This is a genomic window from Microbispora triticiradicis, from assembly GCF_005864065.1.
GTDB lineage: Bacteria > Actinomycetota > Actinomycetes > Streptosporangiales > Streptosporangiaceae > Microbispora > Microbispora triticiradicis.
In genome coordinates this window covers 620,391-675,251 of record NZ_VANP01000001.1, presented here as the reverse complement: position 1 = coordinate 675,251, position 54,861 = coordinate 620,391, and the positions used below count along the sequence as shown (strand labels likewise).

Sequence of the window (54,861 nt, the reverse complement as noted above, 5' to 3'; positions counted from 1 at the left end):
GGACGAGGTGCGCGCGTTCTTCGACGCGATCGAGCCGCTGGGGCCGCGCGCCCACATGCTGTGGATCCAGCTTCCCGGCTCGTTCGGGCCCGCCGACGCCGGGGTCCTCGGGACCTTCCTCGCCCGGCTTCCCCGTTCCCACCGGTACGGCGTGGAGGTGCGGCACCGCGCGTTCTTCGAGGACCCGCGGGCCGTACGGCTCCTGGAGGCCGTCCTGGCGGGCGCCGGCGCGGAGTGGATCCCGTTCGACACGACCGTGCTGTTCACGAGCCCGCCGACCAGCGACGCCGAGCGTGACGCCTGGTCGAAGAAGCCGCGCGTGCCCCTGCGCGCCGCGGCCCTCACGGACCGGCCGGTGGTCCGCTATCTCGGCCGCGACGACCAGGCGCGTACGGTCGAGGGCTGGCGCCACTGGGTGGACACCGTGGCCGGGTGGCTGCGCGAGGGCCGCTCGCCGACGGTGTTCGTGCACACTCCCGACAACGCCGACGCGCCGGTGCTCGCCCGCCTGTTCCACGACGAGGTAAGGGCCGAGGTGCCCGGCGTCGAGCCGCTGCCGGAACCGCTGTCCGGGCAACTCGGCGACCAAGCCCAGGACGAGCCGCTCACCCTGTTCTGATCACTTCTTGACGGCCCGCAGCAGGACGAATTTCGGGTCGCTCGCGACGACCTCGCAGTTGCCGAAGAGCCTGCGCAGCTTGACGTGGTAGCCGAGGTGGCGGTTGCCCACCACCCACAGTTCGCCGCCCCGCCGCAGCCCGGCGCGGGCGCCGTTGAACATCCGCCAGGCGGTCGCGTCGGTCCGGCCGCGGTGGCTGTGGAACGGCGGGTTGTTGAGCACCAGGTCCGCCGTGCCCGGCGGGAAGCCCGACATGCCGTCGGCCGCCGTGAACCGCGCGACGGCGCCCGCCGGGGCGTTCGCCAGGAACGTCGCCTCCGCCGAGGCCAGCGCCTGGTACGACTCGTCGATGAACGTCACCTCGGCGTCCTGGTTGGACAGCGCCGCGGCGAGCCCGATCACCCCGTTGCCGCAGCCCAGGTCGACGACGTGCTCCGCCCCCGTACGGGCGGGCAGGTTGCGCAGGAGCAGGCGGGTGCCCGCGTCGAGACGGTCGGCGCTGAAGACCCCGGCGTGGCTGACGACGGTCAGGCCCGAGACCACCCCGGCGTCGGCGGGCAGGCGGTGGCCGCGCGGCCACGGATTGTCCTTCCGGGGCGGCCCGGGCTCCGGTGCGCAGAAGATCAGCCGGGCCTTCTTCACGGCCAGGGAGGTCCTCGTCGGCCCGAGGAGGCGTTCGAACAGCCGCAGCGTCGAGGTGTGGATCTCGGTGACCATCCCCGCCCCGACGACCACGGTGCCGGGATGCACGGCCGGAGCGAGGCGGTGCAGCTGGTCCTCCAGGAGCGCGAGGCTCTTCGGCACCCGGACCAGCAGCACGTCGATCCGCTCCGGCGGCGTCTCCCTGGTCGTGCGCAGCCGTACGGCGTCGGTGGGCAGGCCGTTGTGCTCCAGGTTGGCGAGGGTCGCGCGCCGGCCGAGGAAGGAGTCGCTGATCTGGACGGGATCGTGCCCGGCGAGCGCGGTGACCAGGGCGCCCCACCGGTCGCCCAGCACGACCACGCTCCCCGACAGGTCCACCGGCCCGTCCTCGCGCTCGTCGAGATGACGCAGCAGGTATTCGTCGGCGGCGTCCCACGCGCGCAGCGGGTCGCGGGGATCCTCGGGGAAGCGGGCGAGGCCGAAAGTCCCGCGCGCTGTGGTCAGACGCTCCATCGCGCCCCAGGCTAGTGCCCCCCGCTCAGTCGCGGCGGCGCGCGTTCCACCACAGCACCAGCGCCAGGACCGCGATCGCGGTGCAGCCTCCGACGGCCATCCCGGCGAAGAAGCCCGCCCCCTCGCCGCCTTCGGACCGCCCCCACAGGGCCCACAGCGCGACCAGGACGATCAGGAGCGCGGCCGTCACGGCATAGAACCGGCGGCTGAAGAAGATGCTCCGCCCCGGGGCCGCGGGCGGGGAGTCGATCTGCGCGGCCGGTCCCACGCTGGCGGCCTTGGGCCGTTTGAAGTATCCGAAGCAGACCCAGGTGCCGCAGGGCTCCCAGCCATCGGGCGCCAACCGCTCGGCGAGCGCCCGGGCGCCACCCGGTGTCACCCGTTCCCTGCGGTACTCCCACCGCTGCGGACGCTCCGGGTCGCGGTGGCTGACGAACCTGCCGAGGGAGTCGACCCGGTCGACCTCCCAGCCCTGGTCGCCGAGCCGGGCCAGCATCTGCCGGTCGGCGAAGACGTCGGCGGTCCACCGCCACTCGGTCGCGTCCGCCGCGTCCGCCTCGGGCGAGCGCGCCGCCAGAAGCTGCTCTGCGAACCCTCCGACCGGCCCGAACTCCTCCTCCGGGTCCGCGCCGGTCTCGGCGGCGTACGACGTGAGGTCGGCGACCATGGCCTCGGCCTGCTCGTCCGGCACGCCGCCGGCGCGCAGCAGCGCGGTGAGTTCGTCGAGGTAGCCGGTCACTTCAGCCCTCCCGAGGCCAGCATGGTGCGTACGGACTCGTCGAACGCCAGCCACAGGCGGCCCTGCTCGGCGAGCGTCTGGCGGCCCTGCTCCGTCAGCCGGTAGTAGCGTCGCCCGGGGCCGCGCTCGGTCACCCGGAACTCGGCCGACACCAGGCCCGCCTCCTCCAGCCGGTTGAGCACGGGATACAGCGTGCCGCCCCTGATCTGGCCGAGTCCCGAGGCGGCGAGCATCTTGGCGATCTCGTAGCCGTAGTTCTCGCCCTCGGTCAGGCTGGCCAGCACCAGCAGATCGAGGACTCCCTTGAGCCAGCTCGCCCGGCGGTCGGTCGCCATGAGCTCATCCTCGCACGGTAGCGGTGCTACCTAGGCGGCGTGGCCGACCTTCTCCGGTGGGGGCGCGGGCACGAACACCAGGCCCCTGACGTCGATCAGGACGTGCGCCACGATCGGCAGCAGCAGGCTGTCGGTGGCCAGGTACATCGCGGTGAACCAGAGACCGAGGAGGGCCACTCCGGCCATCCCCCTCCAGCCCTGGTAGAGGTGTCCCGCCACGAACACCGCCAGGGCGAGAACCGCGGCCACGCTCGGGTTCAGGCCCAGGACCCCGACGCCGAGCGCGATGAGCAGGCCGCGGTAGACGACCTCCTCGCAGACGCCCGCGGTGACCGCCATCGCGACGGCGTGCCACCGCTCGGCGGGGGTGCGCGGCAGCAGTGCCGCCACGGCCTCCTGACCCGGTACGGCACGGCCGGACCGGGACGCGTGGCGCAGCGCCAGGGAGCCGGCCAGCAGGGCGCCGCCCAGGCCGGCGGTCATCACCGCGACCTTCCCGAAGTCGTCGGGCCGAATGAAGCCCAGGTCGCGGAGGCCGGCATCCGGCGACAGCGCCAGGATCAGCGCCGTCACGGCGATCCAGGCCCACTCCTCGCCGATCCAGATCCGGTACGCCCGCACCAGCGCCCTGGGGTCGTCGGCGCGACGCCGCGCCAGCCGGTCGTACTGGCGCCGGCCGAGCCAGGGGGAGACGAAGGTCAGGTAGGCCGTCAGCGGCACCGCCAGAAACAGGCTCGGGACCGTGAAGCTCGGAACGGTCATGACCAGCCGCCCTTCCTACATCAGGTGACGATCTAGACGATAAAGCTAGCTAGTTAGGAACGCAACCTATAGACCCTCGACGTGGGAATACTCGTCTGCGTATACTCGCCTACGAGTAGCAGAGACGAGGTGAGGGCGATGGCCGGGCGGCGGAAGGTGAACAACCTGCTGGGCCTGGCGGTGCTGTCGACGGTCGTCCAGCGCCCCATGCATCCGTACGAGATGGCCACCCTGATGCGGGCCCGCGGCAAGGACCGCGACATGGGCGTCAAGTGGGGGTCGCTCTACACGGTGGTGCGCAACCTGGAGAAGCACGGGTTCCTGGAGGTCGCGGGAACCGTGCGCGAGGGAGCCCACCCCGAGCGCACGATCTACCGCATCACCGACGCCGGGCGGGCCGAGATGGCCGACTGGGTACGCGACCTGATCGCGGACCCCGAGCCCGAGCGGCCGAGGTTCGAGGCCGCCCTCTCGGTGTGCGGAGTGCTTCCGCCGGAGGAGCTGACCGGCCTGTTGCGGCGCCGGCTGGCCCGGCTGGAGGAGGACGTCGCCGCGCAGCGGGAGGCCCTCGCCGAGTGGCGCCGGGAGACGCCGCGGCTGTTCCTCGTCGAGGCGGAGTACGACCTGGCCGTCCGCGAGGCGGAGGCCTCGTGGATCCGGTCCTTCGTCGAGGAACTGACCAGTGGGGCCTTCCCCGACCTGCCCATGTGGCGGGCCTGGCATGAGTCGGGGCGGATGCCGCCCGAGATGGCCGAACTCGCCGAAAGGGGCCTCACCTCGGACTGAACCCCATGAGCGAACCCCGGCGTGGTGCGGGAACACCTCGCCGGGGTCGCGACCCTCGAACCGAAACCCGCGGACGGATCCGGTCGCAAGGTTGGCAACCGCAAGGATAGCCGGGCTCCCTCCACGGGCCGGTTCGGACACCCGTACGAACCGACACCGGAGAAGACCATGGAGAAGATCACGCAGAAGCAGGCGGCCGGCATGGAGGGCGCGGTGGCCCGGTGGTACGCCCGCCAGCGCGCCTCCGCACCCCAGCTGGCCGCCGTACGGCGGTTCGCGGCGGAGGTCACGGCGGGGCTGCCCGCGGGGGCGGCCGTCCTGGAGGTGGCCCCCGGCCCGGGTCACCTGGCCGTCGAGACGGCCCGGCTCGGGTTCGCGGTGACCGGGCTCGACCTCAGCCGCACATTCGTGGAGATCGCGACCGGCAACGCCCGCCGGGCGGGGGTGCACGTCGACGTGCTGCGGGGCGACGCCGCCGACCTCCCCTTCCCCGACGGCTCCTTCGACCTGGTCGTCTGCCAGGCCGCCTTCAAGAACTTCGGGCGGCCGGTGCGCGCCCTCGACGAGATGCACCGGGTGCTGCGCCCCGGCGGCCGGGCGGTGATCCAGGACATGAGCCGGGAGGCGTCCCGGGCCGCCGTCGACGAGGAGATCGGGGGCATGGGGCTCACGCCGCTGAACGCCCTCATGACGAAGGTGCCGCTGCTCGCGCTGCGCCGCCGCGCCTACTCCCGGGACCTGTTCGCCCGCCTCGCCGCCGAGAGCGCGTTCGGGACCTGCGAGATCCGTACGGAGGGCATCAGCGTCGAGGTCCGGCTGACCAGACCGGCCCGGTAGGCCGCGTGGTCCGGGGCGGGGCCTGGAGCTCCCCGCCCCTGGAGCACGCGCGGTCAGGACGAGGCCGGTACGGGCGTGGTCCCCTCCTCGGCGACCCGCAGTCCGCGCACGCCGGGGGCCAGGAGCGCGGCCAGCGTGACCAGGACGATGATCGCGCCGCAGGCGACCAGCGCCGGTCGCGGCCCCACCCCGATGGCCACCGGCCCGGCCACCAGCAGGCCGAGCGGCCCGAACATGAGAGACCCGAGCGCGTCGTAGGAGCTCACCCGCGACAGCGACTCCGCCGGGATCTCACGCTGCATCGTGGTCTGCCACAGCACGCCGAAGATGTCGAAGCACACCCCCATCACGAACGCCCCGCCCACTACCGTCCACAGCGGCGCGTCCAGGCCGAGCAGCACGTACGGCGCGGCGGTGGGCAGTGTGAGCAGCGTGGCGACCAGGATGGGCCGCCGGGGGCGCAGGCGCAGCGTTACGACCACCCCCACGATCATGCCGACGGCCTCGCCCGCGAGGACGGCCGACCACGCGGGCGCCCCGCCGAGGGACTCCTTGGCGACGAGCGGTCCGAGCACGCCGTGGGCGGCCTGCAGCGCCATGACCAGGACCGAGAACTGGGCGACGACCACCCACAGCCACTGGCGGGAGACGAACTCGCGCCAGCCGTCCCGCAGTTCGGCCAGCACCGAGTGCCCGCCGCCCGCCGTCCGCTCGGCCGGCGTGAGCCGCAGCAGCGCGACCAGTACGGCGGCCACGGCGAACATCGTCCCGCTGACGGTCAGCGCCCACCCGCTCCCCAGCAGGACCACGGCGGCGCCGCTCAGCACCAGGCCGGCCACGCGGGAGACGTTCTGGCCCAGCCCCAGCAGCGCGTTCGCGGTCTGCAGCCGGTCGGCGGGCACCACGTCCGGAATGATGCCGGTCAGGGCGGGGAACAGGGCCGCGGCGGCGATGCCGCTCACCGCGCTCGCGATCACGAGGGCGGGCAGCGGCGTCCAGCCGGTGAGCATCATCGCGGCCAGGCAGAAGTACGCCGCCGCGTTGAGCGACTCGCCCACCATCATGACCCGGTGGCGCGGCAGCCGGTCGGCGATCACGCCGCCGACGAGGATGAACAGCACCATCGGCAGCGCCTCGGCGGTGAGCACGGCCGACAGCGTCGTGGCGGTCGCGCCGGGGAGGCCGAGCACGCCGAAGGCGAGGGCAACCGGCGCGAAGGCGGTGCCGAGCACGGAGATCGTGCGGGCCGCCAGCAGCAGGGCGAACCGCCGATCTCCGAGCAGGCCGAGATCGCGGCGGACGCCATTCATGTGAGAACTCCGAGAGACGGGCCGGCGGTGGAGAAGGGTGCACGGGGAGGAGGGGTGCACAGGATGGGGTGACAGTCCATCGTGCCGCTCCCGGACGCGCCCGTCACCTCATTTACCGCCGCGTTCACCGCGGCCGGCGACTCCTCCCCGCCCACCTCGGTAGATCCATCGGGACTTTCCGGGGGGAGACCAAGTGGGGCCCAGCACCTATCCTTGGCGGGGAGGGGTAGTCTCGGCGGGAAGACAAGAGCGATCCTTCCGACAGTCCGCTCTTGTGCCCTGGTGGAAGGTGGACGGCGGGTTCATGGGTGGAGGTGATCGCATTCTGCGGCTGACCCCTGTGAACAGTTCGCCCGACGGGTCCGGAGAACTCCCGCGGGAAGCCGTCACCGCCCTCGTGCAGGCCACGCTCGACGCGATGCCGACCCAGGGCGTCTGGCAGCTGCCGATCCGCGATCCGGCCGGCGTCGTCGTCGACTTCGAGGTGCTCGCGGCGAGCCGTGAGGCCCGCGACATCAAGGACCGGGTCGGCAAGGAACTCGTCGGCCTGCGCATGCTGCAGGGATACCCGAGCGTCGCCGGCTCCCCGCTCTGGGAGGCCTGCCTGCGGGTCGTGTCGACCGGGGAGGCCGAGGACGTCACTCCCTACGTCCACCGGGAGGACGACGACGGTGTCCCCTTCCTGTCCACCTACAGCGTCCGCGTGGCCCCGTTGCAGGGCGGCATCTTCCTGTCCTGGGTGCGTCACGACAGGGAGGAGCGGCTGGCCGCCCGGCTGCTGCACACCGAGCGCCTCGGTCACCTGGGCTGGGGCCACTGGAGCCTGGTGACGGGCGAGGTCGAGTGGTCCGACCAGCTCTACGTCATCCACGGGCGCGACCCGGCCGACGGCCCGTTCCCCCTGGAGTACTACCGCGAGATCGCCCACCCCGACGACGTGCCCGTCGTCGACCACGCGCTCTCCACGCTCATCGAGAACGGCGGGCCGCACGAGTTCGAGCTGCGCATCCGCGTCGGCCGGGAGCACCGGCACATCAGGGCCACGGCCGAGGTCACCAGGGACGCGGCGGGGCGGCCCGTCGAGATCCACGGCGTGCTCCAGGACGTCACCGACTGGCGCCGGACCGCCGACGAGCTGGCCGAGGTCAGCCAGCGGCTGGAGGAGGAGTCGCAGCTCACCGCGCGCCTGCAGAGCATCATCCTCCCGGTGCAGGACGCGGTGCCCGGGCTGCAGCTCGGCGTACGCTACTTCCCCGCAGAGACGGCCCCGCTGGGCGGCGACTGGTACCAGGCCATCCACCTCGACAACGAGGAGGCGCTGCTGGCCGTCGGCGACGTCGCCGGGCACGGCCTGGCCGCCGCCTCCGCCATGGCGAAGCTGCGGCACGCGATCACCGGGCTGGCCTTCGCCGACCACGACCCGGCACAGATCCTGGTCGCGCTGAACCGGCTGCTGCGGCGGATGCGGCCCGACGTGCTCGCCACGGCGGTGGTGGCGCGTTATCGGGTCGAGGACCGCACGCTCACGTGGACCCACGCGGGCCACCCTCCGATGCTGCTGGTGCGGGGTGACAAGGTGCACCGGCTGCTGCATCCCGGAGTCCTCCTCGGGGTCTTCGAGAGCGTGAGCTACACGTGCGCACAGATCCGGCTGGAGCCGGACGACCTGCTTCTGATGTTCACCGACGGTCTCATCGAACGACCGGGCCGGGACCTGTTCGAGGGTCTGGACATCCTCAGCGAGGCCATTGCGGAGGTGGTGCCGAAGGTGCCTCCGGACGAGAGGGTGGCGGCCGTCATGGGGGTCCTCGCTCCGAGCAACACCGGTGACGACACCTGCATCCTCGCCGCGCGCATCATGCCGAACGCTTTGGAAGTGTCCTGATGTCCGAACTCCATATCTCGACAGAGCCGATCACGCCCGACGCCGGAGACAGTGGGAGCAGCGGCATCCTCGGAGTGGTGACGGTGCGGGGGACGCTCGACTTCATCACCCACGAGACGGCCTCCGGGCTCTTCGACAAGGCCTTCGCGCAGTACGGGCCGCACCTGGTCATGGACCTCCTGGGGCTCGACTTCCTCGACTCGAGGGCGACCGGCCTGCTGGTGAGCTGCTGGAAGCGCGCACTCGACGAAGGGGGCTGGCTGGCTCTCGTCGCGCTGGAGAAGGGCGCGGCGCGCGCCCTGTGGATCACGGGCCTGGCGTCCCACGTCCCGGTCTTCCCCACCGTCGAGGCCGCCCTCGCCGCCGCTCCGCCGCGCGCCACCCAGTAGGCCCCCGCGAGGCCCGGGGTCACCGAAGCCTCCGTGAGCCGATCCAAGACCTCCCCAACTCCTCCTCACGTGCCGCCACGGGCGGGATAGGGCCACAGGGCCCGGGTAGCACCCCCACAGGACGGCCGGGCCGGGGAGCGGAGCCTGGGGGCCTGGAGGGGGCGAGGTCATGAGACGTCTTATCGCCGCCGCGGCACTCGCGGCCGCGGGCCTCGGAGCGGCGCGATGGGCGGCGGCACGCGGCCGGAGGCCCGTCCCGGCGAGGGACCCCCTCGCGGCCGGCCGCTGGCTCGGAGTCACGATCAACCGGCCGCCCGAGGAGGTCGCCCCCGGCGAGAGGCTGCCCGAGCCGCTGACCCGCGTGGACGCGGAGGTGAGGATGAACCGGGCGCCGGGCGGCCGGGGCACGGAACTCTACGCCCGCCCGAGGGGGCGTACGGCGCGGGCCGAAGGCGCCCTGACCCGGCTGCGCGGCGAGGACTCCCGCACGGCGGTCCGTACGGCGCTGCGCGAGGCGAAGTCCCTGCTGGAGACGGGCGACGTGCTGCGGTCGGACGAGGAGATCGCCACCACCCGGCCCACCCTGCCGGGGAAGGTCCTCGACCTGGCGCTCGGCCGGGCCTCGGAAGGGGGACGGCTGTGAAGGCGGTCTGCTGGCAGGGCGTGAACGAGCTGTCGGTCGAGCGGGTGCCCGACCCCGCGATCCTCAACGCCCAGGACGCGATCGTGAAGGTGACGGCCAGCACCACCTGCGGCTCCGACCTGCACCTGCTCGGCGGTCACATCCCGGCGATGCGGGCGGGCGATGTCATCGGGCACGAGTTCCTCGGCGAGATCGTGGAGACCGGCCCGGAGGTGACCCGGCACCGGCCGGGCGACCGGGTGGTCGTCTGCTCGATCATCGGCTGCGGGCGCTGCTGGTCGTGCCGGCACGGCGACTGGTCCCTGTGCGAGAACAGCAACCCCAACCCGGGCATCACGGACCTGATGTGGGGCGGGTCGACGGCCGGGATCTTCGGCTACTCCCACGCGATGGGGGGATTCAGAGGCAGCCACGCCGAGTACGTCCGGGTGCCCTTCGCCGACCACAACGCGTTCACCGTGCCCGAGGGCGTCTCCGACATGGACGCCGTGTTCGCCTCCGACGCCGTTCCGACGGGATGGATGGGAGCCGACCTCGGCGGCGTACGGCCGGGCGACGTGGTCGCGGTGTGGGGCTGCGGCGGCGTCGGCCAGATGGCCGCCAGAGCCGCGATGCTCCTCGGCGCCGAACGGGTCGTCGCGATCGACCGCTACCCCGAACGGCTGGCCATGACCACCCGCCACGTCGGCTGCGAGGTGGTCGACTACACGGCCACCGACGTCGTCTCCGAACTGCGCGAGCGCACGGGCGGGCGAGGGCCGGACGTGTGCATCGAGGCCGTCGGCATGGAGGCGGACAGCACCGGCCTGCAGCGCGTGTACGACGGGGTCAAGCAGCGGCTCCGCCTGGAGCAGGACCGCCCGGCCGCCGTACGGGAGGCGATCCACGCCTGTCGCAAGGGGGGCTCGGTGTTCGTGCTCGGCGTCTTCGCCGGGTTCGTAGACAAGTTCCCGCTCGGCGCGCTGATGAACAAGGGCCTCACGCTGCGGGGCGCGCAGCAGCACGGCCAGCGGTACATCCCGAAGCTGCTGGAACTGATCGGCAGGGGGGACCTGAAGCCGTCCCACCTCGCGACGCACACCATGACACTCGATGAGGGGCCCAGGGGCTACGACCTGTTCAAGAACAAGAAGGACGGCTGCGTGCGGGCCGTGTTCCGCCCCTGGATCTGAGACTCCGGACCCGGCGCGGGCGGGCGTGAAGGCGGCCCGCCGTCCCCTGATGGGACGGCGGGCGCGCGATCTCAGCGTACGGCTGGGGCGGCCAGCCGTTCCGCCTCTTGGTGCAGCGCCTCGATGAGGACGAACTCCAGCCGGAGCTCCTCGTCCACGAGGCTGTCGAGGACGTCCATCCGGGCCTCCTTGTTTCCAAGACGTCCCGCGGTGCGCGGTGGTTCACCGGGCGCCCGCACGAATCCGGAACGGGACGCGGGCGGCTCCTCCGCCGCGAGAACGGCTACCCAGAAGAGGCGCGGCCTCACTCACATCCGTCACACAGATCGACTGCGGCATCAGGGATGGCCGAGAAGGAGCGGAGAAGAGCCGGAAGGCAGGCGGGGAAACGGCCGGACATGGCCTATAGTGAGAGGTTCGAAAGTATCTGAAAAACAGATGTCCTCGTTAGGAGTTTATCACAGGAATGAGTGAGCGTCAACCTGACACCGCTCGCGCCGAGGCCCTGCGGCGTGAACAGGAGTACGTCTCCATGCTGTACGAGCGTCTCGACGTCGCCCGCGACCGGGCCGGCCGCGGGATGCGCGACGTTCTGGCCCGGGGCGCCTCGGGCACCAGGCAGGCGCTCGTGGAGCGGGAGGTGACGGCGGCCGAGCATGCCGACCGCCTCGCGCGGTTGTCGGCCGTCGAACGCGGCCTCTGCTTCGGCCGCGTCGACGACGGCGATGGCCGCACCCTCTACATCGGGCGTGTCGGGCTCCGCGACGACGACCACACGTCCGTGCTGGTGGACTGGCGGGCACCGGCCGCACGCCCCTTCTACGTCGCCACCCCAGGCGACCCCGAGGGCCTCGTACGCCGCCGTCACCTCCACATCCGGGACCGCAGGGTCGTCGGGATCGACGACGAGGTCTTCGACCTCGACCGGATGGCCGACGCCGACCGCCGTACGCTCGTCGGCGAGGCGGCCCTGCTCGCGGCGCTGCGGCGGGGGCGCACCGGACGCATGGGCGAGGTCGTCGCGACGATCCAGCGGGAGCAGGACCGGGTGATCCGCTCGGGCCTGGCCGGGGCGCTGGTCGTGCAGGGCGGGCCGGGCACCGGCAAGACCGTCGCCGCGCTGCACCGTGCGGCGTACCTGCTCTACACGCACCGCGACACACTGGAACGGCGCGGCATCCTCGTCGTCGCGCCCAACGCGACCTTCTCCCGGTACATCGGCCAGGTGCTCCCGGCGCTGGGCGAGACCCAGGTGGTGCTCACCAGCCTGGGCGGGCTCCACCCCGGCGTGCGGGCCGAGGCCGAGGACGCGCCCGCCACCGCCGTCGTGAAGGGCGACCCGCGCATGGTCCGGGTGATCGAGGAGGCCGTACGGGACCGGGAGCGGGTGCCGGAGGGCGACCTGGAGGTGCGGATCCCCGTCCGCACCTCCCTGCGCGGCGGCGTGGAGGTGGTGGTCGAGGAGATGACGCTGCGGGTGGACCACGCCACCTGCCTGCGGGCCCGGGACCACGCCCGCGGCCTGCGGCGGCCGCACAACATCGCCCGCTGGGCCTTCGTCCGCCGGATCCTGCCGGCGCTGGCGCGCGACGAGGCCGAGCGGCTCGACCGGCCATTGGAGGACGGCGACCTGCGGTACGCGGCCACGGCCCTGTGGGAGCACCGATCGGTACGTGACGCACTCGACGCCCTGTGGCCGGAGATCAGTCCGGAGCGGCTCGTCCGCGAGCTTCTGTCCGACGAGGAGAGGTTGCGCGCCGCCGCCGGGCCGCACCTGACGGAGGACGAGCGCGCGGTGCTGCTGCGGCCACGGGAGGCGCCCTGGACCGTCGGCGACGTGCCGCTGCTCGACGAGGCCGCCGAACTGCTCGGCGAGCACGACCACGGGGCGGAGGCGAGACGGCGCCGCGCGGAGGAGGAGCGGCGTGAGGAGGAGCTGTACGCCAGGGAGGTCCTTACGATCACCGACGCCGCCTCGGTGCTGGACGCGGCCTCGCTGGCCGGCCGCAACCGCGACGACGGGCCGTACGTCACGACCGCGGACCGGGCCGCCCGTGACCGCACCTGGGCGTACGGGCACGTGATCGTGGACGAGGCGCAGGAGCTGTCGGCGATGGCGTGGCGGACGGTGATGCGGCGGGTCCCGGCCCGCTCCCTGACGGTCGTGGGCGACATCGCGCAGACCGGCGCGGCCGCCGGCGCCCGGTCCTGGGGCGAGATGCTCGACCCGTACGTGAAGGGGCGCTGGCGGGAGGAGCGCCTGCTGGTCAACTACCGCACCCCGGCGGAGATCATGGAGGTGGCCGCGGACGTGCTGCGGGCGGTGGAGCCCGGGCAGGAGCCGCCCGAGTCGGTCAGGCACGGCGGCGCCCGCCCCCGCGCCGTACCGGCCGCCGGGACCGATCTGCGGCGGCTGGTGGACGCGGAACTGCGTGAGATCGGGGAGGGGGGTGAGATCGGGGAGGGGCGGGTGGGCGTCGTCACGCCGGACGCCCGGCACGCCGAGATCGGCGCGCTGTTTCCCGAAGCCGTCGATCCGCTGGACAGCCGGGTGGCCGTCCTGACCGTGCGCGGCTCCAAGGGCCTGGAGTTCGACGCCGTGGTCGTGGTCGACCCCGAGGGCATCCTGCGTCAGTCCCCGAAGGGAGGCCAGGATCTGTACGTCGCGACCACGCGGGCGACGCGGCGGCTGACCGTGGTCCACGAGGGCGCGCTGCCCGCCATGCTGCACCGCCTGGAACCCGCCGGGCAGCCTGAGAACACCGGGCCGCTTGGCAACGCCGCGCCCCTGGAGGACCCGGGCCGCCGCCTCTGAGCCGCCTTAGAGCACGCCGGGCCGCCGGCGACGGGGCGGCCCGGCGTCCTCGGAGGGCTCGGGGGGCTCCGGACACGCGAACGGCCGGCGTGGAGGACGCCGGCCGTATCAGCGCGGCCGTGTGCCGCGCACAGCGCGGCCACCGGTTTCAGGACATCTTCCCCGAGATCTCGTCGGCGGCCTTGTCGGCCTTCTCTCCGACCTCCTCGGCCTTGTCTCCCACCCACCTGCCGGCGTCGGCACCCGTGTGCCGCACACTGTCCCGCATCGTGTCGGCCCACTTCTGGGCGTTGTTGCGGTACATCGCCACTCCGGCCGCGCCGATCGCGACACCGCTGAGCAGCGCGACGACGGGCCAGCGCCGCCGGGTGCGCCGGGTGCCGGTCGACACCTCGATCCGGCGGGCCAACTCGCTCAGGAACGCGCTGACGATCGGAGCGATCTGCTCCTCGACCGACTGCGCCGCCTGGTCGAGCTTCGGCGCCGCCCAGACTCTGGCGTCCTCGATCCGGTGCGTGGCGAGGTCTCTGGCGTTCTCCGCCATCGGACTCACCCGCCCGCCGGCCTTCATCGCCTGATCTCTCACCCTGCTCAGCCACGTCTGCGGGATGATCACTTCGGCACGGCGCTTTCTGTTCATTGTCAGGGACACGATCAACCTCCCCAATCGACAGGGGCCCCGGACCGTCCCCTTCCCGGATGGTCGGGGCTCAATCACGGGCGGTGCTTGAAGGCATGCTCGATACCCTGTGATCCGGACAACTAACACGAGCAACCTAAGGGGGCGGCCCTCGTGGCTGACAACCTCATCGCGAACCTGCGCACGAACCACGGCACGATCCGGGTCCGGCTCTTCCCCAACAAGGCGCCGAAGACGGTGCGCAACTTCGTCGAACTCGCGGAGGGCACCCGTGAGTGGACCCACCCCGAGACCGGCGAGAAGACGACCGCCAAGCTGTACGACGGCACCATCTTCCACCGGGTGATCAACGGCTTCATGATCCAGGGTGGCGACCCGCTCGGGCAGGGCGTCGGCGGCCCGGGATACAGCTTCGACGACGAGATCCACCCGGAAAACCAGTTCAACCGGCCCTACCTGCTCGCCATGGCGAACGCCGGCAAGCGGTTCGGCAAGGGCACCAACGGGTCCCAGTTCTTCATCACCGTCTCGCCGACGCCGCACCTCAACCAGGGCCACACGATCTTCGGCGAGGTGATCGAGGGCACCGAGGTCGTCGACGCGATCGCCAAGACCCCCACCGCCCGGGGCGACCGGCCCGTCAACGACGTGGTCCTCGAAGAGGTCACCATCGAGCGGTCCTGACGCTTCCGGCGATCACGGCGCACAGCGTCCGGCGATCACGGCGCCCCGGCCGCGCGAACGCGCGCGGCCGGGGCGTTTCCGGCTTATAGGCTGGCTGTCGTGGATGTGCCCGCACCGGGACCCGCCCCAGGAAGGATTCCATGACCTCCCAGCCTCCGCCGCCCCCGCAGCCGGGGGCGCACGCCGTACCCACCTGCTACCGGCACCCCGAGCGCGAGACCTACGTCCGCTGCCAGCGCTGCGCGCGCCCGATCTGCCCCGACTGCATGCGTGAGGCGGCGGTCGGCCACCAGTGCCCCGAATGCGTCCAGGAGGGCAACCGGGAGGTCCGGCAGGCCCGCACGACCTTCGGTGGCGCGGTCGTCGCCGCGCCCCGCGTCACCTGGGCGCTGCTCGCCCTCAACGTGCTCGCGTACGCGGCCGAGGTCGTGAACCAGAACGAGGTCATCCAGCGGTTCGCCATGTACTCGCTGGGCGTCCACCTGGGCGAGTGGTGGCGCCTGATCACCGGCGCCTTCCTGCACTCGCCGCCGCCGTCGTTCTGGCACATCCTGTTCAACATGTGGGCGCTGTACGTCATCGGGCCCGAACTGGAGCGCAGGCTCGGCTCGACCCGGTTCGCGGCGCTCTACCTGCTGTCGGCGCTCGGCGGCTCGGTCGCCATCTACCTGTTCGGCACCGTGGCGGTCGGCGCGTCCGGAGCCATCTACGGCCTGTTCGGCGCGTTGTTCGTGGTCTCCCGCAAACTCGGGTACGACGCCCGGGGCGTCCTGTGGCTGATCGGGATCAACGTGGTGCTCACGTTCGTCGTGCCCGGCATCAGCTGGCAGGGGCATCTCGGCGGGCTGCTGACCGGCACCCTGGTCGCGGCGGGCTTCGCCTACGCACCCCGCGGCAACCGCGTGCTCGTCCAGGTCGGCGTCGCGGCGGTCGTGCTGGTGGCGCTGGTCCTGCTCGTCACCGCGCTTCCGCCGTACGGATATCCTCCCGTGGGCATCCGCACCTGAGCGCGTCGCGCGTCTGACCTGGTCGGCCGGGCCTCGCCGTACGGGAGCGGGCCCGGCGGATCGACCGCGCGTCGCACTTTACCCACAGCCTGTGGACAAAGACTGTGGAAAAAATCTCAAACGGCTAACGCCACTTGGTGGACAGCACGACACCCACGATGATGAGCCCGAACCCGATCAGCAGGTTCCAGTTGGCCAGCGCGGAGATACCGGGAACGTTCGGCGCGATGTAGTAGACCGCGATCCAGACGATGCCGACGATCCAGCAGGCCACCATCAGAGGGGCGAGCCAGCGGGGGCTGACCTTCACCGTCTGCGTCTTCTGCGGCGGCGTGTAGACGGGCTTCTTGCGAATCTTCGACTTGGGCACGGGAGCGTCTCCTGGTGGGTACCCGCGCGGTCGTGCGGGCTGGTGTCAATAGCGTAGTCGCCATGGCGGCGAAGTCCCGAGCAAGGATAGTCGGCGCGGGCCCGCCGGGGCGATCCCCGTACGGCATTGCCTTAGGCTGAAAGTCCGATTTCTCCACACCCGAGAACGCCGAACGAGCCGATGACGCAGCCGGAGACAGAGCGGGAGACACAGCGAACGGCACCGCACGGCGCGCCGCCGAGGGTGCTGGTCGTGGACAACCACGACAGCTTCGTCCACACGATCGTGCAGTACCTGCGTGGTCTCGGCGCGGACTGCGACGTGCGGCCGCGCGACCGGGTCACGGTGGGCGACGCCGACGGATTCGACGGCGTGCTCGTCTCGCCCGGCCCCGGCACGCCCGAGGAAGCCGGCGTGTCCGTCCCCCTCGTACGGCACTGCGCCGGGCACGGCCTGCCGCTGCTGGGGGTCTGCCTCGGGCACCAGGCCATCGCCGTCGCGTACGGCGCGGTGGTGAGCCGCGCCCCCGAGTTGATGCACGGCAGGACCAGCCCGGTCCGGCACGACGGGCGGGGGGTCTTCGCGGAGATCCCCTCGCCGGTCACGATGACGCGTTACCACTCGCTCGCCGTGGTCCCGCGGACCGTGCCGGACGCGCTGGAGGTCACCGCCACCACCCCCGACGGCGTCATCATGGGCCTGCGTCACCGCGCCGCCCCCGTCGAGGGCGTCCAGTTCCATCCCGAGTCGGTCGTGTCGGAACACGGCCACCGCCTTCTCGGAAACTGGCTCGCGCGGATCGTGTAACGCTTTCCGCTCTTGTTACGAAGACCAAAGTGAGGGCTTCCGCCATTGCCCCCGAGTGGCGGAAGCCCTTCTCGCGTGTACGGGCCGTTTCCGCCCGACCTCTCAGCCTCACCCGGCCTGCCCGCCGCGCCATGCCCGCCGCACTCTGCCCGCCGCACTCTGCCCGCCGTGCCCGGCGCCGTACGTGAACCGTTCATGAAAGCCGGACGGCGGCCACCGCCGTGCGGTGCCGCCGTCCTCTCGCAGCGTTGTCAGTTCGGTCGGTGGCGCTGCTCAGCCGTTGCCGAAGGGGTCGTCGCCGCCGTCCCCGAGGTCGACGCCGCCGCCGTCGTCCGTCGGGTCGGCCGTCGGTATGTCGTCGACCGGCGGCTGGGTCGGCTCCTCCGTCTGCTGCTCCGGCCCACTGGAGACCGTCAGCGTGATCGTGGTGCCGGGGTTGAGCTTGGCCCCCGGCTGCGGCGACTGGTCGATCACGTTGCCCGGCGCCACCACGTCGCTCGGCCGCTCCGTCGTCTTCACCCTGAAGCCGGCGCCCTCGATCGCCTTCTTGGCGTCCGCCAGCGTGAGGCCGACGACGCTCGGCACCTCCGTCATCTCCTTGGGCACGTAGAGCTTGACGAGGGAGCCCTTGTCGACCTCCTCGCCCGCCTTCGGGTCGGTGTCGAACACCTTGCCCTGGGGCTGCCTGGAGGCCTTCGCCACGACGCTGGCCTTGAGACCCATCTCCACGAGCTTCGCCCGGGCCTCGTCCGGCGCCAGACCGGTCACGTCGGGGATGGAGATCTTCTCCTCGCCCTTCGACACGATGACGGTGACGGTGGAGCCGGGGTCGGCCTCCTCGCCCTCGGCGGGCTCGGTGCTGATGACGGAGCCCTTGGGCACGTCGGCGTTGAACTCCTCGGGCCCGAACTCGACCTTGAAGCCCTTCGCCTCCAGCGCCTGCTTGGCCGCGGCCTTCGTCTGGTTGGTCACCTGCGGGATGGCGACCTTGTCGGCCGTGGACGAGCCGCCGCCGCCGAGGAAGGCGTACCCGACCCCGATCATCGCGCCGATCACCAGGAGCGGGATCAGGATCCACGCGGCCGTCTTCAGCGCGGTGTTGCCGCCGCCCCCGCGCCGCCGCCCGTCGTAGCGGCCGCCGCGTTCCTCGGGGCCGTAGTCGTACTGGGGGATCGCGCGGGTGCCCTGGGTGGCGGCGCCGCCCGCCGTGGTCATCGTCCGGGTGCGGTCCGGCGCGCCGTACGAGTTGTACTGCTGGGTGGCCATCGCCATCGTCTGCGGGTCGACGGGCATGCCGGACATGGCCCGCTGGAGGTCGCCGCGCATCTCGGCGGCGCTCTGGTAGCGGTGGACCGGGTCCTTGGCCATGGCCTTCAGCACGATCGCGTCGGCCCACTGGGGGATCTCGGGGTCGATCCGCGACGGCGGGATCGGGTCCTCCCGCACGTGCTGGTAGGCGATGGCGACGGGGGAGTCGCCGGTGAAGGGCGGCTGGCCGGTGAGCAGTTCGTACAGCACGCAGCCGGTCGAGTAGATGTCGCTGCGGGCGTCGACGCGCTCGCCGCGGGCCTGCTCGGGGGAGAGGTACTGCGCGGTGCCGATCACCTGTGCGGTCTGGGTCATCGTGGCCGCGGAGTCGGCCATCGCCCGGGCGATGCCGAAGTCCATGACCTTGACCTCGCCGTTGACCGTCAACATGATGTTGGCCGGTTTGATGTCCCGGTGGACGATGCCGCCCCGGTGGCTGTAGTCGAGCGCCCGCAGGATGCCGTCGACGAGCTCCGCGGCCCGCTCGGGCATCAGCCGCCGGTCGGCGCGCAGCACGTCGCGCAGCGTCCGCCCGTCGACGAACTCCATGACGATGTACGGCACGGGCGTGTTGTCCATCATGTCCTCGCCGGTGTCGTACACGGCGATGATGGACGGGTGGTTGAGCGAGGCGGCCGACTGCGCCTCACGCCGGAAGCGCGCCTGGAACGTGTGGTCCCTCGCGAGGTCGGAGCGGAGCGTCTTGATGGCGACGACACGGTCCAGCCGGATGTCCCGGGCGCGGTAGACCTCGGCCATGCCGCCACGCCCCACGACGCCGTCGAGCTCGTAGCGTCCGCCGAGTAGTCGTGGCTGAGTCATTTCCTGCACAGTCCCTTGCCGTTCATCGTGGGGTGCCGCCGGTGTCCATCATCGACCTTTTTCCTCATCACTCCCCCTCAGCCGGAGGGTTCGTGTCGGGCGGGGGTTCCGTGGGGCGCGGAGTCTCGGTGGTTTCCTTGGCCGGGGTGGACGTCGGTTCCGAGGTCGAGGAAGAGGTCGGGGACGGGTCCGGTTCGGGCGTCCGGGTGGATGGTGCCGACCTGCTTACGGTAGCCGACGGAGCGGCGGTCGGCTCAGCCGACGTCCTCCGGGCCGTGGGCCGGTGCGACGGCGGCGCCGCCGGTTTGGACACCCGCGCCGGCGACTCGGACGGCGTCGGCGAGGTGGACGACGAGGTCGTGGGCACGGTGGTCTCCCCCGTGTCCGGCGGCGCGTCGCCGATCTGTCCGGCGGTGAACGCCAGCACCCCGATGCCGACCGCGGCGGCGCAGCCGGCCGCGGCGAGGATCAGGGCCGCCGGGCGCCGCCTGCGCCCGCTCGGCGCGGGCCCGCCCGCTCCGGCCGGCTGTCGGACGCCGGCTCCGGGGACACCCGCGGCGGGCGCCCTGCCCGGGCTCGTGGGCCGAGCGGACACCGGGGTCGCGGGACCCGGCGACGGGTTGAGCGGCGAGTTCAGTGGCGAGTTCAGCGGCGTTGTCCGGCCGGGCGCGGGCGGGACCGGCACCGCCCCCAGGGGCCGAGTCCCGCCGGCGGCGTCTCCGGCGGTGCCGCCCCCGATGGTGTGGCCTCCGGCGGCGGGGAACCCGCGGGGGTCGGTGAGCGAGCCGAGCACCGCCGTCGAGGCGGCCGTGCCCGCGAGGTTCCCGCGCAGCCCGCGCACCCGGTCGATGAGCGGCTGCCCGGTCTCCGGCCGCGCGGCGGGATCCTTGGCCAGCATGGACATCACCAGGGCCGCCACCGGGGCGGGCACGTTGCCGGGCAGCGGCGGGGGCGTGTCGTTGAGGTGCCGCAGCGCGAGCGCCACCGGAGTCTCCGCCGTGAACGGCGGACGGCCCGCCAGGCACTCGTACGCCACCACTCCGAGGGAGTAGATGTCACTCGCGGGAGTGAGCGTGTCGCCGGACGCCTGCTCCGGGCTCACGTACTGGGCGGTGCCGAGCACGAGGCCGGTCGCGGTCAGCGGCGCGGCCTCCAGCGCCCGGGCGATGCCGAAGTCGGTGATCTTCACCTGGCCGGTCTCGGTGACGAGCAGGTTGCCGGGCTTGACGTCGCGGTGGATCACCCCGGCCCGGTGGGCCGCGTGCAGGCCCCGGGCCGTCTGCTCGACGACGTCGAGTGTGACCTCCGGCCCGAGCGCGCCGTTGCGGGCGAGGACCGCCGACAGCGGCTCGCCCTTCACCAGCTCCATCACCAGGTAGGCCACGTCGTCGGTCTCGCCGTAGTCGAAGACCTGCGCGATGCCGTGATCGGTCAGGGCGGCGGTGATCCGGGCCTCCGAGCGGAACCGGTCGCGGAAGGTCGAGTCGCCCGCCACGTGGCGGCCGAGCAGCTTGACCGCCACCTCCCGGCCCAGCAACTCGTCGTCGGCCCGCCAGACCTCGCCCATCCCGCCCGCGGCGATGGGGGAGGTCAGCCGGTACCGGCCGCCGAGCACCGTCTCGGTCACTGTCCGAGCACCGCCTGCATGACGTCGTGCGCGATCGGCGCGGCCACCGCGCCACCGGTGGCGTCGTTGCCCGCGCTGCCCGACTCCACGAAGACCGCCACGGCGACCTGCGGGTCGTCGACCGGGGCGAAGGAGATGAACCACGCGTGCGACGGCTTGCCCGGCGAGGTCTCCGCCGTGCCGGTCTTGCCCGCCACGGTCTTGCCGGGGAGCTTGGCCGCGCCGCCCGTGCCGTTCTCGACCACGCTGATCATCATCTTGGTCAGCTCCCCGGCGACCTCCGGGGTGACGGCCTCGCTCAGCGGCTCCGGGTCGGTTCCGTCGATCTCCGCGCCGTCGGGCCCGAAGACCTTGTTGACCAGGAACGGCTTCATCACCGTGCCCTGGTTGGCGATGCCGGCCGCGACCATCGCCATCTGCAGCGGGGTCATCTGGTTGCTCTGCTGGCCGATCGCGGTCTTGGCGAGCTCGGCCTTGCCCTCCTCCTTGCCGATGCTGCTGGCCGCGACCGACAGCGGGATCGCCAGCGGCTGGCCGACGCCGAACTTCTCGGCCTGCTCCTTGAGCTTGTCGTAGCCGAGCTCCATGCCCATCTTCGCGAACGGCGTGTTGCAGGAGATGGTCAGCGCCTCCACCAGCGTCGCCCGGCCGCCGCAGGACTCCCCGTGGTAGTTCGGCAGCGAGATGCTCGTGCCCGGCAGCGGCAGCGAGTCGGGCGCGTCGACCTGGGTGTTCTCGTCTCGGGAGGAGTCGTCGCTGAGGTAGGCCGCCGAGGTCACCGTCTTGAACGTGGACCCCGGGGCGAACGTCAGGTCGATCGCCCGGTTCTTCAGCGGCTTGTCGCCGTCCTTGTCGAGCTTGTTGTACGCCTTGTTGACGACTGCCTTGTTCGCCTTCGCCAGCGGGTTCGGGTCGTACGACGGCACCGACACCAACGTCAGGATCTTGCCGGTCTTGGGCTCGATCGCCACGACCGCGCCGCGCTTGCCCGTGCCCGCCAGGTCCTTGTACGCGATCTCCTGGGCCTTGGTGTTCAGTGTGAGGTCGACGCTCGCGCCCTTGGCGGGTTTGCCGCTGACCATGTCGATGGCCCGGCGGACCACCAGGTCGGGGTGCGAGCCGTCGAGGTAGCGGTTCATCGCGCTCTCGATGCCCGCCGCGCTCTCCGGCGCGAACCAGCCGACCACGTGGGTGAACGGCTTGCCCAGCGGATACTCCCGCTCGAACCGGAACTTCGGGTCGCCGGTGTCGACGGTCTTGGCCAGGGTGGTCTTGGTGTTGTCGGCGGTGATCCAGCCTCGGTCGACCTTGTACCTGGAGTACAGCATCCGGACGTTGCGCGAGTCGTTCCGCAGACTCTCCGCCTTCACCGTGCCCAGATAGGTCACGTTGGCCATCAGCAGGCCGAACATGAGCAGGCAGGCCACGGCCACGCGCTTGAGCGTGCTGTTCATCGCTGCATCACCTGGGTCATCCCCTCGTCCTGGATCGCCTGTGGCGGTGGCCGGCGGGCCGCGTCCGACATGCGTACGAGCAGGGCGATGAGCATCCAGTTGGCCAGCAGAGCCGAGCCTCCCGCGGACATGAACGGCGTCACGAGACCGGTCAGCGGGATCACCCGGGTCACCCCGCCGACGATGATGAACACCTGCCAGGCCAGGAGGAACGACAGCCCGCCCGCGAGCAGCTTGGTGAACGGGTCGCGGGCCGCGAGTGAGGTGCGCAGTCCACGCTGGACGATCAGTGCGTACACCATGAGGATGGCCATCAGACCGGTCAGGCCCAGCTCCTCGCCCAGGGCGTCGAAGATGAAGTCCGAGAAGGAGAACGGGATCTCCCTCGGGTAGCCCTGGCCGAGGCCGGTGCCGAGAATGCCGCCGGACCCGATCGCGAACAGTCCCTGCATGAGCTGGTAGCTGCCGCCCGCCTCGCGGTAGTAGAGGTCGTTCGACTCGGCGTTCAGCCAGCCCTCGAAACGGGCCTCGACATGGCTGAAGATCTGCCCGGCCAGCATGGCGCCGCCCACGAACAGCAGCAGGCCGATGAGCACCCAGGACGTGCGCTGGGTGGCGATGTAGAGCATTGCGATGAACGTGCCGAACAGCAGCAGCGAGGTGCCGAGGTCCTTCTCGGCGACGAGGACCGCGATGCTGACGCCCCAGGTGATCAGCACCGGGCCGAGGTCGCGGGCGCGCGGCAGGTCGATGAACAGGAGCCTGCGACCGGCCAGGGCCAGCACGTCGCGCTTGGCGACGAGATAGCCGGCGAAGAAGACGACCAGGGCCAGCTTGGCGAACTCGCCCGGCTGCAGGGAGAACGGCCCGAGGTTCATCCAGATCCGGGCCCCGTAGTGTTCGGAGCCGACCACCGGCAGCACGGGCAGGATGAGCAGGACGATCCCGGCGAAGCCGGCGGTGTAGGTGAAGCGCTGCAAGGCGCGGTGGTCCCTCAACACGATCAGCGTCGCGGAGAACATCACCACACCGAGCGCCGTCCACATGAGCTGGTTGGTGGCCGAGGCGCCATCGATACCGGTCTGCTCGATCCGGTAGATCATCACCAGGCCGATGCCGTTGACCAGCGTCACGAGGGGAAGCAGGAGAGGATCGGCCCACGGCGCGAACTTGGCCAGCACCAGGTAGGCCGCGAGCATGAGACCGCCGAGGCCGAGGCCGTAGCCGAGCATGCCGGACGGGACCTTGCCGTTGATCCCGAGCCCGACGCTGGCGTACGCGCCCATCACGATCAGTACGGCGAAGGCGAGCATGCCCAGCTGGGCGCCGCGCCGCTTCGCGGTCATCGGTACGGGCGTGGCTTCGACAGCAGTCACTTAGCGGACCTCGTGGGGGTCGGTGTCGCCCCGGTGTCCGTCGTGGACGTCGCCGAGGCGCCGAAGTTCTTGATCCTGGTTATCCCGGCCTGGAGGTCGTCGACCGGGATGCCGGTGCGGACCTGGTCCTGCTGGACCGCGGGCAGCGCCGAGACGCGGATGTCGTCGGTGTAGGCGACCTTCTTGAGGGACACCGGCCCGACCTCCGCGTCGACGCCCTGGAAGACGACGAGCCTGTCCCCGCTGGCGCCTATGTAGAACTGGCTCTGGGTCCACTCGTAGCCGAAGTAGCCGCCGAGCCCGAGCGCGACGGCGACGACCAGCACGCCGGCGGCGACCTTCGGGCCCGAGCGGCGCTTCCGGGCGCGACGCCCCGACGACTGAGGGTCCCGTACGGGTTCGTCGTCGAGGTCGTCGTCGGTGATCACCGGCTGCGGCGCGGTCACCGTGGCGGCCCGGCCCGCCGGCGTGTCGGGCGGCACGGTGGAACGCCCCCGGCCGGAGCCGGCCGCGCCCACGACCGCCGCGGCCAGCGGCGGCGGCTGCACGTCGTCCACCTCGATCACGTCGGCGACCACGCAGGTGATGTTGTCCGGCCCGCCGCCCCGGTTGGCGAGGTCGATGAGCTGCCGGACGACGTCCTCGGGATCGTCGATCGTGGTCAGGGTGAGATGCAGGGTCTCGGCGCTGACCACGGTGGACAGGCCGTCCGAGCACAGCAGGTACCGGTCGCCCACCTGGGCCTCCCGGTCCTGCAGGTCGGGATCGACCTCGCCGCTGCCGTCGAGCGCCCGCAGCAGGATCGAGCGCTGGGGATGGTTGGCGGCCTCCTCCTGGGTGATCCGCCCGTCGTCCACCAGCGACTGCACCAGTGTGTGGTCGTGCGTGATCTGGTACAGCTCGCCGTTCCTGAGCAGATAGGCCCGGGAGTCGCCCACATGGACCAGGGCGAAGCGCGGGCCGCTCCAGAGCATCGCGGTGAGGGTGGTGCCCATGCCCTTGAGGCTCGGGTCCCGGGCCACCATCGCGTGCAACTGGTGGTTGGCGTCCCGGACCGCCGCCTCGATGGCGCCGAGCAGGTCACCGCCGGAGGCGTCCCGGTCGAGGGACGACATTGCGGCGATGGCGACCGAGCTGGCCACCTCGCCGTGAGCATGCCCGCCCATGCCGTCGGCGACGGCCAGCAGGCGGCCGCTGGCGTACGCCGAGTCCTCGTTGCCTTCACGGAGGAGCCCGACGTCCGAGCGAGCGGCGTAGCGGAGTGCGATGGTCATTTGCGCAATTCGATGACGGTCTTGCCGATGCGGATCGGAACTCCGAGGGGCACCGGGGTCGGGCGGGTCACTTTCGAACGTTCGAGGTACGTGCCGTTGGTGGATCCGAGATCTTCCACGATCCACTGGCCGTCCTGCGGAAAGAGCCGGGCGTGCCGACTCGAAGCGTAGTCGTCGCTGAGTACCAGCGTGGCGTCGTTCGCCCGGCCGATGGTGATTGGCGTCTCCGTGAGGTTGATGATGGTCCCTTGCAGGGGGCCACCGGTGACGATGAGCTGACGTGGTTCGCCCTTTTTGGGCTTGGACACCGGTCGTGGTTGCCTGGCCGGTTTCCGTGGGGGGGCGGGAGCCGTGCGCGAACCGAACAGGTCTGTCCGGATGACGCCGACCGCGGCGATCACGAAGAACCACAGCACCGCCAGGAAGGCGAGCCGGATCAGCAGCAGCGTTAGCTCGGACATGGACCGTTTGTTACCTCTAATCGCGCCGGAACACCAGTGTCGTGCGGCCGAGGGTCACCCTCGTCCCATCCTGCATCTCGACCCTGCGGACCGGCTGGCCGTTGACGAAGGTGCCGTTGGTCGACCCCAGGTCCACGAGCACGACCTGTGGCCCCTCTACCCGTAGCTCGGCATGATGCCGCGATACGCCGGGATCCACCAGTCGTAGATCACAATCGGTTCCGCGTCCCAGCAACGTCACCGGTGTGGTCAGCTCGTACGAACGCTGCCCCTGGGGGTCGTCCTGGGTCGAGACGAGCAGCCGGGGGCGGCCCTGGAACGCGCTGGGCCGGCTGGCGGGCAGGTCGCTCGGAGGCTGCCGGATCTCGTCCTGCTCGACCGTGGCGCCACGGATCACGCCCGACCGGATGCGGAACAGCCCGACCGCGAGGTCGTCGGCGGTCTCGAAGCGCACCCGCACGGGCCCGACGAACGAGTACCCCTGCTCCTTGGCGTACTCCCGGGCGAGCGTGGCGAGCTCGTGGCTGATGCTGTCGGCGTACACCTCCAGGCGCTCGCTGTCGGTCGTCGACAGCTCCACCACGAAGTCGTTCGGCACGAGCGTGCGACCCTGAGCGACGATCGCGGCGCGCTCGTCCATCTCCCTCTGCACGGCGCTGGCAACCTCGACCGGCTGGAGGTCGGACTTGAACGCCCGCGCGAAGGCCCCTTCAACCATCCCTTCGAGCCTGCGCTCGAAGCGCTGAAGGACTCCCACCGGATACCTCCCTTCCACTCGCGTCTATGGTCGCGACCGCTCCGGTGCTTCGCTGAGCTCCATCGCATCGTCGTTGATGAGGATCGTATCCGGGTTCGGTAGCACGGGCGGATACGTGCTAACCTTTCCAGGCACCCAGAGATGGGGGCCAACCGCAAGGGCAAGTGGCGGAATGGCAGACGCGCACGGTTCAGGTCCGTGTGTCCGAAAGGACGTGGGGGTTCAACTCCCCCCTTGCCCACGAGAAAGCAGCCTCGCACGGTCGGAAGCAAAGCTTCCTCCCGGCGGGGCTTTCTCTTTGTGCCGCCCAGGGGGACGACCCCCTGGAACCCCCGGCCGGACAAGCCGCGTCGCACGGTCGGAAGCAGAGCTTCCTCCCGGCGAGGCTTTCTCTTTGCGCCACCCAGGGGGACGACCCCTCGCTTGGAAGAGCCCTGGCCCCACGTGGTCGGGAGTGAACACACGTCGGGCATCTCCTTCCGGCCCGTACGGCGTCGGGCCCCGGTCCACAGGTCGTGACGCGCCGGGGGCCCCGATGATCGGGCCCCTCGATCGCGCACTGCACATTCTCCGGAGACCGGCTTTCAAACCACTTTCCGCGCGCTTGCGAGTCCGGCGGGTCAGGCCACCAGCAGCTCGCCCAGCAGGGTAGTGAGATCGATCACACCGACGGGGGCGCCGCCCGCGTCCGTGACCAGCCCGAGCTGGGCGTGGGCCTCCTGGAGCAGGGTCACGGCGTCGGAGATCGTGGTGCCCTTCGCCATGCGGGGGACCGGGGTCGCCAGCTCACCGGCCCGGTGATCGGGCCGCACGACGGCGTCGCGGACGTGGCACACCCCGACCACGTCGTCGGGGGTGACCACCAGCATGCGCAGGCTCCCGACCCGCGCCGCCGTCCGCCGTACGAGCTGGGCGTCGGCCCCGGCGGGCACCGACGGCGCCTCGCTCACGGGCACCATGAGGCGCTCCACCGGCTGGGAGTGGACCCGCAGCGCGCGGGTGAGCAGGTCGTGCTCGTCGCGGTCGAGCATGCCCATCCGGCCCGACTCGGCGACCAGCATGGCGAGCTGCCCGGGCGTCCGGGTGGTGGCGAGCTCGTCGCGCGCGTGCACGCCGAGCAGCCGCAGGATGCCGTTGGTCACCGCGTTCAGCGTGGCCAGGACCGGGCGGACGATCCAGGCGAAGCCGCGGAACGGCAGCGCCAGCCCCATCGCGGCGCGTTCGGGGTGGGTGAGCGCCAGCGACTTGGGCGCCATCTCGCCCACGACCATGTGCAGGAACGTCACCAGGGCGAGCGCCACGACGTACGCGACCGGCGTGCGCAGCGACTCCGGCAGCAGCGCGAGCACCGGCTCCAGCAGGTGCTCGATGGAGGGCTCCGCGACCATGCCGAGGCCCAGCGAGCTCAGGGTGATGCCGAGCTGCGCCCCGGCGAGCATGAGCGACAGCTCGCGCCCGCCGCGCACCGCCGCCCGAGCCGTGATCTTGGCCAGCCGGCCGCCGCCGGCGGCGATCTCCTCCAGCCGGTGCCTGCGGGCGGACACCAGGGCGAACTCGGCCGCCACGAAGACGCCGTTGGCGGCGAGCAGGACGATGCCGAGCAGGACTCCGGTCAGCGAACTCATGCCGGCCTGCCCTGGAACAACGCGGAGAACAGCTCGGGGGCGTAGTAGGCGCCGCCGGAGGGCTCATGAGCCGCCACGCGGGCGTCCTCGGCCTCCCGCCGCTCCCCCGCCTGCGTCGACAGCCGGATCCACTCGGGGACCCGGCGGCGCACGCTCTGGACCGTGAGCACGGCGTGCCGCGTGTCCTCCTCCTCGTCATCGAAGAGGTGCGGTTCGGGCACGAGGGGGGAGACGACCTCGTCGCCCGGCTCCGCCATGCGGCCGAGGGCGGCGAGGACGAGCCCGGCGACGGTCTCGTAGTCCTCGCTCTCGGGCAGCCGGACATGGGTGGCGCGTTCGACCTCGTCGAGGCGGAGCGTGCCCGGCACGTCCCAGACGTGGTCGCCGCGCCGCACGACGCCGAGGGGTTCGGGGTCGTTCTCGTCCACCAGTTCGCCGACCAGCTCCTCGGCGAGGTCCTCCATCGTGACCACGCCGGCGAGCCCGCCGTACTCGTCGATCACACAGGCGAACGTCTCGCCGGCGGAGGTGATCCGGCGCAGCAGCTCGGGCAGCGGCAGCGTCGCGGGGACGAGGACCGGCGCGCGGGTGATGCCGCCGACGAGCCCGTCGGCCGGGGATCCGGCCTTCAGATACTCGGTCAGCCCGGTCACGCCGACGACGTCGTCGGCGTCGGTGCCGAGGACGGGGTAGCGGGAGTGACCCTGGGTGCGCAGGGCGTCGAGAAGGTCGGACACCGGCCACTCGGCGCGCAGCGAGACCACGCGCGGGCGGGGGACCATCACGTCCTCCGCGGTGCGGTCGCCGAACTCCAGCGCCCGCTCCAGCGTCTCGGCCAGCCGGGGCGGCAGCTCCCCGGAGGCGGCGGACTCCGACACGATGCGCGACAGCTCCTCGGGGGTCGCGCCGTGTTCGAGCTCCTCCACCGGCTCGATGCCGAACAGGCGGACTAGTCTGGTCGCCGCCGTGTCGAACAGCCGGATGACGGGCCCGGCGACCGCCAGGTAGATCTCCGTCGGCCGGCCGAGGGCCTTGGCGACCTCCTCGGGCCGCGCGATGCCGAGGTTCTTGGGGGCGAGCTCGCCGATGATCATCTGGACGACGGTGGCGATCACGACGCCGAGCGCCACGGCGACGCCGGGCACGGCCGCGCCGGGCAGCCCGGCCGCCTCCAGAGGGCCGCGCAGCACGCCCGACGTCGCGGGCTGGGCGATGAAGCCCACCAGCAGGGTGGTGACGGTGATCCCCAGCTGCGCGCCGGAGAGCATGAACGACAGCCGTCCGGTGACGTCGAGGGCGCGGCGGGCGGCGTCGTCGCCGGCCGCCGCCTGTTCGCGCAGCGCGCCGCGGTCGGCGGCGACGAAGGCGAACTCCTGCGCGACGAAGAACCCGGTGGCGAGGGTCAGGACGAGAACGGCAAGAAGACCGAGGGCGGCGCTCATCGGGCGGCCGCCGTATGATCATGAGAGCCCGTGCCGAGGCACGGGCCGGTACTCCAGGGGTCCGGAACGGACACGTCGATCCTTTCGCGTGGTTCGTATACCACCGTAACGGCTGGAATCTCTCCTGTGTTTCCCGGCGGCGTTTACTGGCTGCTTAGAAGCCGCCTGAGTACCGTGAAGGAGGGGGCCCATCGGCAAAGAGTTCCGCCGGTGAGGTCAAAGCGGTGGTCAGGACGCTGAGGGGCTGGGGATTTCACGTGGCCGACGAGAACGAGGCGACCCGGGCGATCCGCCGCCCGGCGGAGCCCCAGGCTGCCCCGCTCGGGGCGCCCGGGTCCGGGAACCGGGCCGAAGGGCCGGGCGGAGCGTCCGGGAGGGGGTCCGGCAGGGACGACACGGTCCCCCGCGCCCGTTCCAAGGTGTACGGCAAGCCGCGCTCGGGCAGCGCGCCGGTCCGCCGGATCGGGGGGAGCGGGCGGACGCCCAGGGACCCGGAGGACGCCCCGCACAGGGACGGCGGCGGGTCCGGTGGCGGATTCAGTGGCGGGTCGGGAGGCGGGCGTGGCGGTGGGTCCGGCGGCAGGCGTGGTCCCCGGGTGACCGGCAGGGCCGTCGTCCGGATCGTCGTGGTGCTGCTGGTGCTCCTGCTGGTCGCCGCCGTCGCCGGGTATTTCCTGGTCAGTGCCAGGCTCCACTCGGTCGAGGCGATGACCGACTACGACGGGCGGTCCGCCGAGACGCCGGGCGAGGACTGGCTGCTGGTCGGCTCCGACAGCCGGGCGGGCCTCACGGCCGCGCAGCGCAGGAAGCTGGCCACCGGCAAGGCGGTCGGCAAGCGCACCGACACGATGATGCTGCTCCACATCCCGGAGGACGGCCGGCCGACGCTGGTCAGCCTTCCCCGCGACTCGTACGTCCCCATCGAGGGGCACGGCAGCGGCAAGCTGAACGCGGCCTACGCCTTCGGCGGGCCGAAGCTGCTGACCAGGACGGTCGAGCGGGTGACCGGCATCCGGATCGACCACTACATGGAGATCGGCTTCGGCGGGTTCGTGGGCATCGTCGACGCGATCGGCGGGGTCAACATCTGCGTGAAGCAGGACATCAACGACCACAAGGCCGGGATCAACCTCAAGAAGGGCTGCCAGGACATGGACGGCGGCACCGCGCTCGGCTACGTGCGCACCAGGAAGACCGGCGCCATCCCCGACTTCGACCGCACCCAGCGGCAGCGGGAGTTCTTCTCCGCGGTGGTCCAGAAGGCGGCGAGCCCCGGCACGCTGCTCAATCCCTTCACCTCGGTGCCGCTGGCGCTGAACGCGGCCGACTCGGTCGCCGTCGACCCCGGCACCGGCCTGTTCGACCTGCTGTCGGTGGGCCTCGCCATGCGCGGCGGACCCGTCACGACGGCTGTCCCGATCGGCTCGCTGCCGACCATCGGCGGTCAGGCCGTCGTGAAGTGGGACACGCAGAAGGCGCTGCGCCTGTTCGAGGCGCTCGCCGCCGACAAGCAGGTCCCCAAGGACGTCATCACGAAGTGACGCCGCGGCCGCCGCGCCGTCCCCGGCGCCGTTCCTCGGCGCCGGTTCCGGCGCGGCCCAGCGGAGGCTCGGGGGAGGCTTGGCGAGGGCGCGGTGGAGACCCGGCGCGGCTCGGCCGAGGCGCGGCCGACCCCGCCGGCACCCGGCCGGGTGCCGACTGAGGCCCGAGCGGAGGGTCAGTTGATGGACGCGGTGGTCGCGGCGGTGGTCGCCGCGGTCGTGGCCGCCAGGACGGCCGCGTGCACGGACGCGATCGTCCTGCGTACCGCCTCGCCGGCCCACTCGCCCTGGGCGATCTCCTTGACGCGGCCCTTCGGCGCGTCCGGGAACGCCTCACGGTCGAGCTTCGCCGCGTGGACGACCGCGATCAGCGCCGCGGTCCGCTCGTCGGGCTGGGCCCCGGCCAGCACGTTCCGGACGCGGTCCCGCACCGCCTGCTCATGGCTCGGATCGAGCTCCGGATAACGGGTGGTGGGGAAGATCCCGAGGATCTTGCCTTTCTGCTCGCTCAGCACGCCGCGTACGGCGAGTCGGGTCAGCAGCCGCTTGCGCAGCCCGCCCATGCGGAGCTTGCCCACCCACCAGTCCGCCTTGTGCCGCCGGGACTCACCGGAGATCCGGGCCAGCGCCTGGTCCAGCTCCTCGTCCCCCAGCGACGCGTTGTCCGTGACCACCAGCTTCTTGTCGTCGAAATCGACGCGCCCGGTCACGGCGAGTTCGGCGACCACGGCTCCCGCCAGGGCGGCGTCGAGCTCCACGGACCCGATGACCGGCTTCCCGGTGTCCTCCCGGTAGGCCAGCAGCAGCACTTCCTCGGCGATCGTCAGAGTCACGGCATCGAGCCTAACTCTTCCCTTACCGCGAAAATGAGTACTTATGGGGATATCAGCGGACCTGCACGCCATCGGACGGCCGATGCTCGACGCCCAGCTCGCCCACCCGACCGTACGCGGCATCGCGGCGGGAGACCTGCCCGAGCCGGTCTTCCGGTCGTGGCTGGAACAGGACTACCTGTTCCTGCTCGACTACGTCAGGGTGTTCTCCCGGCTGGCCTGGCAGGCGCCGGACGGCCACCTCGGCGACCTGGTCGACCTGGCCCACGCGACCTGGCACGAGGAGCTCGACCTGCACCGGTCGCTGGCCGCTGGCTTCGGCGCCGACCTGGACGGCGCGGTGAAGGGCCCGGCCTGCGCGGCGTACACGTCGTTCCTGCTGGAGGCGGCGGCCGGCTACGGCGAGGGGCTGGCGGCGCTCTACCCCTGCATGTGGGGCTACTCGACGCTCGGGCGGCTGCTCGCCGAGGAGCCGCCCGCCGAGCCGCGTTACCGGGCATGGGTGGACACCTACGCCGACCCCGGCTTCGCCGCGCTCGCCGCCCGGATCGGCGAGATGATCGACGAGGCGGCCCCGGACCCGGCACGCGCCCGGGAGCTGTTCGTACGCGGCATGGAGCACGAGCTCGCGTTCTGGGACGTGCCCTGACGGCTGCGATTAGTGTGGGGACATGCCGGAGCTGCCCGAGGTCGAGGCGCTCGCCGGGTTCCTCCGCGAGCACGCCGTCGGCCACGCGATCATCGGGGTCGACGTGACCGCCTTCCAGGCGCTCAAGACCGTCGACCCGCCCGTCACCTCGCTCGGCGGACTGCCGATCATCGCGGTGGCCAGGCACGGCAAGTTCCTGGACCTCGACTGTGACGGCCTGCACCTCGTCACCCACCTCGCCCGCGGCGGCTGGCTGCGCTGGCGCGACGACCTCACGGGCGCGAGACCGGTGCGGCCGGGGAAGGGCCCGCTCGCGGTCCGGGTACGGCTGTCGCCCGGCGAGGACGGCCGCGCCCCCGGGTTCGAGCTGACCGAGGCGGGCACGCAGAAGCGCCTTGCCGTGTACGTGGTGCGGGACCCCCGCGACGTTCCCGGGGTGGCCGGGCTCGGGCCCGACCCGCTCGCCGAGGAGTTCACGCCCGACCTGCTCAAGACGATCGCCGGCGGGAGCCGGGCCCAGATCAAGGGACTGCTGCGCGACCAGAAGGTGATCGCGGGCATCGGCAACGCGTACTCCGACGAGGTGCTGCACGTCGCGCGGATGTCCCCGTTCAAGGTCGCCGGGACGCTGACCGACGGCCAGATCGCCGACCTGCACGACGCGATCGTGAGCACGCTGCGGGACGCGGTCGAGCGGGCCCGCGGCCTGGCGGCCAAGGACCTCAAGTCGGAGAAGAAGTCGGGCCTGCGCGTGCACGGCCGCACCGGCGAGCCCTGCGAGGTGTGCGGCGACACGATCAGGGAGGTGGCGTTCGCCGACTCGTCGCTGCAGTACTGCCCGACCTGCCAGACGGGCGGCAAGCCGCTGGCCGACCGGCGGCTGTCGCGGCTGCTGAAGTAGGCCCGCGAGGAGGGCCGGCCCCGGTGGAGCCGCTCCACCAGGGCCGGTGTCAGGCCCGGAGGAACTCGGCGATGGGCCCGGCCTGGCCGAAGACGGCGTGACCGACCTGGGGGAGCAGGCGGACGGTCGCGTGCGGGACGGACTTACGGACCCGCCGCGCGGTCTGGTGGGAGTCGATCATCGCGTCGCGGTCGCCCGCGATGACGAGGACCGGCATGGTGAGGCCGCGCAACGCGTCGTCGGAGAACACCGGAAGCCTCTCCCTGCGCGGGTTGAAGTGCGTGAACGTCAGGACGACGGCGTCGAGCGCCTGCCGGTCCCGCTCCCCGTCCAGGCCCGCGACGGCCATCGCCGACTCGCGCACCCCGCCACCCCCGAACGGGCGGGTCAGCAGGGCCTTGAGGATCCAGCCGACCTTCTGCCGTCCCACGCCGCCGGGGCAGATCAGGGCCAGGCGGGTCACCCGTTCCGGGCGGCGGACGGCGTAGTCCAGGGCCATCCAGCCGCCGAGTGAGGTGGCGACGAACGCGGCGCCGGCGATCCCGAGCCCGTCCAGCACGTCGTCGAGCCAGAGCGCCACGGCGTCGGAGTCCAGGGCGGGGCGCGAGGGCGCGCTCAGGCCAGGCTCGCCGACGAGGTCGACGGCGTAGGTGCGGAAGTGGCGGGACCAGGTGGAGACGTCGCCCCGCCACATGGACGCGTTGGCGCCCGAGCCGTGCAGCAGCACGAGAGGCGGCGCGTCGCGGGGGCCGGAGACGAGGACGAACGTCTCGCCCTCGCGAGTCGGCACCCGTACGTGCTCGGCCGGAACCGGCCAGGCGTCCAGCACCCGCCGGTAGTGGTGGAGGATCTCCCGTCGACCGGCTTCGGATTTGTATATCATCACTCCTCAAACATACGTCATAAAGGGACGTATAGGGAAGTTTGGGGAATCTTGTCGCCCTCATGCGGGCCGCGGGTGGACCACCGTGGGTCACAGCTCCCGGCGCGGGCCCGGGCATGGGTGGCGTGCCGCCAGAATGGGCGCATGACATTGCCGGAAATCGCCCCCGACGCCCTGCCCGAGGGCGCGTACCTGCTGGACGTCCGCGAGGACGAGGAGTGGCGGGCGGGACACGCCCCGGAGGCCGTGCACATCCCGCTCGGCGAGTTGCAGGCGCGGGTGGACGAGGTGCCGCCGGACCGGCCGGTGTACGTCGTCTGCCGGGTCGGCGGACGGTCGGCGCACGCCGCCATGTGGCTCAACCACATCGGCCGGGAGGCCGTCAACGTGGACGGCGGGATGATGTCCTGGGCCGCCGCCGGACGTCCGATGGTGAGCGAAACCGGAGGGAACCCCTACGTCGCGTAGGAAAAGGGGGATGTAGACCGCGTAATCAACATGCTGGTCGGCGACACCCAGCGGATCACCGAGTACGCCAAGAAGGGCTTCGCCGTCGAGCAGCCGTACCCGGATGGCGTCGATGGGGCCTTCCAACGGCTAGTAGCTGCCGGCTTCGTAAGTCGCTTGGTTGGACGTTGAACGAGCGAGTGCTGGCCGGCAGCCTCATCGCGCTCGGTTCGCCTGCCGACTGACCTGCGACGGCTGCTCCGCGCGCGTTGAGCTGCCCTTTCAGCGCTCGCCGGTTCTCATCGTTTCGCATTGCTTTTCGCGTTCATGTGCCCTGACTGTGCCCTGGAGCCTCCCGGTACCTGCCCGCGCTGCTGGCTGGCGCATCGGCATGACCGCCTAAACGGGAGCCAGTCACGAGGTAGAGGGCTTCCCGCCCTGCTCGCTAGGTGGTTGCGGCCCGGCCGTGGGTGCCTGTGTGAGGTGGTGTTGCTGTACTTCGCTGCTGTAGCCAGCAGTTCGCTACCGCTTCTGGACCCGGTACTGCTGCAGCAGCGCGGTGATCTTCTCGCTGTTCTTCTCGCCGTTCAACTCGTTCAGAAGGTCGTCGGGGCATAGCTCGTAGAGGTCACCCCACCAGCGACGGGCCTTGTTGTCCCAGATCCGGTAGCCGCCGGGCTCGCCTCTGGCGACGTATCGCCTCCTGCTCACACGCAGAGAGTAGGCCCTATAGGAGGACGGCACACGCCTGAACGTAGGGTCGCTTCCTTATCAGGCAACAGCGACAGTCGTTCGAACTGGCCTCTTTGGCTCTCCACCTGTTAGGAGAGTCCATCGTCGTCCGCTAGCGTCCGCTGGTGTCCGTGGGCGTTGTCACGCAGTTGGACACGCAGGGCGGATCGGCGGGGAGCTTACTGCGGGTCATCGGGTACGGGAGCGGTGATAATCCCGCCGAGCAGAGCGTCACTCTCGACCATGTCCCGGTGGAACAGGACCCCGGAGAGGCGGCTGGCCAGCGCGAGCGCGAGCGCCACGATCTCGTGCCGGTACCGGGACTTCTCCTGCGGTCCTGAAGGCGTGAGTCCGAGCTCGCGCATTTCTGCGTTCAGGGCGTCGGGCTGGGCTCCCCAGCGTTCCTGGGGCCACTCCAGCCGGAAGGCTGTGCGCAGTTCACCGTCGACCGCATGCGCGAAGTGGTGGGATGCGGCGTAGTCATGCCGCATGACAGAAACCGCCTCGCCTCCCCGGGACAGCTCACGCAACGTCTCCGGCCGGTTGCCTTCCCAACCGCAAGCCTCAAAGGCGATCGTCCACCCGTTCAGGTGGGTCACGACGACCAGGTCGGATTCTCCGTCGGTCTCCTCGACACGCTCCCAGACGTCCTCCCAGTTGTACGGCCGCATGTCCGCCTGTGCGACCCCGAACCTGCGCAGCGTCTCCCGCTCATCGTGGCCGCAGACGAACATGACCGTGTATATCTCCTCCCAATCGCTCTGCCAGGCGTAATCGTCAGAGGTGGCGGGTGGCATAAGCTTTATACCTTTGGCTCTTCCCTGACCTCTCGATCAGGCTTCCCGAGCAACGAGTGGTAGTCATATCCGAGCTCGTCAAGACGGGTGCGGACCCATTGAGTATGTGCGTCGTCTGCTCCCAGCAGAAGGAGTCTCAGGCTCTCACTAGCCCTTCGCTCCCGTTGCCGCTTGCTGCGCGAGCTAAGACTTCCGGGCAAGTTGTGGCAGATGTCCGCGATTACTCGTATCTGCTCGTGGTAATCCTCCGGGCCGTCAATCCACCCCAGGAGCGTCGGATCGCGACGGTAACTCATGGTGCGGATCTCTATGAATGCCAAGCTCATCAGACCTATGACGGCCTCCTGCACGGAAATTCGCATTCGAATCACCGGGTTCTCCCACGTTCGTGCGGACCCGCACATTATCCGCTGGCCTGATCTCTCGTTTGCCGTCGACCCATCGCGAAGCGACAGCGGGCCGGGGACGGAGGGTCAAGCCCTGCCTCGCGTGTACCTGCTCCCGGTGAGCTTCCTCGTCCGCTGGTTGTCCTGGCCGCACGGCTGGGCTTGACCTGGAGGAGCCGGGCTGCTGGGCTCTGCCTGGGCCGATGGCGGGCGAGCGATCAGGACTTCCACCCCAGCCAGCTACGGCGTGAGCTATGCGCGGCCCCCTCTCGGAGCCGGAGTGCCCCGGGGTTTGGGGCAGCGCCCCAAGGTCGTCCCTGCGTCTTTGGAGAGATCTTCATCAGTGCCAACGTTTGCCGCCGGTTCGCCGACGTTTCGCCGCTTGCCGACAGGGGTGCGCGACCGCCGAGGCGGGACCGGCCGGAGAGCCGCAGCCCGCCGACGGCGGGGCGTGCGGCCCGCGGCCGGCTGATGCTCGTGCTCGCGTGGGCTCCGGTGCGGGCCGTCGTGATCCCGGCCTTCGGTGCGCCTTCTGCTCTCTCCCCTTGCCTGCTCTTTGGTCGGGCTCCTCCCTGCTCCCCGCGGCACTCCCCGCCGAAGGCGGCTTGAAGACGTACGGAAAGTGCGCCCAGCCTCCAGGTGAGTCATGGTTGTGTGCCTCGACTGCCGACGGGGCTGGCGCACGATTCCCTCGCACAAAGCAGTACGACGACGCTACGGCCTTGCTCGCCACCGTCTGGCATGGCGGGTCGCGCGTCGGCCCGACGTCGACGACAGCCCCCGGACAGCGAGGGCCCGCCGGCCCCTCCATGCGCGGGTCTAGCAGCAGGTCGCGGGCGATTTCGTACAGCTGATATGTACAGCTACCTCTACGCACTTAGGTCCCTTTTCTTGAATCATGTGCGGAGCCAGATCACCAGGGCTGCCACAGTCACGGTGCCGAGATAGATGTAAGCGCGCTTGTCGTAGCGGGTGGCCACAGCCCGGAAGTTCTTCAGCCGGTTGATCGCCCGCTCGACAACGTTGCGCTTCTTGTAGCGCTCTTTGTCGAACCTTGTCGGGCCACCCAGCGGTTCGCGCACGACCTGGCCCGCGAGCTCGACCACCCCGAAGCCGCGATGACCCAACGGAGAGGGACTGTCGTGCGGGAGCGGCCGCCGATGAAGCGCTTGGGCATCGAGCGATACGCCAAGAGCAAGTGGAAGTTCGGCCTCGTCGCGTTCGCCGCCGACCGAGAGACGTCCGGCCGGGCCTGGAGTCCAACCGACCAGACCCAGACGGTTCGGCTGATAGATGCGGACGCTGAAGTAGCCGAAGCGTTTGGCCTAGCTGAGGGCGCGCAGGTCTACGAACGAGCGCGGCTCGTCAAAGAAGGAGACTCACCGACGCACACTTTGACGAGCTACTACCGACCCGAGGATGTGCAAGGGACGCCAATCGTCGATCCCACGCCCGGCCCTGCCAGCCGCGGGGGAGGCTTCGCAGTGCTGACCCTCCAGGGCCTGGAGCCAGACAGCATGACTGAGACGGTCTACGCGCGGATGCCGACGCCGACTGAGATGGAGACGCTCCAACTGCCCGCCGGCGAACCGGTCATGATTTTGCAGCGACGCACCTTCACGCGGGACGGCCAGCTTGTCGAGTTCGCTCGGGGGGTCCATGCCGCGTCCCGCTTCGCGTGGTCCTATACGTTCAAGATTCCGGACTAAGGAGAGGTAGGGGTCATGACTACCACTGCCTCTATACCCGAAGCCATCCGGGCTGACGTCGAAACCTTGTGGGACTACCACAACATGCACCACGTCGTTCGCTCCTCGGATGTCGGCATCGGCCTGGGAAGTCATGATCTCGGAGTTGCCACATGTGCCGCTGATCTCTATCAGCAGGGCATGTTCCCGCTGATCGTGTTCACGGGTGCCAACGCCCCCACGACAGTCAGTCGGTTCCCCCGTGGCGAGGCTGTCCACTACAAGGAACACGCCATCGAGCTCGGCGTCCCTGGAGACGCCATCTTGGTCGAGCCTCACGCGACCAACACGGGGGAGAACTTCACCAACACGCGTGCCCTCTTGGAACAGCGGGAAATCACTGTGGCGTCAGCCGTTCTCATCTCTCGGCCGTACCAGCAGCGACGTGCCTTCGCGACGTGCAAGAAGCTGTGGCCCGAGCTTGAAGTGACGTGTGCGTCGCTACCCCTCTCGCTCGACGACTACGTGGTGAGCATTGGAGATGTAGACCGCGTAATCAACATGCTGGTCGGCGACACCCAGCGGATCACCGAGTACGCCAAGAAGGGTTACGCAGTCGAGCAGCCGTATCCGGATGACGTCAATGCCGCCTTTCAACGACTCATAGCTACTGGTTACACAAGTCGCTTGGTTTGACATGGGTGGCCTCCTCACTCAGCTGGTTACGCCCGTTTTATGGATGCAAAGCAACCCCTCGCGAGTTACACTGCTGGTCGTGAACCCGCAACCCGAATCGGTAGCTACGTGCATCGTAATCGATACTAATGAGTGGATCCGGCTTAAGTGGCTTGGGAGTCCTATTGGCTTAACTTTTATTTCCGCATTGAGACAGAATTCTGCCGCCGTCCTGGCCATTCCCGAAGTTCTTGAACTGGAGCTTGACAAGCATCGTGCTGAAGCTGCGGCGTCACTACTCGACAAGCTCATAGCCAGTACCACCGAGATTGGTACGGTGGCCGGAAATAGCACAGCAGCGGGAATAGTAACCCTTACGGCAGAAGATATTGAGGTCGCTATTCGCAGGAGGCAGACCAGCCTCAAGGGCCAGATAATCTATCCCCCTATGGAGATGGGCGAAGTGAAGCGGGCCCTTGTCAGGGTGAATGCCGAAACTCCGCCGAACGGTCCAAAGAACCAGCAGATGAAGGACTCCTTGCTTTGGGAGGCATGCATAACGCTCGCCGATCGCTACAAAGTCCTGTTCGTGACTGGGGACAACGGTTTCTATAAAGATCGCCAGCCGAAAAAGGGGTTGGCGGCGAATCTGGCAGCCGAGACTTCCGTCACGGTAGGGCGGTTATTGGTATTTGAGACGCTGGAAGAAGCCATGCGCTCTTTCGCGCCAGCCAGTTCAGTCCCGGTGGATTCAAGCGAGGTCGCGGGAATCGATTTTGAGGGGTTGGTGGCGAAGCAGGCACAGGAAGCGCTTGAGCGAAGTGAAATAATCACAATACTCGGACGTGTCAAATTTCGGGGTGTCGTGCCTTCGTACTTCAAAACCGAGACTCCCCATGCCTTCGCCGTCTCCTTCTCGGCATTCTTCTACGCCGACCGAGACGCTAATAGCGTGCTGAGCGGAGAAGTTGTCGTTAAGGGAGAGTCTAGACTGGACACCCGCACTGGAACGATTGAGCCTATAAGCTTGAAGGGTATTTATTTGCGAACGCGGAGTATGTTCGGCGACGCCTGGGTCGAGGCCGACGACGTGCTCGAGAAGGCCGATTCGTTTATTAGGGCAAATTGATTCGCCAGTTTTGATTGTGTGTAGGGGCGGATAGGCTGAATCAAGCAGGGGCCTCCATTCGTATCACCTGCAATCCTGGAAGCAGCCATCAAGACGGCCGGTCTGCTCCGGACACGACCTTTTGCGATCTGCGGGGTACCGTCGCGAGTACCGTCCTGGCGGAGGGCTTCCGATCTTCGAGGTGTCTCGGCAATTCAGCCATGAGTCGATCACCACGGCGGTTGATTTCTTCGGGCCTCTCCTGCCGGAAGCCTCCGAGCGGGCTCGTACGGCCCTCGATACGGCGTTCCGTTCCGCGCTCGGTGTGCCCCCGATGCGCGAGAGGGAGTGACCCGGGAGTTGGCCCAACTCAGAGGAGGAGGTGAATGGGCCGGCCTGTAGGCCGTGTTCTAACGCCTTTCGCCGGTTGTCACTGTCTTGCAGCCGTTTTCGTCCTCGTGTGCCCTGATCTCTTCGCTAAACGATCCTCGTCCTGTTCACGTGGATGTCTCGAATCAGCTCGGCCCGTTTTGCACTTGACGCTGCATGTCACGTTAGTAGAGCCAGTGAGGCTCACTCGCTGTACGGGGGCTGCTCTACAGCAGACACGTCACCGGTCTGCGTCAGCCCCTCACGCGAACGCTCTCGGTCGCGCAAGTAATCGTTGACGATCCTGTTGATGATCGTTCGCAGGTTATCATTGTCCGAGTCGTTTTTCCAATGCACCATATAAGCGCGTACGGTACCGCTCGAATTGAAGTCTCGCATAAATTCGTCTGCAGCCTTCAGAATGTTATAGTTCGTGACCAGTAGAACTGGGGCGTGCATGAGAGTCGAAGTGTCTACGAGTTCCTCCAGCAGCTTTATTGGCATTGGCCCACCATGCGCTGTGTATTTGATGATGACGCCAATATGTAGGTCGAATCCAGGGCCAACTATGCGCACATCTCCCTCGACTCCGGACACATCTGTTTGCGCAGATATCGCCGAGAGTCGGGGGTGGGATAACTCAAGATTCGCCCATAAGAGGCGTTCGTAAATGCGGGCCGACCGATGCACATCGGCCATGGTTTGCAACCCTTTTTTCTGCGGCACGGCAGATACCCGTGGAGCTCCCTCGGCACTCCAGTTCACTGAGATCTCGGGAGGTTCCTTCTGTCCTGCTCGGGCCCATTCCCACCCAATCTGTGCTCCTTCCGAGAGAACTCTTTCCAAAGACGCGCGTCGCGTTTCTTCCGCCGTCAACAGCTTTTCCAACTCGGCTATCCGTCCTACAAGTCCACTCTGGTTACCCTCGGAAGCCCTACCTGTCCGCGGTGATTGATCGCTAGGGGAATTTTCAGGGTGAAATTCCGGCTGGATCTCTGATGATGAGAACTGTGTTGTAGCTTCCTCCAATGCTTCTCCCGCAGCCTCTTCGGCGCGCCCTACGCGGACCTTAACGCCACCTGCTTCAGCTTCCAGGTCTCGCTGTAACAGTGCAATCAAAGACTTCCTCAATGAGAGGACTAATGCAAGAATAATAAGAGGCCACGCGAAGATGACTTTCACATATTCAAGTCCTAGTTTCCACCACTCCACCTACAACATGATGCCCGTGGCTGCGGCGCGTGTCTAACAAACGGCACACTTTGGATGGGCTTATCCATGCTGCGAGTCAGAACCCCCCAAGCCTCCAGCCTTGTCCGCTGGTTCTGATCTCTCGTCTGCTGGGCTTGCCTGGGTCCATGGCAGGCGAGCGATCAGGACTTCCAGCCCAGCCACCTACGACGCGAACCGTGCGCGGCCCTGCTCTCGAAGTCGGAGACCCCGGGGTTTGGGGCAGCGCCCCAAGGTCTTCCCCTGTGACTTTCGAGAGATCTTCGTCAGTGCTTCCGTCTGCCGCCAGCTCGCCGACGTGGCGCCGCTTGCCGGGCAGGGTGCGTGCCCGCCGAGGCGGGACCGGCCGAAGAGCCGCGCACCGCCGACGGCGGGGCGCGGCCCGTAGCCCGGCTGATGCTCGTGCTCGCCTGGTCTCCGGTGCGGGCCATCGTGGTTCCGGCCTCGGTGCGCTCTTCTGCACTCTCCCCTTATCGCGCTCTTGGCCGGGCTCCTCCGTGCTCCCCGCGGCACCCCGCCGAAGGCGGCTTGAAACGTACGAAAAGTGCGCCCAGCCCCAAGGCGAGTCCTGGTTGTGTGCCTTGACTGCCGACGCGGCTGGCGTACGGTTCCCCCACAGAAAGCAGTACGACGACGCTACGGCCTTGCTCGCCACCATCTGACACGGTAGGCCACGCGCCGGCGGAACAGAGACGGAACAGAGCATGGCTCCGGCTCAGGCAGGCAACGAGCGCCAGCATCCATAAGATGACTACGAGCAATGAGACCGTTGAGGGTAGGCAGTCATGGGAGATCTAGCAGCAAACGTCAAGAGCTGGCTGGCAGCCGAAGGTTATCCCCTCGAAATGAGGACGGCGCGCACTTTATCGAAAACCACAACATCCCTGGTTTCGCCTTCACAATATTATACCGATCCCGACACTGGTAAGGCATGCGAAATTGACATACATGCAGGCTGGGGTTATAAAATTGACAGGAAAACCCGCATCGGCATCTCGTGTGCAATTGAATGCAAATCATCCACCGAGTCGCCTTGGGTTCTATTTTTATCACACAAGAAGCTTAGTAAGAGAGCGCTGATACAAGATCGCTTGGCAACTTCCGCCGGGGCGCAGTGGCTAAAAGAGCTGGCCGAAAATCACATAGACGAGATATCGCAGCTTCCGCTGTTTGCGGGGGATGGTGTGCACGCATATGGGATGACAACAGCATTGAGCCAGAAGAAGGATAATTCTTATGGGGCGTTGATGAATGCAGTCAAAGCGGCCGCACACACGGCTCGCATCATGTCGGAGATGAAGCATTTTCTAGTTTATGCGATTTCCTTTCCTGTTATAGTTTTCTCGGGCCGATTGTTCCAGGCTAGCCTTAATGAGCAAGCGGATGTGGAGGTAGCCGAAATTACCCATGGCCGAATACTCACCGGGCATCCAGCTAGTGGAAAATCTCGGGCTATTGTGGATATCGTCACAGAGGATCAGTTTCCACAGTTTGCTAGGGACATGGAAGTCACGGTGCAATCCCTGTTCAAAAAAGATGACAGAGCGCGTCGGTTGGGCTTGTGAAAGCCCATTGAAAGTGGAGTAGAAAGTGGACTTGGTGGTTTCAAAGTAGGCCAATACCAGTGAACGAGAATCGCCTCGCGCTCTATCCGTCACGGATGCCGTCGATCCCACCGCGGAGCGGCAGCGGGCCTGCGACGGAGGTGCAAGCCCGGCTTGACGTGTCCCTTCGACTGGGCACCTTCCACGGCCATTGGATGCCAACGGGCACAACCGGGCTTGCGGTGGCAGTGGTCTGCTGGGCTTGCCTGGGGTCGATGGCGGGCGGGATGCCTCCCACATCAGGCAACCACATCCCGCATGTGCGTTCGAGACCATCTCGGAGTCGGAGAGCCCCCGCGGGAGGCACCACTACGCGCGGCCGGCACTTGGCGGGCACTCCACCTCAGCCCGCCGTCCTGTGACTGACTTGTACTGTCGCGCGGCGGCGCGTGCGGCCCGGCTTCGGACCGCCTTGAAAACGTACGGAAAGTGCGTCCAGCCCTGAGGACCCGCCGGCCCCTCCATGCGCGGGTCTAGCAGCAGGTCGCGGACGGTTTCGTACAGCTGAAAAGTACAGCTACCTCTGCGCACGTAGCTGTACTCCGGCGGACGACGACGGACAGTAGTAGTGAGACGGACGTGATGTGTCTCACTGTGGTCAGAGAGCCTCTGATGAGGCAGGATGAGGGCGCCAACTGCATAGGAAGTCGCGGGAGCTCGGGGCACCGGGCTGAGAGGGCAGCTAAGCCGCTGCCGACCGCCTGAACCTGTCCGGATAATGCCGGCGTAGGGAGCGTGTGATGACCGCCGTCGTCGACGACGCGCATGCGGAGGTTCCGCTCACCCTGGACGAGGAGGTCCCGAAGACCCTCGGCCTGCTCGACCAGGGGGCGTTCTGGGCCAACCTGGGCGTCAGCCTCCTCGGCTTCTCGGGGGCGCTGTTCCTGCTCGATCCCCTGGGCGGCAGGCCCCTGACGTTCACCGCCGCGGTGCTGGCCGCCGTGGTCGGCAGCCTCGTGGGCACGGCGATGGTCGGCCTCGCGGCGATCCCCGGCGCCCGGACCGGCCGGCCCGCCATGGTGCTGCTGCGCGGCCTGTTCGGGGCCCGCCTGTCGTACGTCCCGACCGTGCTGAACATCGTGCAGATGCTCGGCTGGGGGGCGTTCGAGCTGTGGGTCATCGCGCAGGGCGCGCAGGCGATGTCGGGGACCGCGGTGCCGTACGCGGTGTGGGCGGTCGCGGCCGGGGCGCTGACGATCGCGCTGACGATCCGGCCGCTCGGCGCGCTGCGCCTGCTGCGCCGCTACGTCACCGCGGGCGTCGTGGTCGCGATGATCTGGCTGTCGGTCGCCCTCTTCACCCGGGGACCCTCCGTGGGCGGCGGCTCCTGGGACGCCTTCGCCCCGGCCGTCGACTACGTGATCGCGCTGTCGGTGTCGTGGGTGCCGATGGCCGCCGACTACGCGCGGCACTCGCGGTCGAGCGGCGCGGCGTTCACCGGGGTGGTGGCCGGTTACACGATCGCGCAGGTCGCCTGCCTGGCCCTCGGCATCGCCGCGCTGGCGCTGGTGGGCAACGACCCCGACAAGGTGTGGGACCCGTTCGTGGCCGCCCCGCTCGGGCTCCTGTTCTTCGGCGTCCTGGTGCTGCGTGAGGCCGACCAGTCGTTCGCGAACGTCTACTCGACGACCGTGTCGATCCAGAACCTCGCGCCGCGCTGGGACCGCCGGGTGATCTCGGTCGTGATCGGCGTGCTCACCACGCTGATCGCGCTGCTCGCCGACGTGAACTCCTACGGCGCGTTCCTCACCGTGATCGGGGCGGTCTTCGTGCCGATGTTCGCGGTCCTCGTGGTCGACTACTTCCTGCTCGGCGGGGCCGCCCGGTGGAACACGGCCGAGGACGCCCCTTCGCGCTGGTCGATGGTCGTGCCGTGGATCCTCGGGTTCGCGGCGTACTGGATCGTGGCGGTCACCCCGACCGTGGCCTGGTGGGACGGCCTCTGGGCCGACGTCCGCGACGCCGTGGGGTTCGTCCACCAGCCGTGGATGAACGCCGCGCTCGCCGCGTTCCTGGTCGCCGCGCTGGCGACGGCGGCGCTGTCCGTGCCCGGCCGGCTCGCCCGGCGCCGGGCCTGATCGCCCGGGCGCCTGAGCCCGTACGGCTGATCAGGGCAGCGCGCCCTCCAGGCGGAGCAGGTGCTCCTTGGCCGCCTTGCCGCCCGCGTACCCGCCGAGCGAGCCCGGGCCCTCCACGGCGCGATGGCAGGGCATGAGCAGGCAGAGCGGGTTGCCGGACAGGGCGCCGGCCACCGCGCGCGGCGCCTGGGGCCGCCCGATCCGCTCGGCCATCTCCTGGTAGGTGGTCACGCTCCCGTACGGCACGCCCTGCATCAGCTGGATGACGGTGCGGGAGAAGCCGGTGACCAGGCGCGGGTCCACGGAGAGCGAGAAGGTGCGCAGCCTGCCGGTGAAGTACGCGTCGAGCTCACGGCGCAGGGGATCGAGGCGGCGCGGGTCGGGCCCGATGAACGAGCCGACGGCGCGGGTCACCCGGGCGAAGACGGCGTGCTCGTCCTCGTAGGTGCAGGCGAGCACGCCGCGCGCGGTCACCGCGAGGACCAGGCGGCCGACCGGCGTGTCCGTGGTGCCGAACGCCACCTCGGGCGGGGCCAGGCCGACGTAGCCCGGCGTGGTCACGCGGAGCAGGGCTTCGAGGTCCTCGGTGGACATGGGCGCCCAACTTTCTGTTCATCGCGTGGAGGCAGCGTATCGGAGCGTTCGTGAGGCGCTGGAGAACGCCGCCGGGCCGGCCGCGTTCACCGGGCTGACCAGGGCGGGCGATGCGGAGGATCTTCACTCCGGCGGGACGGTCCGGAGCGTGGCGTCGCGATTTGGCGACTGATCTATTGTCCAATGTGCACAAGCTGTGATCCGGGGCACGGTTTCCCGGCTGATACGACGGGGCATTTCGGTCGTACTGGGCTGTGCAAGGGGAAACGTTGTGCAAGGGGAGTCGGGGGAATCGGGGAGGTGAGTGCGTCGAGCGTCGTGATGCTGCCGTACGCACCGTCGAGCGTCGCCGTCGCACGTCAGCGCCTCAGCGCCGAACTACAGGGGGCGGGGCTGCTCGCGACCGCCGTCGACGACGTGGTGCTCATCTTGAGTGAACTGCTCAGCAACGCCCTGCGGCACGCCCACCCTCTCCCGTCCGGACAGCTCAAGGTGGCCTGGTACTGCTCGGACAGGCAGGTCGAGGTGGCCGTGAGCGACGGCGGCGCCTACACCGAGCCACGGGCGGGCCGTCCGACGCTGTCGTCACTGGGTGGCCGAGGGCTGGGCATCGTGGAGTATCTCGCCGAGCGCTGGGGGGTCCGGCACGAGGCGGAGATCACCACCGTGTGGGCCGTCGTCCTGGTCGCGACCCCGGACCGTAACGGACATCAGGGTCCGTCCGAAACCCGCATTCTGCGCGAGGTTGGCTGAGCGCCCTCCGCCAGTCGCCGAGATGGCTCCGCGCCGTGCTTTCGCGCCGAGCCTCCCCGCCGTGTTCTCGCGCCGAGCCGTGGCCGCGCAGGCCGCCGGAAGCCGATGGTCACGGGTCAGCGGAGAGGGTGCTCCAGGCAGAGCAGGTCCTCGCGTGCGTCCCACGACGGGGTGACCGCGAAGCCGAGCCGCTCGTAGAGCGCGATCGCCGTCGCCCGCCACCTCCAGACCGACAGCCGTACGGAGCGCAGGCCGGCCGCCCGCGCCCGGGTCAGCGCGGCCCGGACGAGCGCCCCGGCCACGCCCCTCCCGCGTTCGTCGGGGTCCACCCAGAGCCGCTTGATCTCCGCTCGCCCGCCGACCGGCTCCGTCAGCACCACGCAGCCGATCGCGGTCCCGCCGCGGCGCGCGACCAGCACGACGTCCCGCGCGAAGGCCGCTCCGGGGTCCTCGACCTCCGCCCGGTATCGCTCGGGCAGCTCGGCCACGCCGGGCACCGGGACGCCCTTCTCCTCCTCGGTGCGCAGGTGATAGGCCGCGAGGAGTGCGTGCGGCCCCTCCCGGCCGTCCCCCTCCGCCCAGGTGCTGATCGAGTACGCATCGGTCACAGGGAGCAGGATTCCATCTCACGCGTGATCGCCCGGGCGCCGGCCCCGGCGGCCTAGGCGGCCCGGGGGTAGAGCACCGCGCGCTCGGCGGTCGCCCAGGCGGTGCTCACGAGCAGGTAGACGCCCGCCGCGAGGGGCAGGAAGGCCGCCGCGAGCACGGTCCAGAACGGGAGCAGGACCTGCAGGCGCCGCATCGGAGCCGTGGGCTCCACCCGGCGGGCGGCGAACACGGCCACGACGGTGAGTAGCGCCAGCAGCACGGCGAAGATCACCACGGGCGGGCTGAACAGGCCCGCGCCGGCGACCGCCGCCCCCAGGTGCTCCCCCAGCGGCACTCCCAGCACGCCCTGCGCGAGCAGCAGGTTCGGATGCCCCGCGATCGTCACGGTGGTGAACAGCCGGTAGGTGACCATGAAGAACGGCATCTGCGCGAAGCCCGGGAGGAATCCGGCGAACTGGCTGGTGCCCTCCGCCGCGTACAGCGCGTTCACCTCCCGCATGAGCCGCTCCGGGTCCTTCTGCCACCGCTTGCGGAGCTTCTCCACCTGGGGAGCGAGCCGGAGCCGGACGCGCTGAGCGCGGGCGACGCGGATGCTCAGCGGCAGGAGCGCCAGCCGTACGGCGAGGGTGACGAGGACGATCGCGAGCCCGGCGCCGGTGGCGTGGCTGAGCGCGTCGATGAGCCGGTAGGCGGGGTCGAGCACGAAGTCGAACATGGGGAAGCCTTTCGTCTGAATTCAGGGCATGACGAAGGCGCTCGCGACCGGATCGGTGGTCAGGCGAGCGCGAGGCTTCCTGATGGTGCGCGGGGACGGGGGCGGCCGGGCGCGCCGGGATCGCGCAGCCTGACCATCGCCGTCTCACCGTCGTACGAACGTCTGCCCGGGCCCCGCACGACGGCGGGGACCCCGGTCAGCCGGGAGAGCATCCAGGCGAACACCAGCACGGCCACCCCGGCCACACCGGCGAAGGCCACCACGGAGGGCACGGCGGAGCCGCCGGCCAACCCGATGACCAGTTCGGCGAGCAGCCGGACGAGTGACGTGACGGCGGCCTGGAGAGCGTTCACGTCAGCGGGACAGCTTCCCCACGACGGTGACCGCGAGCACGGCGACGGCGGCGACGATCCCGATGATCAGCAGGAACTTCAGCGTCGCGAACAGTGCGGGGATGATGAATGCGAACACCAGCCACAGGGCCAGCAGGATCCCCAGAATGGTCAGTACGGTACGGGCCATAGGCACACGCTACGCGGTAGGTCCGACAAGCGCGAGCTTGATCCAAACGAGTCCTACTACCCGCTGCCGCCGAGGTTTCACGTGAATCATCGTGATCGGTGCAGTTTTCCACCGACTCGCGTGCGCTGGAAGATCCCGGACCCCGTGGTGGCGCTGGTCCCGCGGGTTGTTCTTACGGGGCGGTGACGGGGCTCGGCGCGGTCGTCCCGCGGCTTTACCGTTGAGGCGTGCCCTCCCCGAGGAGTCCGATGTCCGCGAACCCCGCCGCTCGTGTCCTGGTGGTCGACGACGACCCGACCGTCGCCGAGGTGGTCGCCCGCTACCTGGAGCGGGACGGTCACGAGGTCGAGTGCGTGGGCGACGGCGCCGAGGCGTTGCGGCGGGCCCTGGCCGACCCGCCCGACCTGCTCGTGCTCGACCTCATGCTGCCCAAGCTCGACGGTCTCCAGGTCTGCCGGAAGCTGCGGGAGCGCTGGCCGGTTCCCGTGATCATGCTGACCGCCCTGGGCGAGGAGATGGACCGGGTGGTCGGCCTGGAGACCGGCGCGGACGACTACGTGACCAAGCCGTTCAGCCCGCGCGAACTCGCCCTGCGCGTCCAGTCCGTGCTGCGGCGGGCCCGGGGCGCCCTGGTGCCGACGGGAACCGGCGTCCTGCGGGACGGCGACCTGGTGGTGGACGTCGGCGCCCACGAGGTGCGCCTCGGCGGGCAGGAGATCACCCTGACCGCCCGCGAGTTCGACCTGCTCGTCTACCTGCTGCGCAACCCGCGTCAGGCGTTCAGCCGGGCGGCGCTGCTCGACCAGGTGTGGGGCTGGTCCTTCGGCGACTCCTCGACCGTGACGGTCCACGTGCGCAGGCTCCGGGAGAAGATCGAGCCGGACCCGACCGACCCGCGGCGGATCGTCACCGTCTGGGGTGTCGGCTACCGCTACGAGCCGCTGTCGTGATCGTCCAGATCGTCGCGGTCGCCGCCGGGCTCGGCCTCGTCATCGCGGCCCTGGGCCTGGCGCTGCTGCGGGTGCTGCGCCGGCGGTCGATCGGCGTGATGCTCGCGGTGGTGGCGGCCGTCACGGTTTCCGCGACGCTCGCCGGGGTGGTCGCCATCACGCTCGCCATGATCATCGAAGGACGGCCGAAGAACATCGTGCTCACCGTCGTGGCCATCGGCGGCCTCGTCGGACTCGGTGTGGCGCTGGTGAACGCGCGTACGGTCGTGCGCGCCAGCAGGAGCCTGGTGACCGCGGTGGAGAACGTGCCGCCTTCGGGCCGTTTCACCCCGCCGCCCACCCCGCTTCCGGCCGAGCTGCGGACCATCGGCGCCGCCCTGGAGCAGGCGTACGAGCGGCTCCGGCTGGGCCGCGAGCGGGAGCGGGCGCTGGAGAGCGCGCGGCGCGAACTCGTCGCCTGGGTCAGCCACGACCTGCGTACGCCCCTCGCCGGGATGCGGGCGATGGTCGAGGCGCTGGAGGACGGGGTGGCCGACGACCCCGAGACGGTCAAGCGCTACCACGTCCAGATCAGGGTGGAGGTCGACAGGCTCACCGGGATGGTGGAGGACCTGTTCGAGCTGTCGCGGATCCACGCGGGTTCGCTGCGGCTGTCGCTCGCCCGCACCGGGCTCGGCGACCTCGTGGCGGACACGCTGGCCGCCGTCGAGCCGCTGGCCCGCGCCGAACGGGTACGCCTGTCCGGGGAGGCCGACCCGCACGTCCCCGTCTACGCCGACGCCGGGCATCTCGGCCGGGCCGTACGCAACCTGGTCGTGAACGCGATCCGGCACACGCCCGCCGGGGGGACGGTCCTCGTGCGCGCGGCGGCGGACGGAACGGCCGCCCGGCTGTCGGTGCTCGACGGCTGCGGCGGCATCCCGGAGGAGGATCTCCCCCGGGTCTTCGACGTCGCGTTCCGCGGCGAGGCGGCGCGCACGCCCGGGCCCGACGGCGGCGCCGGGCTCGGCCTCGCGATCGCCCGCGGCATCGTCGAGGCCCACGACGGGGAGATCGGCGTGGTCAACGAGGGTCCCGGCTGCCGTTTCACGATCACGCTGCCGCTGGGTCGTGCCTGACGGATCAGGCCCGGCTTCGCGTGACCCGGGCGGTGCTCGCGACGGGCGATCCAGGCCGGCCGCTCCCCGCCGCCGGAGGAGCGGCGCCGCGTGCGGGTGTCGTCCGCACGCGGCCCGCCACGGCAGGTCTCAGCAGGTGCCGACCTCGCCGCAGTAGTAGCCGTAGTTCCCGCCGTAGCAGCACCACCGCTGCTGCATGCACCAGCACGGCACGGTGGCCGACGCCTCGACCCGCGGTACCAGGCGGGCGAGCAGGCGGTCGCCCAAGGACTGGATCGTGTGGAACATCGGGCTCCTTCCCTCGGTTGATTGCGCGCGATCACCCTCACGTTCTCATCGCGACGGCGCAGGTCAACCGGTGGGACGCGGCGATACCGCCCGGTCGTCTCGCCGCGCGGGAACCACGGCGGTGACCTGCGGACCGCCGCCGGCCACGACCGGGATCCGGCGCGCATGACAGCGGCCGCGGTGAAAAGTTCACGCCCTGAGCGGGTGCACCCGACGGCGGCGTGACCATCCAGGCGGGTGGCGTCGATCGCGGCGTTCAGCACCGCGGCGGCACACGGTCCCGCCCGGCCCGGGGCGCGTCATGCGCCCGCGGCGTCCTCGTCGGCCTCCCAGCGCAGGAGGTCGCCCGGCTGGCACTGGAGCACCTCGCAGAGGGCGGCGAGCGTCGTGAAGCGCACCGCCTTGGCGCGGCCGTTCTTGAGTACCGCCAGGTTGGCGGGCGTGATCCCGACGCGGTCCGCGAGTTCGCCCACGGACATCTTCCGCCTGGCCAGCATCACGTCGATGTCGACGGCGATCGGCATCAGATCACCTCGTCCAGCTCGGCCTGCATCTGCGCCGCTTCGACGTCGCGCGCGACGGCCTGGGCGAGCAGCATCCGCAGCACGAGCACGATGAGCGCGACCCCCAGGATGGCCACGCCGACCCCGCCCATGATGACGGTGACGCCCGGGTCGTCCCGCTGGCCCGGCGCGTTGACAACCGTGACCGCGAACCACACGAGGGCGGCCGCCACGATCGCGCCGATCACGCCGTCCACGTACCGGAAGGCGGCGTGGGAGAACACGGTTCCGCGTCGCACCATCGTCACCAGCCGCCATACGCAGACCAGGGCGACCTGGACCGACACCATGCCCAGGATCGTGATCACGCGCAGCGGGGTCAGCGGGAGCGACCCGTCCTCCGGGTCGCTCCCGCTGACCAATGCCCACACCATCAATGCCTGTACGAACGCGGTGCCGGCGAGCACCACCACGAGCACGGCGCGCAGCGCAAGCACCGTCAGCTTTCCCATGGCCCACCCCTCCATTGATTCACGATGGAAATCTATCGAAAATCAATAGGTGAAATCAAGGGCCGGAACGGAGAATGGGCGGCGGGGGCGCTAGCCGAGGTCGGGGGCTCTCTGCGGTTCGAGCTGTCCCCGCCAGGAGGGCAGGCCCGGGGCGGCCTCCCGGCGGCGCGGCGTGAACGCCTCCGCCATCGCGCGGAACGTGGGGCAGGGCCAGCGCCACATGCAGCTCCTGCATCGCAGGATCGGGTTCGCCGGGTCGCTGGAGATGCCGCCCGCGTCCCTGGGCTGGTGCAGGTCGAGCAGCCGGATGCCGAGCTCGGAGAAGCACAGCAGCTCCTCGCGGGCCTCGGCGAGGAAGTCGAGGTCCTCGCCGACCAGGCGGGCGCTGACCCGGACGTACCCCTCGCGGTTCAGCAGGCCGCGCAGCGGCTCGGCGGAGGCGCGCCACGACGAGGCCTTCTCGGTGTGCGCCTGGATCGTCTCCAGATGCTCTCGCAACACGCGCCGCTGGAAATCTTCGGGGATGTCACTGTTCATGATGCTGTCGGGCCCACTGTTCCGGGTTCTGGCCGTGGATCTCCCAAGTGGTGAAGATCCACGTGGCATTCCCAGGCGCCCGCCCTCCTTCCGCGAAGTGACGACCAGGACGCGGAGGTTCCGGGCCCTCCATCCGGCGACGCCGGTGTCGCTCTGCGTCAAGCTTCGCGCACTCCGCGTTTGCATGCGGCCGGAATCGGGGACAAAGGGCGGACGACTCTTCGACGAAACCCGTGGAACGTGACCCGGGGCCGGGACGACGCTAGTGTGCGCGTCGTGGAGCTGAAAGTCGCGACGCAATCCCACGCCGGTCAGGCCGTCATGGCCGTATTCGGCGAAATCGACCTCTATACCGCGCCTCGGTTGCAGACGGAGTTCACCCGCCTGCTGGACACCGGGCCGGACCGGGTGGTCATCGACATGTCCGGAGTGGAGTTCTGCGACTCCACGGGCATGAACGTGCTGCTCTCCGCGCTCAAGCGGCTGCGGGAGCGCGGCGGCACGCTGGAGGTGGCCGCCCCGAGACCGGCGGTACGGAAGATTCTCCAGGTCACCGGCCTGGACTCGGTGTTCACCGTGTACGACGCGGTGCCCGCCGATCTGCTCACCGCCGAACACCAGGGCTAGGCGTATGAGGGACATGGCAGTGCCCGAGCCGGACACCGCGGTGGTGATCCCGGCGAAGGACGAGGCCGAACGGATCGGCGCCACCGTGAACGCCGCCCTGAAGCTGCCCGGCGTGGATCTCGTGGTCGTGGTCGACGACGGCTCGTCCGACGAGACCGGCCGGGTGGCCAGGGCGGCCGGCGCCCGGGTCGTACGGCACAGCCGCAACAGGGGCAAGGCCGCGGCGATGGAGAGCGGGGCGGAGGCCGCGGGCCTCCTGGACGCGGACCACGCACGTCACCTGCTGTTCCTCGACGCCGATCTGGGTGAGACGGCGGCGGCGGCCCTCCCGCTGATCGCCCCCGTGCGGGCGGGCGAGGCCGACATGACCATCGCGACGTTCGCGACCAGGGTCAAGCTCGGCGGCCACGGCATCGTCGTACGGGTGGCGCGCGACGGGATCAAACGGCTGACCGGCTGGGAGGCGACCCAGCCGCTCAACGGGCAACGGTGCCTCACCCGGGACGCCTTCGAGGCGGCCCGCCCGCTCGCGCACGGCTTCGGCGTCGAGACCGGGATGACCGTCGACCTCCTCAGGAAGGGCTTCCGGGTGGTCGAGGTCGAGGTCGAGATGTCGCACCGGGCCACCGGCACCGACTGGCGTTCCCAGGTGCACCGGGCGCGGCAGCTTCGCGACGTCGGCCTGGCCCTCGCCGCCCGCGAGCCCGTGGTGCGGCAGACCCTGTCCACGATCAGGTCGCCGCGCGGGTAGCCGCCCGCACGGGCGTGACCGGCCCGGCCGTGTGGTGGAATTCTCGGGTGGAAGCGCGGACCGTCGCCGGGCCGGCCGTGGCCGTGGCGGCGGGCGGCCTGTCGATCCTCCTCACGATCGCGATCGGGGTCCTCGGGCCGTCCGCGATGGTGCCCGCGCTGCCCGGGCCACCCGGGCAGGCCGAGTCGTGGCAGCCCCCCTGGTCCCTGGGCCTCGCCCCCGACGGACGTCTCGTCGTCGCCATGGCCGCCGCGGCCGTCGTGCTCGGGGCGATCGGCCTGGCCGCCGGGCTGTCGTGCGTCGACCGGCTGCCGAAGGCGCGCACGCTCGTCCTCGCGGGATGCGCCGCCGCCGGGGTGCTCGCGTTCCTGCCGCCCTCCGGGTCGGCCGACCATCTCAACTACGCGGCGTACGGCCGGATGGCGGCCCTCGGGTACGACCCCTATCTGACCGTGCCCGCCGACCTGCCCGGCGATCCGGTGATCGGCCACGTGGAGGAGTGGACGAGGACCCCCAGCGTGTACGGCCCGGTCGCGACGGCCGTACAGGCTCTGGCGAGCCACGTGGGCGGCGACTCGGTCCGCCTGACGGTCTTCCTGATGGCCCTGGTCAACGCCGCCGCGTTCGCCGCCACCGGCCTGCTGTTGCACCGTGCTACTGCTCGCGCCACCGCTCGTGGCACCGCGGGTGTCACGGCCGGCGACTCCGTACGGCAGCGCCGCGCGGCCCTGCTCTGGACGGCGAACCCGCTGGTCGTCTACCAGCTCGTGGCCGGGATGCACCTCGACACCCTCGCGGTCGCGCTCGTCGTGGCCGGGCTCGTCGCCCGCCGGGGCGTGCCGCTCGGCCTGGGCGTCGCGGTCAAGGCCACCGTGGGCGTGGTCGCGCTGGGCGCGGCGTGGGAGCTGCGCGGCAATCCGCGGCGGCTCGCCCTGGTCGCCGGGCTCGCCACGCTCACCGTCGTCGTGGCGTACCTGCTCGCCGGGCCCCACTCGCTCGACCAGCTGCTGAACGCCAGCAGGTCGGTCTCGCTCGCCACCCCGTGGGCGCTCGGGAAGAAGGCCCTGCAGGCGGTGTTCGGGTCCGGGGCGTATCACGCGTGGATCCAGACGGGGTCGCTGCTCCTGCTGGCCGCGCTCGCCGTCGTGATGCTGCGCGGCCGTCCGACGGAGGAGCGCGAGGGGCCGGTCGTCGCGCTCGCCGTCGCGGTGGCCTGGCTGTTCGCCACGCCGTACGCGCTGCCGTGGTACGACGGGCTGGGCTTCGCGCTGCTCGCCCTGGTCGCCTGGCCGGGCCTGGAAGCGTTCCTGGTCGCCCGGCTCACCGTGCTCTCACTGGCCTATCTCCCCGCGCGCCAGGC

The 54,861-nt window shown here is 70.2% G+C and carries 56 protein-coding genes, 1 tRNA gene, 1 pseudogene and 1 riboswitch (1 of these 59 cut by a window edge); of the genes and pseudogenes, 27 read left to right on the top strand and 31 right to left on the bottom strand.

What is annotated here, in order from left to right; translation table 11 throughout:
• On the top strand, window positions 1-619 hold the 3' portion of the coding sequence (locus tag FED44_RS03250; protein ID WP_138459673.1) for a DUF72 domain-containing protein. It extends 257 nt beyond the left edge of the window; 619 of the gene's 876 nt are visible here — the last part of the coding sequence; its start codon lies beyond the left edge, outside the window; it ends in the stop codon at window positions 617-619.
• Here FED44_RS03250 and FED44_RS03245 read toward each other — a convergent pair whose 3' ends face one another.
• Genes FED44_RS03245 through FED44_RS03230 form a run of 4 tightly spaced genes read right to left on the bottom strand, consistent with a single transcriptional unit; the run spans window position 620 to window position 3,610 of the window.
• A complete protein-coding gene (locus FED44_RS03245) occupies window positions 620-1,774 on the bottom strand; it encodes a methyltransferase (protein ID WP_111697496.1) in 1,155 nt (384 codons plus the stop codon). It abuts the gene before it with no gap.
• Between the two features lie 25 nt (window positions 1,775-1,799).
• Window positions 1,800-2,513, bottom strand: coding sequence for a hypothetical protein (locus FED44_RS03240; protein ID WP_138459672.1), 714 nt, complete (start codon window positions 2,511-2,513; stop codon window positions 1,800-1,802).
• Window positions 2,510-2,848, bottom strand: a complete 339-nt coding sequence (locus FED44_RS03235; RefSeq protein ID WP_138459671.1) for a PadR family transcriptional regulator — start codon at window positions 2,846-2,848, stop codon at window positions 2,510-2,512. The genes FED44_RS03240 and FED44_RS03235 overlap by 4 nt, the downstream gene beginning before the upstream one ends.
• A gap of 30 nt (window positions 2,849-2,878) precedes the next feature.
• Window positions 2,879-3,610 carry a CPBP family intramembrane glutamic endopeptidase gene (locus tag FED44_RS03230; RefSeq protein ID WP_138459670.1) on the bottom strand — a complete coding sequence of 244 codons (732 nt, stop codon included), beginning with the start codon at window positions 3,608-3,610 and terminating at the stop codon, window positions 2,879-2,881.
• A 138-nt stretch (window positions 3,611-3,748) separates the two neighbouring features.
• Here FED44_RS03230 and FED44_RS03225 point away from each other — a divergent pair, with 138 nt between their 5' ends.
• Entirely contained in the window at window positions 3,749-4,396 is a 648-nt protein-coding gene (locus FED44_RS03225; RefSeq protein ID WP_138459669.1) for a PadR family transcriptional regulator, read from the top strand.
• 168 nt (window positions 4,397-4,564) lie between these two features.
• Window positions 4,565-5,233, top strand: coding sequence for a class I SAM-dependent methyltransferase (locus tag FED44_RS03220; RefSeq protein WP_208758806.1), 669 nt, complete (start codon window positions 4,565-4,567; stop codon window positions 5,231-5,233).
• A 53-nt stretch (window positions 5,234-5,286) separates the two neighbouring features.
• Here the strand turns inward: FED44_RS03220 and FED44_RS03215 are convergent, their stop codons facing one another.
• Window positions 5,287-6,543, bottom strand: a complete 1,257-nt coding sequence (locus tag FED44_RS03215) for an MFS transporter (RefSeq protein ID WP_138459668.1) — start codon at window positions 6,541-6,543, stop codon at window positions 5,287-5,289.
• A 340-nt stretch (window positions 6,544-6,883) separates the two neighbouring features.
• Between FED44_RS03215 and FED44_RS03210 the strand changes: the two genes are divergently transcribed.
• From FED44_RS03210 to FED44_RS03190, 5 genes are all read left to right on the top strand, one after another.
• On the top strand, window positions 6,884-8,428 hold the full coding sequence (locus FED44_RS03210) for a PP2C family protein-serine/threonine phosphatase (protein ID WP_187405960.1): 1,545 nt from the start codon (window positions 6,884-6,886) through the stop codon (window positions 8,426-8,428).
• The gene (locus tag FED44_RS03205) at window positions 8,428-8,817 is read left to right on the top strand and encodes an STAS domain-containing protein (RefSeq protein ID WP_138459666.1); all 390 of its coding nucleotides are present in this window, start codon (window positions 8,428-8,430) and stop codon (window positions 8,815-8,817) included. Before FED44_RS03210 ends, FED44_RS03205 begins: the two co-directional genes overlap by 1 nt.
• A 169-nt stretch (window positions 8,818-8,986) precedes the next feature.
• Window positions 8,987-9,460 carry a hypothetical protein gene (locus tag FED44_RS03200; RefSeq protein ID WP_182884318.1) on the top strand — a complete coding sequence of 158 codons (474 nt, stop codon included), beginning with the start codon at window positions 8,987-8,989 and terminating at the stop codon, window positions 9,458-9,460.
• A complete protein-coding gene (locus tag FED44_RS03195; RefSeq protein ID WP_138459665.1) occupies window positions 9,457-10,632 on the top strand; it encodes a zinc-dependent alcohol dehydrogenase in 1,176 nt (391 codons plus the stop codon). The genes FED44_RS03200 and FED44_RS03195 overlap by 4 nt, the downstream gene beginning before the upstream one ends.
• Window positions 10,633-11,098: 466 nt before the next feature.
• Window positions 11,099-13,447: a HelD family protein gene (locus FED44_RS03190; RefSeq protein WP_138459664.1), complete on the top strand. Its 2,349-nt coding sequence runs from the start codon at window positions 11,099-11,101 to the stop codon at window positions 13,445-13,447.
• 148 nt (window positions 13,448-13,595) lie between these two features.
• Here FED44_RS03190 and FED44_RS03185 read toward each other — a convergent pair whose 3' ends face one another.
• On the bottom strand, window positions 13,596-14,087 hold the full coding sequence (locus tag FED44_RS03185; RefSeq protein ID WP_133305864.1) for a hypothetical protein: 492 nt from the start codon (window positions 14,085-14,087) through the stop codon (window positions 13,596-13,598).
• Between the two features lie 153 nt (window positions 14,088-14,240).
• Between FED44_RS03185 and FED44_RS03180 the strand changes: the two genes are divergently transcribed.
• Together FED44_RS03180 and FED44_RS03175 are read left to right on the top strand one after the other, a co-directional pair.
• Window positions 14,241-14,771 (top strand): peptidylprolyl isomerase, encoded by a 531-nt coding sequence (locus tag FED44_RS03180; protein WP_111697509.1) that lies wholly within the window; start codon window positions 14,241-14,243, stop codon window positions 14,769-14,771.
• 140 nt (window positions 14,772-14,911) lie between these two features.
• Entirely contained in the window at window positions 14,912-15,778 is an 867-nt protein-coding gene (locus FED44_RS03175) for a rhomboid family intramembrane serine protease (protein WP_138459663.1), read from the top strand.
• A 124-nt stretch (window positions 15,779-15,902) separates the two neighbouring features.
• Here FED44_RS03175 and FED44_RS03170 read toward each other — a convergent pair whose 3' ends face one another.
• Window positions 15,903-16,148 carry a cell division protein CrgA gene (locus tag FED44_RS03170; protein WP_111697511.1) on the bottom strand — a complete coding sequence of 82 codons (246 nt, stop codon included), beginning with the start codon at window positions 16,146-16,148 and terminating at the stop codon, window positions 15,903-15,905.
• Between the two features lie 252 nt (window positions 16,149-16,400).
• On the opposite strand from FED44_RS03170, the gene FED44_RS03165 reads away from it, so the two are divergent.
• Window positions 16,401-16,955, top strand: coding sequence for an anthranilate synthase component II (locus FED44_RS03165; RefSeq protein ID WP_316246843.1), 555 nt, complete (start codon window positions 16,401-16,403; stop codon window positions 16,953-16,955).
• Window positions 16,956-17,228: 273 nt separating this feature from the next.
• Here FED44_RS03165 and pknB read toward each other — a convergent pair whose 3' ends face one another.
• From pknB to FED44_RS03130, 7 genes are all read right to left on the bottom strand, one after another.
• Entirely contained in the window at window positions 17,229-19,085 is a 1,857-nt protein-coding gene (gene pknB / locus FED44_RS03160; RefSeq protein ID WP_111697513.1) for a Stk1 family PASTA domain-containing Ser/Thr kinase, read from the bottom strand.
• A gap of 67 nt (window positions 19,086-19,152) precedes the next feature.
• Complete coding sequence (locus FED44_RS03155) at window positions 19,153-20,712, bottom strand: serine/threonine-protein kinase (protein WP_262367116.1); 1,560 nt, start codon at window positions 20,710-20,712, stop codon at window positions 19,153-19,155.
• Window positions 20,709-22,166, bottom strand: coding sequence for a peptidoglycan D,D-transpeptidase FtsI family protein (locus tag FED44_RS03150; RefSeq protein ID WP_138459661.1), 1,458 nt, complete (start codon window positions 22,164-22,166; stop codon window positions 20,709-20,711). The genes FED44_RS03155 and FED44_RS03150 overlap by 4 nt, the downstream gene beginning before the upstream one ends.
• Window positions 22,163-23,512 carry an FtsW/RodA/SpoVE family cell cycle protein gene (locus tag FED44_RS03145; RefSeq protein WP_138459916.1) on the bottom strand — a complete coding sequence of 450 codons (1,350 nt, stop codon included), beginning with the start codon at window positions 23,510-23,512 and terminating at the stop codon, window positions 22,163-22,165. Before FED44_RS03145 ends, FED44_RS03150 begins: the two co-directional genes overlap by 4 nt.
• A 26-nt stretch (window positions 23,513-23,538) precedes the next feature.
• On the bottom strand, window positions 23,539-24,816 hold the full coding sequence (locus FED44_RS03140) for a Stp1/IreP family PP2C-type Ser/Thr phosphatase (RefSeq protein ID WP_138459660.1): 1,278 nt from the start codon (window positions 24,814-24,816) through the stop codon (window positions 23,539-23,541).
• Window positions 24,813-25,277 (bottom strand): FHA domain-containing protein FhaB/FipA, encoded by a 465-nt coding sequence (locus FED44_RS03135; protein WP_117409876.1) that lies wholly within the window; start codon window positions 25,275-25,277, stop codon window positions 24,813-24,815. The genes FED44_RS03140 and FED44_RS03135 overlap by 4 nt, the downstream gene beginning before the upstream one ends.
• Window positions 25,278-25,293: 16 nt before the next feature.
• Window positions 25,294-26,034 carry an FhaA domain-containing protein gene (locus FED44_RS03130; RefSeq protein ID WP_117409875.1) on the bottom strand — a complete coding sequence of 247 codons (741 nt, stop codon included), beginning with the start codon at window positions 26,032-26,034 and terminating at the stop codon, window positions 25,294-25,296.
• Between the two features lie 158 nt (window positions 26,035-26,192).
• Here FED44_RS03130 and FED44_RS03125 point away from each other — a divergent pair.
• Window positions 26,193-26,275: transfer RNA gene (locus FED44_RS03125), tRNA-Leu, on the top strand.
• Between the two features lie 379 nt (window positions 26,276-26,654).
• Here FED44_RS03125 and FED44_RS03120 read toward each other — a convergent pair.
• A complete protein-coding gene (locus FED44_RS03120; RefSeq protein ID WP_138459659.1) occupies window positions 26,655-27,659 on the bottom strand; it encodes a hemolysin family protein in 1,005 nt (334 codons plus the stop codon).
• The gene (locus tag FED44_RS03115; RefSeq protein WP_117409873.1) at window positions 27,656-29,101 is read right to left on the bottom strand and encodes a hemolysin family protein; all 1,446 of its coding nucleotides are present in this window, start codon (window positions 29,099-29,101) and stop codon (window positions 27,656-27,658) included. The genes FED44_RS03120 and FED44_RS03115 overlap by 4 nt, the downstream gene beginning before the upstream one ends.
• Window positions 29,102-29,358: 257 nt before the next feature.
• Here FED44_RS03115 and FED44_RS03110 point away from each other — a divergent pair, with 257 nt between their 5' ends.
• Window positions 29,359-30,642, top strand: a complete 1,284-nt coding sequence (locus tag FED44_RS03110) for an LCP family protein (RefSeq protein WP_244301678.1) — start codon at window positions 29,359-29,361, stop codon at window positions 30,640-30,642.
• A gap of 176 nt (window positions 30,643-30,818) precedes the next feature.
• Here FED44_RS03110 and FED44_RS03105 read toward each other — a convergent pair whose 3' ends face one another.
• Complete coding sequence (locus tag FED44_RS03105; protein WP_138459658.1) at window positions 30,819-31,475, bottom strand: GOLPH3/VPS74 family protein; 657 nt, start codon at window positions 31,473-31,475, stop codon at window positions 30,819-30,821.
• Between the two features lie 43 nt (window positions 31,476-31,518).
• On the opposite strand from FED44_RS03105, the gene FED44_RS03100 reads away from it, so the two are divergent.
• Both FED44_RS03100 and FED44_RS03095 read left to right on the top strand, forming a co-directional pair.
• Window positions 31,519-32,124: a TenA family protein gene (locus FED44_RS03100; protein WP_138459657.1), complete on the top strand. Its 606-nt coding sequence runs from the start codon at window positions 31,519-31,521 to the stop codon at window positions 32,122-32,124.
• Window positions 32,125-32,146: 22 nt separating this feature from the next.
• Window positions 32,147-33,025, top strand: coding sequence for an Fpg/Nei family DNA glycosylase (locus tag FED44_RS03095; RefSeq protein ID WP_138459656.1), 879 nt, complete (start codon window positions 32,147-32,149; stop codon window positions 33,023-33,025).
• 49 nt (window positions 33,026-33,074) lie between these two features.
• Here the strand turns inward: FED44_RS03095 and FED44_RS03090 are convergent, their stop codons facing one another.
• Entirely contained in the window at window positions 33,075-33,908 is an 834-nt protein-coding gene (locus FED44_RS03090) for an alpha/beta fold hydrolase (protein WP_138459655.1), read from the bottom strand.
• Window positions 33,909-34,052: 144 nt separating this feature from the next.
• On the opposite strand from FED44_RS03090, the gene FED44_RS03085 reads away from it, so the two are divergent.
• Complete coding sequence (locus FED44_RS03085; protein WP_117409868.1) at window positions 34,053-34,376, top strand: rhodanese-like domain-containing protein; 324 nt, start codon at window positions 34,053-34,055, stop codon at window positions 34,374-34,376.
• A 501-nt stretch (window positions 34,377-34,877) separates the two neighbouring features.
• Here FED44_RS03085 and FED44_RS03075 read toward each other — a convergent pair.
• The 3 genes from FED44_RS03075 to FED44_RS03065 form a co-directional block, all read right to left on the bottom strand.
• A complete protein-coding gene (locus FED44_RS03075; protein WP_138459654.1) occupies window positions 34,878-35,066 on the bottom strand; it encodes a hypothetical protein in 189 nt (62 codons plus the stop codon).
• Window positions 35,067-35,266: 200 nt separating this feature from the next.
• A complete protein-coding gene (locus FED44_RS03070) occupies window positions 35,267-35,884 on the bottom strand; it encodes a DUF6461 domain-containing protein (RefSeq protein WP_138459653.1) in 618 nt (205 codons plus the stop codon).
• Window positions 35,885-37,166: 1,282 nt separating this feature from the next.
• Window positions 37,167-37,376 carry a hypothetical protein gene (locus tag FED44_RS03065; RefSeq protein ID WP_396697145.1) on the bottom strand — a complete coding sequence of 70 codons (210 nt, stop codon included), beginning with the start codon at window positions 37,374-37,376 and terminating at the stop codon, window positions 37,167-37,169.
• 54 nt (window positions 37,377-37,430) lie between these two features.
• On the opposite strand from FED44_RS03065, the gene FED44_RS03060 reads away from it, so the two are divergent.
• The 3 genes from FED44_RS03060 (at window position 37,431) to FED44_RS03050 (ending at window position 39,762) form a co-directional block, all read left to right on the top strand.
• Entirely contained in the window at window positions 37,431-37,979 is a 549-nt protein-coding gene (locus FED44_RS03060) for a GntR family transcriptional regulator (RefSeq protein WP_222867866.1), read from the top strand.
• 15 nt (window positions 37,980-37,994) lie between these two features.
• Window positions 37,995-38,654 (top strand): YdcF family protein, encoded by a 660-nt coding sequence (locus FED44_RS03055; protein WP_138459651.1) that lies wholly within the window; start codon window positions 37,995-37,997, stop codon window positions 38,652-38,654.
• 79 nt (window positions 38,655-38,733) lie between these two features.
• A complete protein-coding gene (locus FED44_RS03050) occupies window positions 38,734-39,762 on the top strand; it encodes a PIN domain-containing protein (RefSeq protein ID WP_138459650.1) in 1,029 nt (342 codons plus the stop codon).
• 552 nt (window positions 39,763-40,314) lie between these two features.
• Here the strand turns inward: FED44_RS03050 and FED44_RS03045 are convergent.
• The gene (locus tag FED44_RS03045) at window positions 40,315-41,292 is read right to left on the bottom strand and encodes a hypothetical protein (RefSeq protein WP_138459649.1); all 978 of its coding nucleotides are present in this window, start codon (window positions 41,290-41,292) and stop codon (window positions 40,315-40,317) included.
• Window positions 41,293-42,125: 833 nt separating this feature from the next.
• Between FED44_RS03045 and FED44_RS03040 the strand changes: the two genes are divergently transcribed.
• Both FED44_RS03040 and FED44_RS03035 read left to right on the top strand, forming a co-directional pair.
• Window positions 42,126-42,905: a hypothetical protein gene (locus FED44_RS03040; protein WP_138459648.1), complete on the top strand. Its 780-nt coding sequence runs from the start codon at window positions 42,126-42,128 to the stop codon at window positions 42,903-42,905.
• Between the two features lie 678 nt (window positions 42,906-43,583).
• Window positions 43,584-43,694, top strand: a riboswitch (TPP riboswitch).
• Window positions 43,685-45,022 (top strand): purine-cytosine permease family protein, encoded by a 1,338-nt coding sequence (locus FED44_RS03035; protein ID WP_138459647.1) that lies wholly within the window; start codon window positions 43,685-43,687, stop codon window positions 45,020-45,022. (Overlaps the previous riboswitch by 10 nt.)
• A 30-nt stretch (window positions 45,023-45,052) precedes the next feature.
• Here FED44_RS03035 and FED44_RS03030 read toward each other — a convergent pair whose 3' ends face one another.
• Window positions 45,053-45,616: a methylated-DNA--[protein]-cysteine S-methyltransferase gene (locus FED44_RS03030; protein ID WP_117409866.1), complete on the bottom strand. Its 564-nt coding sequence runs from the start codon at window positions 45,614-45,616 to the stop codon at window positions 45,053-45,055.
• A gap of 300 nt (window positions 45,617-45,916) precedes the next feature.
• On the opposite strand from FED44_RS03030, the gene FED44_RS03025 reads away from it, so the two are divergent.
• Window positions 45,917-46,369, top strand: coding sequence for an ATP-binding protein (locus tag FED44_RS03025; protein WP_244301677.1), 453 nt, complete (start codon window positions 45,917-45,919; stop codon window positions 46,367-46,369).
• A 116-nt stretch (window positions 46,370-46,485) separates the two neighbouring features.
• Here the strand turns inward: FED44_RS03025 and FED44_RS03020 are convergent, their stop codons facing one another.
• From FED44_RS03020 to FED44_RS35600, 4 genes are read right to left on the bottom strand one after another with little or no spacing between them, the layout of a single operon-like run.
• Window positions 46,486-46,977: a GNAT family N-acetyltransferase gene (locus FED44_RS03020; protein WP_208758805.1), complete on the bottom strand. Its 492-nt coding sequence runs from the start codon at window positions 46,975-46,977 to the stop codon at window positions 46,486-46,488.
• 53 nt (window positions 46,978-47,030) lie between these two features.
• Window positions 47,031-47,693 carry a YidC/Oxa1 family membrane protein insertase gene (locus FED44_RS03015; protein WP_138459645.1) on the bottom strand — a complete coding sequence of 221 codons (663 nt, stop codon included), beginning with the start codon at window positions 47,691-47,693 and terminating at the stop codon, window positions 47,031-47,033.
• A 59-nt stretch (window positions 47,694-47,752) separates the two neighbouring features.
• Window positions 47,753-48,046: a DUF6412 domain-containing protein gene (locus FED44_RS03010; RefSeq protein WP_117409862.1), complete on the bottom strand. Its 294-nt coding sequence runs from the start codon at window positions 48,044-48,046 to the stop codon at window positions 47,753-47,755.
• Window position 48,047: 1 nt separating this feature from the next.
• Window positions 48,048-48,215: a hypothetical protein gene (locus FED44_RS35600; RefSeq protein ID WP_167521373.1), complete on the bottom strand. Its 168-nt coding sequence runs from the start codon at window positions 48,213-48,215 to the stop codon at window positions 48,048-48,050.
• Between the two features lie 248 nt (window positions 48,216-48,463).
• On the opposite strand from FED44_RS35600, the gene FED44_RS03005 reads away from it, so the two are divergent.
• Both FED44_RS03005 and FED44_RS03000 read left to right on the top strand, forming a co-directional pair.
• Window positions 48,464-49,165: a response regulator transcription factor gene (locus FED44_RS03005; RefSeq protein WP_138459644.1), complete on the top strand. Its 702-nt coding sequence runs from the start codon at window positions 48,464-48,466 to the stop codon at window positions 49,163-49,165.
• Window positions 49,162-50,283 (top strand): sensor histidine kinase, encoded by a 1,122-nt coding sequence (locus FED44_RS03000; RefSeq protein WP_208758804.1) that lies wholly within the window; start codon window positions 49,162-49,164, stop codon window positions 50,281-50,283. Before FED44_RS03005 ends, FED44_RS03000 begins: the two co-directional genes overlap by 4 nt.
• Before the next feature lie 129 nt (window positions 50,284-50,412).
• On the opposite strand, the gene FED44_RS35595 is transcribed toward FED44_RS03000, so the two are convergent.
• From FED44_RS35595 to FED44_RS02985, 4 genes are all read right to left on the bottom strand, one after another.
• Complete coding sequence (locus FED44_RS35595) at window positions 50,413-50,571, bottom strand: hypothetical protein (RefSeq protein ID WP_165900884.1); 159 nt, start codon at window positions 50,569-50,571, stop codon at window positions 50,413-50,415.
• 299 nt (window positions 50,572-50,870) lie between these two features.
• A complete protein-coding gene (locus FED44_RS02995) occupies window positions 50,871-51,095 on the bottom strand; it encodes a helix-turn-helix domain-containing protein (RefSeq protein ID WP_138459643.1) in 225 nt (74 codons plus the stop codon).
• The gene (locus FED44_RS02990) at window positions 51,095-51,586 is read right to left on the bottom strand and encodes a DUF2975 domain-containing protein (protein WP_138459642.1); all 492 of its coding nucleotides are present in this window, start codon (window positions 51,584-51,586) and stop codon (window positions 51,095-51,097) included. The genes FED44_RS02995 and FED44_RS02990 overlap by 1 nt, the downstream gene beginning before the upstream one ends.
• 90 nt (window positions 51,587-51,676) lie before the next feature.
• On the bottom strand, window positions 51,677-52,087 hold the full coding sequence (locus tag FED44_RS02985) for a hypothetical protein (RefSeq protein WP_244301676.1): 411 nt from the start codon (window positions 52,085-52,087) through the stop codon (window positions 51,677-51,679).
• 312 nt (window positions 52,088-52,399) lie between these two features.
• On the opposite strand from FED44_RS02985, the gene FED44_RS02980 reads away from it, so the two are divergent.
• The 3 genes and pseudogenes from FED44_RS02980 to mptB form a co-directional block, all read left to right on the top strand.
• Window positions 52,400-52,750 carry an STAS domain-containing protein gene (locus tag FED44_RS02980; protein ID WP_117409882.1) on the top strand — a complete coding sequence of 117 codons (351 nt, stop codon included), beginning with the start codon at window positions 52,400-52,402 and terminating at the stop codon, window positions 52,748-52,750.
• Window positions 52,751-52,763: 13 nt separating this feature from the next.
• On the top strand, window positions 52,764-53,501 hold the full coding sequence (locus FED44_RS02975; protein ID WP_117409858.1) for a glycosyltransferase family 2 protein: 738 nt from the start codon (window positions 52,764-52,766) through the stop codon (window positions 53,499-53,501).
• A 14-nt stretch (window positions 53,502-53,515) separates the two neighbouring features.
• A pseudogene (gene mptB / locus FED44_RS38605) lies at window positions 53,516-54,379 on the top strand (polyprenol phosphomannose-dependent alpha 1,6 mannosyltransferase MptB); the annotation flags it as partial.
• Window positions 54,380-54,861: the final 482 nt, after the last annotated feature.

Excerpts from the sequence above, each read along its gene's own strand:
- FED44_RS03245 (WP_111697496.1), bottom strand. The coding sequence starts at position 1,774 with ATGGAGCGTCTGACCACAGCGCGCGGGACTTTCGGCCTCGCCCGCTTC.
- FED44_RS03235 (WP_138459671.1), bottom strand. The coding sequence starts at position 2,848 with ATGGCGACCGACCGCCGGGCGAGCTGGCTCAAGGGAGTCCTCGATCTG.
- FED44_RS03230 (WP_138459670.1), bottom strand. The coding sequence starts at position 3,610 with ATGACCGTTCCGAGCTTCACGGTCCCGAGCCTGTTTCTGGCGGTGCCG.
- FED44_RS03225 (WP_138459669.1), top strand. The coding sequence starts at position 3,749 with ATGGCCGGGCGGCGGAAGGTGAACAACCTGCTGGGCCTGGCGGTGCTG.
- FED44_RS03220 (WP_208758806.1), top strand. The coding sequence starts at position 4,565 with ATGGAGAAGATCACGCAGAAGCAGGCGGCCGGCATGGAGGGCGCGGTG.
- FED44_RS03215 (WP_138459668.1), bottom strand. The coding sequence starts at position 6,543 with ATGAATGGCGTCCGCCGCGATCTCGGCCTGCTCGGAGATCGGCGGTTC.
- FED44_RS03205 (WP_138459666.1), top strand. The coding sequence starts at position 8,428 with ATGTCCGAACTCCATATCTCGACAGAGCCGATCACGCCCGACGCCGGA.
- FED44_RS03200 (WP_182884318.1), top strand. The coding sequence starts at position 8,987 with ATGAGACGTCTTATCGCCGCCGCGGCACTCGCGGCCGCGGGCCTCGGA.
- FED44_RS03190 (WP_138459664.1), top strand. The coding sequence starts at position 11,099 with ATGAGTGAGCGTCAACCTGACACCGCTCGCGCCGAGGCCCTGCGGCGT.
- FED44_RS03185 (WP_133305864.1), bottom strand. The coding sequence starts at position 14,087 with ATGAACAGAAAGCGCCGTGCCGAAGTGATCATCCCGCAGACGTGGCTG.
- FED44_RS03175 (WP_138459663.1), top strand. The coding sequence starts at position 14,912 with ATGACCTCCCAGCCTCCGCCGCCCCCGCAGCCGGGGGCGCACGCCGTA.
- pknB (WP_111697513.1), bottom strand. The coding sequence starts at position 19,085 with ATGACTCAGCCACGACTACTCGGCGGACGCTACGAGCTCGACGGCGTC.
- FED44_RS03150 (WP_138459661.1), bottom strand. The coding sequence starts at position 22,166 with ATGAACAGCACGCTCAAGCGCGTGGCCGTGGCCTGCCTGCTCATGTTC.
- FED44_RS03145 (WP_138459916.1), bottom strand. The coding sequence starts at position 23,512 with ATGACCGCGAAGCGGCGCGGCGCCCAGCTGGGCATGCTCGCCTTCGCC.
- FED44_RS03140 (WP_138459660.1), bottom strand. The coding sequence starts at position 24,816 with ATGACCATCGCACTCCGCTACGCCGCTCGCTCGGACGTCGGGCTCCTC.
- FED44_RS03135 (WP_117409876.1), bottom strand. The coding sequence starts at position 25,277 with ATGTCCGAGCTAACGCTGCTGCTGATCCGGCTCGCCTTCCTGGCGGTG.
- FED44_RS03120 (WP_138459659.1), bottom strand. The coding sequence starts at position 27,659 with ATGAGTTCGCTGACCGGAGTCCTGCTCGGCATCGTCCTGCTCGCCGCC.
- FED44_RS03115 (WP_117409873.1), bottom strand. The coding sequence starts at position 29,101 with ATGAGCGCCGCCCTCGGTCTTCTTGCCGTTCTCGTCCTGACCCTCGCC.
- FED44_RS03100 (WP_138459657.1), top strand. The coding sequence starts at position 31,519 with ATGGGGATATCAGCGGACCTGCACGCCATCGGACGGCCGATGCTCGAC.
- FED44_RS03095 (WP_138459656.1), top strand. The coding sequence starts at position 32,147 with ATGCCGGAGCTGCCCGAGGTCGAGGCGCTCGCCGGGTTCCTCCGCGAG.
- FED44_RS03090 (WP_138459655.1), bottom strand. The coding sequence starts at position 33,908 with ATGATATACAAATCCGAAGCCGGTCGACGGGAGATCCTCCACCACTAC.
- FED44_RS03085 (WP_117409868.1), top strand. The coding sequence starts at position 34,053 with ATGACATTGCCGGAAATCGCCCCCGACGCCCTGCCCGAGGGCGCGTAC.
- FED44_RS03070 (WP_138459653.1), bottom strand. The coding sequence starts at position 35,884 with ATGCCACCCGCCACCTCTGACGATTACGCCTGGCAGAGCGATTGGGAG.
- FED44_RS03060 (WP_222867866.1), top strand. The coding sequence starts at position 37,431 with ATGAAGCGCTTGGGCATCGAGCGATACGCCAAGAGCAAGTGGAAGTTC.
- FED44_RS03055 (WP_138459651.1), top strand. The coding sequence starts at position 37,995 with ATGACTACCACTGCCTCTATACCCGAAGCCATCCGGGCTGACGTCGAA.
- FED44_RS03040 (WP_138459648.1), top strand. The coding sequence starts at position 42,126 with ATGGGAGATCTAGCAGCAAACGTCAAGAGCTGGCTGGCAGCCGAAGGT.
- FED44_RS03035 (WP_138459647.1), top strand. The coding sequence starts at position 43,685 with ATGACCGCCGTCGTCGACGACGCGCATGCGGAGGTTCCGCTCACCCTG.
- FED44_RS03030 (WP_117409866.1), bottom strand. The coding sequence starts at position 45,616 with ATGTCCACCGAGGACCTCGAAGCCCTGCTCCGCGTGACCACGCCGGGC.
- FED44_RS03015 (WP_138459645.1), bottom strand. The coding sequence starts at position 47,693 with ATGTTCGACTTCGTGCTCGACCCCGCCTACCGGCTCATCGACGCGCTC.
- FED44_RS35600 (WP_167521373.1), bottom strand. The coding sequence starts at position 48,215 with ATGGCCCGTACCGTACTGACCATTCTGGGGATCCTGCTGGCCCTGTGG.
- FED44_RS03005 (WP_138459644.1), top strand. The coding sequence starts at position 48,464 with ATGTCCGCGAACCCCGCCGCTCGTGTCCTGGTGGTCGACGACGACCCG.
- FED44_RS35595 (WP_165900884.1), bottom strand. The coding sequence starts at position 50,571 with ATGTTCCACACGATCCAGTCCTTGGGCGACCGCCTGCTCGCCCGCCTG.
- FED44_RS02995 (WP_138459643.1), bottom strand. The coding sequence starts at position 51,095 with ATGCCGATCGCCGTCGACATCGACGTGATGCTGGCCAGGCGGAAGATG.
- FED44_RS02990 (WP_138459642.1), bottom strand. The coding sequence starts at position 51,586 with ATGGGAAAGCTGACGGTGCTTGCGCTGCGCGCCGTGCTCGTGGTGGTG.
- FED44_RS02975 (WP_117409858.1), top strand. The coding sequence starts at position 52,764 with ATGGCAGTGCCCGAGCCGGACACCGCGGTGGTGATCCCGGCGAAGGAC.